Genomic DNA, 54,427 nt, shown 5'->3' with positions numbered 1-54,427 from the left:
CGACGGGGGTGAGGCCCCCACCGTACGACTCAAGCGGTGAGGTCGACCACGCAGTCAGCCAGCACGGGGGAGCCGTCGCGGTCCCCGCCGTCGATCGCGGCGATCGCCACGATCCGGTCGCCCTCGCGCCACCCGGTGACCTTGATGGCCTCGCCGGGGAACACGACGCCCGCGAAGCGGCCCGTGAACCCGGCCACCGCGGCGGCGTCGCCACCGAGCAGGCCGTCGGTCAGCTCGCGCAGCACGATCCCGTAGGAGCAGAGTCCGTGCAGGATCGGCGCCGGGAAGCCAGCGGCCTTGGCGAAGTCCGGGTCGGCGTGGAGCGGGTTGCGGTCACCGCACAGGCGGTAGAGCAGCGCCTGCTGCGGTGTGACCGTGTACGACGACGTGTGGTCGGGTGCGCGCTCGGGCACCACGACGGGCTCACTCGTGCCCCGGTCGCCGCCCCAGCCGCCCTCGCCCTTGACGAAGATCGACGAGCGCACCCGCCACAGCTCCTCGCCGGACCCGTCGGTGCCGGACGTGGCGACGGCCTCCTGCCAGATCACCGCGGCCTTGCCCTTGTCCCAGATGTCGGTGAGCGTGGTGCGGATGGTCGCCGTACCCGAGGTCGGCAGCGGCCCGGACACGGAGATCGACTGGGAGCCGTGGACGACCTGCGCCAGGTTGATGTCGCAGCCCGGGAGGTCCAGCGGCGGCGGGTCCGTCTCGTGGAAGGTCGGTGCCACGACGCCGAACGACGGCAGCACCTGCAGCGCCGCGTTGTCGAGCGTGGATCGCAGGGCGACCGGATTGACGTTGTCACCAGCACGCATGCCGGCGCCGATGCCGAGGTGGTAGAGCAGCACGTCGGACTCGGTCCACGAGAACGTGCGGGCGCCGAGGTCGGCGCCGATCGCGACGGACGGATCGATGGGCATGGGGAGTTCTCCTTCAGGCTGCGGGGGTTTCGAGGCTCGCTGGCGCTCGCACCTCAACTAGCGGTGATGTCTTCGACGGCGAGGTAGCCGAACACGAGGGCGGGACCGATGGTGCCGCCGGGCCCGGGGTAGGTGTTGCCCATGACGGCAGACGACACGTTGCCGGCGGCGTACAGGCCACCGATGACCGACCCGTCCTCGCGCAGCACGCGGGCGTGTTCGTCGGTGACCAGGCCGCCCTTGGTGCCGAGGTCGCCCGGCACGATCTTGACGGCGTAGAACGGCCCCTTCTCGATCGGGGCGAGCGAGCAGTTGGGCTTCACCTTGGGGTCGGAGTAGTACTTGTCGTACGCGCTCTCGCCGCGGTGGAAGTCCTCGTCGACGCCACTGCGCGCGAATCCGTTGAAGCGCTCGACGGTCGAGCCCAGCGCTTCTGCGGGGAGCCCGACCAGGTCGGCCAGTTCGGCGAGCGAGTCGGCCCGCGCCACGACCTTGTCCTTGTACCAGCGCCCGGGGAACGGCTGGCGACCCGGAACGCCGGCGAAGAGGTACCTGTTGCGGTAGGTCTGGTCGAAGACCATGTACGACGGGACGTGCGGCACGCCGGTGGCCTCGCCCTTGTAGATCTCGTGGGTGGCCTCGACGTAGGGGAGTGCCTCGTTCATGTACCGCTTGCCGGCGGAGTTCACGATGATCGAGCCGGGCAGGTTGCGCTCGGCCAGGCAGAACCAGGCGCGGCCGGGGAGCGGGATGGTCGGTCCCCACCAGGCGTCGTCGAGCAGGTCGGTGGCGGCGCCGACGGTCATGCCGGCGAGGAGTCCTCCGCCGGTGTTGGACTTGGCGCCGGTCGACCAGTCGGTGGTGGTCGGGTGCGGGAGGAACTTCTCGCGCAGCTCCTGGCTGTGCTCGAACCCGCCCGATCCGAGGATCACGCCGCGCCGGGCACGGATCTCCAGGCGCTCGCCGTCGCGATCGACGACGACACCGACGACGCGGCCGTCCTCCACGAGGAGGTCCTGGAGCGCGGTTTCGTAGGCGACGGGCACGCCCGCGTCGGCGAGACCCTTGCGCAGGCCGATCGCGATCGCGTTGCCCATCGCGAACATCTTCTTGCCGGTGGCGATGGCCAGCAGTCGCATCAGCATGACGCGGAGCATCGTGAGCGGGCCCTTGATCGAGCGCAGGCCGAGGTTGATCTTGCGGTAGTCGGCCTGGGTGACGATCAGGTTCGCGGGTGCCTTCGTGTACGCCGGGTGCAGCCGCTCGAGCTCGTCACCGAGGAAGCGCGCGTCCATCGGGACCGGCTCGACGCTGCGGCCACGCGGCCGCCCGCCGGGCTGCTCGGGGAGGTAGTCGGCGTACTCCGGGACCCAGCGGAAGCGGACGGGGGTCTGCTCCCTAATGAAGTCCATGACCTCGGGTCCGCGGTCGATGTAGGTGTCGCGGCGGACCTTCGGGACCACGTCACCGACGATCGCGTCGAGGTAGGTCTTGGCCTTGTCCTGGTCACCGGGATCGTCCTGCCCGGCATCTTTGAGCGCGTAATTGCCCGGAATCCAGACACCTCCGCCACTTCGTGCCGTGGAACCGCCGAAGTAGGCGCTCTTCTCGATGAGAATGGTGTCGAGGCCGTGGCGGCCGGCGCGCAGTGCTGCGCTCATGCCTGCGCCACCGGCGCCCACCACGACGACGTCGACCTCGGTCGGCAGGACGTCGCTCGCGGCGGCTGAATGGGATCCCGTCATGGCACAAAACTGTAACAGGTTCTAGTATCTACATCGTGACTACTCCCACTGCCGTCGAGGCCGCTGTGGCCCGCCTGGCGGACGCCCAGAGGACACGGGTGCCGTGTGCGGCCGTCCGTGACCTGATCGGCACCGATGACCTGCCCGCCGCCTACGCCGTCCAACAGGGACTCGTGCAGGCCAGGATTGCGGGCGGCGTCACCGTCGTGGGTCGCAAGATCGGCGCGACGTCCGAGGCCGTCCAGCGCCAGCTCGGCGTGGACCAGCCCGACTTCGGCTACCTGCTGAGCGACATGGACGTCAGCCACGGCGTCGATGGCGGCCCCATCTCGATGAGCACGCTCGTGCAGCCGCGGGTGGAGGCCGAGGTCGCGTTCGTCCTTGCCGCCGACATCAACCCGGCGACCGAGGAGGAGATCACCCTCGACCTCGTGCGTGCCGCCGTCGACGTCGCGCTCCCTGCCCTGGAGATCGTCGACTCGCGGATCGAGAACTGGGACATCGGCTTCACCGACACCGTCGCCGACAATGCCTCCAGTGGCCTCTACGTCGTCGGCAGCGAAGGCCGTCGCCTCGACGAGCTCGAGCCGCGTGACGTGGTCATGTCGCTCACCATCAACGGCGAGGAGCGCTCCGCCGGCACCGGCGCCGCCTGCCTGGGTGACCCGCTCGAGGCGCTGCGCTGGCTCGCCGTCCAGGCCTACCGCTTCGGGGACCCGCTGCGCGCCGGCCACCTGATCCTGTCCGGGGCCCTGGGTCCCTTTGTGCCGTTCGTCCCGGGCGACCGGGTCGCGGCATCCATCAGCGGCTTCGCGCCACTCGTCGTCGAATTCCAGGAGTAGATCCATGGGGAAGAAACTCACCGCAGCCATCGTCGGGCCGGGCAACATCGGCACGGACCTGCTCTTCAAGCTCCTCCGCAGCGACGTCGTCGAACCGCGCTGGATGATCGGTGTGGACGCGGCGAGTGAGGGTCTGCGGATCGCCGCCGACAAGGGCCTCGACGTCAGCCACGAGGGCGTCGACTGGTTGCTCAAGCAGGACGTGTTGCCGGACCTGTTGTTCGAGGCGACGTCGGCCTACGTGCACCGCGAGTACGCCCCGCGGTATGCCGAAGCTGGTATCCGTGCGATCGACCTGACACCGGCCGCGGTCGGCCCGGCGGTGATCCCGCCGGTCAACGGCCTCGAACACGTCGGCGCCATGAACGTCAACATGATCACCTGCGGCGGCCAGGCCACGATCCCGATGGTCAACGCCGTCTCCCGGATCACCCCGGTGCCGTACGCAGAGATCGTCGCGTCGGTCTCCTCGGTCTCGGCTGGTCCCGGCACGCGCGCGAACATCGACGAGTTCACCAGCACCACGTCGGCCGGTGTCGTGTCGATCGGTGGGGCGGAGCGCGGCAAGGCGATCATCATCTTGAACCCGGCCGAGCCGCCGATGATCATGCGGGACACGATCTTCTGTGCTGTCGACCCGGACGCCGACGAGGATGCGATCGCCGAGTCCGTGCACCGCATGGAGAAGGCGGTCCAGGAGTACGTCCCCGGCTACCGGCTGCTGCAGGAGCCCCAGTTCGACGGCCCCTCCGACGCCACCCAGGGCCGCAAGAGGGTCTCCATCTTCGTGGAGGTCGAGGGCGCGGGGGACTTCCTGCCGCCGTACTCGGGAAACCTGGACATCATGACCGCCGCCGCAGCGCAGGTCGGCGAGAACATCGCCCGTTCGATCATCGGGAGCAACTGACATGAGCGACTCCAACAACGACCTGAACACCCTCGCGCGCACCTGGTCCGGCACCCACGGCGACGAGCCGTTCGGCAACCTCGACCTGCGGTTGACGGACACCTGCCTGCGGGACGGTTCGCACCACAAGCGGCACCAGTTCACCGCGACCGAGGTCCACGACATCGTGCAGGCCCTCGACAGCTCCGGCGTCCCGGTCATCGAGGTCACCCACGGCGACGGCCTCGGGGGCAGCAGCTTCAACTACGGGTTCTCCCGCACCCCGGAGCAGGAGCTCATCAAGATCGCGGCCGAGACGGCCAAGCGAGCCAAGATCGCGTTCCTGATGCTGCCGGGCCTGGGCACCAAGGACGACATCCGCGCCGCCCAGGACAACGGGGGCCAGATCTGCCGGGTCGCGACGCATTGCACCGAGGCCGACGTGTCCATCCAGCACTTCGGCCTGGCCCGCGACCTGGGTCTGGAGACCGTCGGGTTCTTGATGATGTCCCACACGCAGTCGCCTGAGGTGTTGGCGAAGCAGGCGCGGATCATGGTCGACGCCGGGTGCCAGTGCGTGTACGTCGTGGACTCGGCGGGTGCGTTGATCATGGAACAGACCGCCGACCGCGTCTCTGCGGTCGTTGCGGAGATCGGCCACCAGGCCGATGTGGGCTTCCACGGCCACGAGAACCTCGGCCTGGGGGTCGCGAACACCGTGATCGCCGCCCGTGCGGGAGCAACCCAGATCGACGGGTCGGTCCGGCGCTTCGGTGCCGGTGCCGGGAACACGCCGCTGGAGGCGTTCGTGGGGGTTGCGGACAAGCTCGGCTGGACCACGGGGGTCGACTTCCTCAAGATCGTCGACGCGTCCGAGGACGTCATCAAGCCGGCCATGCCCGAGGAGTGCCAGCTCGACCGGATGACGCTGATGATGGGCTACGCCGGGGTCTACTCCTCCTTCCTCAAGCACGCCGGCAACGCCGCCGAACGCTACGGCGTCTCCGGCGCCCAGATCCTCCTCGAGGCCGGCCGCAGGAAGTTGATCGGCGGCCAGGAGGACCAACTCATCGACATCGCGCTGATGTTGAAGGCACGCGACTCAGAGGTCGTTGGCGTGTAGTACTTGCCAAAACTAGAACGTGTTCTATTATTGACCTTGACGGACTGTCGCAGAAATCAGGAGCTCCCCAATGAACCAGGACTTCGCCCCCGAGGTGAACGCCGTACTTGACGGCGTGCGTGACCTGCTTCCCACCATTCGCGAGCGAGCCGAAGAGGGCGAGCGTCTGCGCGTCATTCCGGACGCCTCGATCAAGGAGCTCGAGGAGACCGGCTTCTTCCGGCTCCTCCAGCCGAAGCGGTACGGCGGCATGGAGGCCGACCCGGTCGCCTTCTACACCGGCGTGCGCGACATCGCCTCGGCCGACGGCGCCACCGGTTGGGTGTCCAGTGTCGTGGGTGTCCACCCGTGGCAGGTCGCCCTGTTCGCCGATGAAGCGCAGCAGGCCGTGTGGGGTGACGACCAGACGGTGCGTCTCTCGTCGTCGTACGCCCCGACTGGCAAGGCGACGCTGACCGAGGGCGGCTTCACGCTCTCGGGCAAGTGGAGCTTCTCCTCGGGCAGTGACCACTGCGCGTGGGTCCTGCTCGGCGGTCTCGTCTTCAACGCGGAGGGCCAGATCGTCGACTTCCGCACGTTCATGGTGCCGCGGGAGAAGTACCAGATCGTCGACGTCTGGAACGTCGTCGGCCTGCGTGGCACCGGATCCAACGACATCGTCGTCGACGACGTCTTCGTCCCCGAGGCGTTCACGCTCTCGATGGGGGAGACCGGCGCGTGCAAGGGTCCCGGCCAGGCCGTGAACACCAGCGACCTCTACAAGCTGCCGTTCCACTCGATCTTCACCTCGACGATCGCCACGCCGATCATCGGCATGGCGAAGGGTGCGTACGCCGAGCACGTCGAGATGCAGCAGAAGCGCGTCCGCGCCGCGTACCTCGGCGAGAAGGCCTCGCTCGACCCCTTTGCGGCTGTCCGCATCGCGCGTTCGTCGTCTGAGATCGACGCGGCCTGGGCACTGCTGATCAGCAACATCCGCGAGGAGCAGGCGTACGTCGCCCGTGGCGAGCAGATCCCGCTCGAGCTGCGCCTGCGCGTGCGCCGTGACCAGGTGCTCGGCACCTCCCGCGCGATCGAGGCGATCGACTCGCTCTTCGAGGCGTCCGGCGGTCGTGCGCTGGCCGAGGGAACCTACCTCCAGCGCGCCTGGCGCGATGCCCACGCCGGTCGGGTCCACGCGGCCAACGACCCCGAGCGGGCGCTCCAGATGTACGGCGCCCAGCAGTTCGGCCACAAGGTCGACCCGGGGATGTACTGACCGTGACTGATTTCAGCAAGGAAGCGACGCGTCGGTCAGCCAAGGCCGGCGACATCACGCTCAACTACTACGAGGCCGGCCCCGATGGCGGCTCCTCGGTGGGTGGCGGGTTGCCGTTCGTGCTGCTGCACGGCGGCGGCCCGGGCGCGTCGGCGTGGAGCAACTTCGGCTCCGCGTTGCCGCGCTTCGCCGAGAAGTTCCGCACCTTGCTGGTCGACCAGCCGGGCTTCGGCTCCTCGGACAAGCCGGAGGTGACGGCGAACTACTTCCGGCACTCGGCGTCGTACCTGCTCAAGCTGCTCGACGAGCTGCAGATCGAGAAGATCCACCTGCTCGGCAACTCGCTGGGCGGCGGTACGGCGATGCGGTTCGCGCTGGAGAACCCCGACCGGGTCGGGCGGCTCGTGCTGATGGGTCCTGGCGGCCTGTCGGTGAACCTCTTCCACGCCGACCCCACCGAGGGCGTCCAGCGGTTGATGGACTTCAGCATGAACCCGAGCCGTGAGGCGCTGCGTGCGTTCATCTCGACGATGGTCGTCAACCAGGCGCTGGTGACCGACGAGCTGGTCGAGGAACGCTTCGCCGACGCCACCGCGCCCGGCTCGCTCGAGGCGATGCGTTCGATGGGCATGTCGTTCTGGAACCCGGAGTGGGCCGAAGACGGCATGCTCTGGCGTGAGGCGCACCGCCTGCGCAAGCACACCCTGCTGACCTGGGGCCGCGAGGACCGGGTCAACCCGCTCGATGGCGCCCTGGTCGCCCTCAAGCAGATCCCGAAGGCCCAGCTCCACGTCTTCCCGAACTGCGGCCACTGGGCGCAGATCGAGGCGGCCGAGGAGTTCGCCGAGATCTGCACCGCGTTCCTGTCCCGCCACACGGAGAGGCCTCCCGCATGACGATCGACATCAAGTCCATGGGCTACATCCGGGTCGCCAGCACCGACCTGCCCGCATGGTCGAAGTTCGCCGGCAAGGTCCTCGGCCTGGCCGAGGGACGAGGCCCGAACCCGGATCACCAGTACTGGCGGATCGACGAGGTGTCGGCCCGCATCGTGGTGTTCCCGTCCGACGTCGACCAGCTCGACTGCACCGGCTGGGAGCTCGCCGACCACCAGGCCCTGCAGGCGGCGCGCGAGCACCTGCAGAAGGCCGGGGTCGAGTTCGAGGACGGCACCCGCGAGGAGCTCGCCGAGCGCCGCGTCCAGGAGCTCGTCCGGTTCCGCGACCCGTGGGACAACGTGTTCGAGCTGTACCACGGCATCACCTACGAATCGCGGCCCGTCGTGACGCCGTACGCCGCCAGCTTCGTCACGGGCGACCAGGGACTCGGCCACATCGTGGTCCCCGTGCTCGACGACGTGGAGGCGCTGCGGTTCTACGCCGAGGTCCTCGGCTTCCGGTTGCGTGACTCGATGAGCATGCCCGGCGAGTTCGTGGGCAAGGAGGCCGGCAGCAAGGTCTGGCTGCGCTTCCTGGGCATCAACCCGCGCCACCACTCCCTGGCCTTCCTGCCGATGCCGAACGCCAGCAAGTGCGTCCACGTGATGCTCGAGGTCGACGAGCTCGACGACGTCGGGCGCGCCCTCGAGCGTGTCCGCAAGCACGGCGCACCGTTGTCGGCGACGCTCGGACGCCACATGAACGACGAGATGGTCTCGTTCTACGTGAAGTCTCCCGGCGGGTTCGACATCGAGTTCGGCACCGACGGCATGACCGTCGACGACCAGCGCTGGGTTGCCCGTGAGTCGACCGCGGTCTCGTACTGGGGCCACGACTTCGGCGGCGGGCACTGAGCGCCGGCGGGACCGGGATCGCTACCGTGGGCGCCGTGCCGGCACCGAATGATCCCCCGCTCGGGGACGACATCCCCGAGGGGATCAGCGCCGACGCGCGGGCGACCTGGCCCCATCCCGAACTGATCCAGTCCTGGCTCGGCGACGCCGACGTCGACTTCGAGCTGCGCCCCGGCGAGGAAGTCGCCGTCCACGACGACCCGCAGGCGCAGGCGGCTGCCCGGCAGTTCCGTGACGTTCTCGGGTGCTTCGCCTCCGGCATCACGGTCATCACCACGCTGAGCGGCGGAGAACCGGTCGGCATGACCTGCCAGTCGTTCTCGAGCGTCTCGCTCGACCCGCCGCTGGTCATGTTCGTCCCCGCGCGTTCGTCGCGTGCGTGGCCGCTGATCCAGCGCTCGGGCCGGTTCTGCGTCAACGTCCTCGCCGCCGACCAGGAACACGTCTCGGGCCAGATGGCCACGAAGGGTGCCGACAAGTTCGCCGGCATCGACTGGACCCCTGGCGCGGCGACCGGATCCCCGGTCATCGATGGCGCACTGGCGCACCTCGACTGCACGATCCATGCGGTCTACGAGGGCGGCGACCACTACGTCGTGATCGGAAAGGTCGAGCACCTCGAGACCAACACCGCCGACGCAGCCGAAACCGAGCCCCTCCTCTACTTCAAGGGTCGATACCGCACCACCGACTCGTGACCTGAGCACCCGCCCGAGCGTTACTCCCACGTAGTCCAGGGGGAACCGGGGGGGAAACGGCGTGCCAAGAACGTCTGTCGTGCGGTGGTGGGCCGCGGCCATGGGGTGCGTGCTCGCGCTCGGATTCCTGTTGGCGACACCCGCCGAGGGACGCGTTCGGGGTGCGGGCCGTCAGGGACCGGTGGCCCTGGCTCCCGCGGCCATGACCCAGTCGCTCGACCCGACCGGTGTCGAGGCGTACTGGACAGAGGACCGGATGCGGACGGCGGTGCCGCTCGGCCTCGACGAGGTCGGCAACCTGATCACGCCCCGCGCCGCAGCGCCTGGCTCGACCAGCCGGGCGGCCGCGCTGGCCGCGCCGCGCAGTGTGGGCAAGCTCTTCTTCACCATGCCCGAGGGCAACGCAGTGTGCTCGGCCGCAGCCGTGAACACCGCGGCGAAGAACCTGATCATCACTGCGGCGCACTGCGCGCACAGCGGCATGCCGAAGGCCTGTGGCCTGCTGCAGACCTGTCCCGGGAAGTACTACACGAACTTCCTGTTCGTCCCGCGCTACGCCAACGGCACCGCGCCCGACGGCCGGTGGGTCGGCACCCAGGCCTTCACCCACACCCAGTGGATCGAGGACGAGGACCTGGCGTTCGACCAGGCCCTGATCAAGGTGGCGCCGCGCGCTGGGCAGAACCTCGTCAACGTCGTCGGCGGCAACGCCGTGGCCTGGAACTACCCGCTCCGCGAGGACCGGGTCGGTGTGTGGGGCTGGCCCGCCGAGTCGCCGTACGACGGCGAGACGGTCCGCAAGTGCGCCGGCAGCACGACGGTCTTCAGCGGCGGGGACGCAAAGATCCCGTGCCCGCTGACCGGCGGTGCGAGCGGCGGACCCTGGTTCATCTCGATGACCAACGCCAACGTGGGGTACATCTGGGCGGTCACGTCTCGTCGAACGACCAGCGGAACGCCGTACCTGATCGCTGACACCTTCGGGAACGAGATCAAGACGCTCTTCAGCTCCGCGCGGACGAACACGCCCGCCCGCGCGGCGGCACCGGCACCGGCGCCTGCGCCTGCGCCCGCGGTGCGGGTGTCGGCGCGGGCGGCCCTGATCCCGCTCGTCGCCACACCGACCCTCGTCCAGCGCGGACAACTGGTGCGGCTCACGGCCCGGACGTCCGCACGGACCCGGACCTACCTGTCCGTGAAGTACTCAGCGAGCGGGGCATGGCACCGGATCGGCAGCAAGGTGACCGACCGCTACGGCAGGGTCGCGTACCAGGTCCGACCCTCCCGGGTGGGCGTGCAGTGGTTCAGGGTCCGCACCGCGACGCGGACGAGCGGAGCGGTCGGCGTGCGCGTGGTGCCCTGTCCGCTGCCCCTCGATCGATCGCTGGCTGTGGTGAGCGCCACGGGGTGTACCCAGCCCGTGGGCTGACGAAAAGCACTTCGGCTAGGGCACCATCGAGTCGACATGCACAGCCTTGACCCCACCGAAGACTTCGCGATCCGCCTGCTGCGGCGCTTCCTGCTGCTCTGCGAGCACCCCCGCACGCGGCAGCGGATGCTCGGCATGGTCCGGAACTCCACGCGCTTCGGTCCGGGCGCGCCCAAGCTCTACGGCTGGATCAACAAGGCGGTCCTGAACCCACGCTTCATGCCGATCTCGGAGCGTCGCCAGATGTCGGCCATGAAGGCCGAGCTGGTGGCGTCCCAGCTGATCGGCCTCGCCATGACTCGCTACGTCCTGAAGCTGGAGCCCCTGGCGTCCGCGACGGTCGACGAGGTCGTCCGCCTCGCCGCACCCTCCATCCGGGCCGCCCTGCAGGGCGAGGACGGATTCACCGCGGTCGTGCACACGGAGAGCGAGAAGGCCCGGCCCCGGACACCCACGCCCCGGCGGGTGATCAGAGCGCCACGGATTCCCGGTGTCGGTGTGGTGCGCCGAAGAGGTGGCTCAGGGAATGGGCTCGTTTGAAGACCAGGTGTGCGTCGTGCTCCCAGGTGATCGCGATCCCGCCGTGCAGCTGGATGCACTCGCTCGCCGCCAGCTGAGCCGTCTCGAGCGCGTACGACGCTGCAGCGTGGGTGAGGAACGCCGCTTCCGCCGGATCCTCGCCCTCGGCCAGTGCGTACGACGCCGCCCAGCTCGCTGAACGCGCCAGCTCGGTCCGGGCGAAGACCTCGGCCAGGCGGTGCTTGATCGCCTGGAACGAGCCGATCGGCCGGCCGAACTGCACCCGCTCCTTCGTGTAGTCGGTGGTCATCTGCAGAGCACGATCGCTCAGCCCCACCGCGAGTGCGGACACGGCTGCGGCGCCGACCAGCTCGGCACGGGTGCGGGCCGCCGCGCCGTCACCGACGACGGCCGTCTGTGCGGTGGCGAGGTCGAGGCGCCCGAGGCGGACCGACTGGTCCATCGACTCGGTCCACGTGGCGGTGGCGCCGGTGACCTCGACGAGGTCGTCGCCGATGACCGCCAGCACGATGGCGGCACGGTCGGCATCGAGCACCGGCCCGTCGAGGACGATGGTGGCGATCTCCCCGGCAGCGATGCGAGGGAGCAGGCGCTGCTTCGCGTCCTCCGTGCCGCCCGCGAGGAGTGCCTCCGCCGCCACGACGGTGGCCAGCAACGGCGAGGGCGCGAGCGAGCGGCCGAGCTCCTCGAGGACGACGGCGGTCTCGAAGAACGTGGCGCCCGCGCCGTCGTACTCCTCGGGGATGTTGAGCGCAGCGACCCCGATCTGTTCGCAGAGGGTCGACCACAGCACTTCGTCGTGGCCGGTCGGCGACGTCGATGCGGCACGCACGCCGGTGGAGTCGGCACGCTTCTCGAGCAGGCTGCGGATGGTGGAGGCGAGCTCGGCCTGTTCCTCGCTGAGCGCGAACCTCATCGTGCCGCCAGCAGGGACTCGAGGATGCGTGCGCGGTGGAAGGCCGGCGTGCCCCAGGCGGTGACGAGCGCCCGGATCTTCGTGATCCAGATGCTCAGGTCGAACTCCTGGGTGTAACCGATCGCTCCGTGGACCTGGAGACCGGTGCGGGAGGCCAGGTAGGCGGCATCACCGCAGGCCACCTTCGCGGCCGAGACCGAGCGCGGGGTCGGGTCCAGCGCAGCGCCGAAGACCAGCGGCCGGGCGAAGTCCAGCGCGATCCGTACGTCGGCCAGCTGGTGCTTGATGGCCTGGTAGGACCCGATCTCGCGGCCGAACTGCTCGCGCTGCTTCACATAGGCCACCGAGTCCGCGAGGACGCGTTCGCCGGCGCCGAGGAGCTGGGCGGCGGTGGCGAGGACGGCGAGATCAAACGCCCCGGAGGTCTCGAGGCTCGTCGCTGGCGCTCCTCGCACCTCAACCACCGGAAACAGTCGGCGTGTCCGGTCCACCGACACCTGGAGGTCGCCAGCGGTTGCTGCCGTCAACCCGTCCGGTCCCGCGACGTACACCTCGTCGGCGACGTCCGCGTCGAGCGCGTACGGCACCTGCGGTGGCACGGCCACCGTGGCCACGCCTTCGACCTCACGCCCGAGTGCAACCGGCAGATAGGCCGCGGACTCGACCCACGGTCCGGGAACGGCATGCCGCCCGAGCGCCTCGTACGCGACACAGAGCTCGACGGGCGTGGCCTCGGTGGCGAGCATGGTCAGGCCTTGCTCGGCCAGCCGCTGCCACAGCTTGAGGCCCGCGGCGTGGTCGCCGTCGGCCCAGGCACGCGCGGCGCCGACCGGGTCGGAGGCGGCGAGCAGCGACTCGAGGGAGGACGCGAAGTCCTGCTGGTCGGTGGTGAGTTCGAACCTCACTTCTGCACTCCCTTCGGCTCGCGCGGCAGGCCGAGGATCCGCTCGGCGATGATGTTGCGCTGGATCTCGTTGGTGCCGGCGTAGATCGGGCCGGACAGGGAGAACGTGTAGCCGTCGAGCCAGCGGGACTCGAGCTCGGCGGACGATCCGAGGAGGTCGAGGGCGGTCTCGTGCAGGGCGATGTCGAGCTCGCTCCACCAGACCTTGTTGATCGACCCGGCAGCGCCAATGTCCCCGCCGTCCTTCAACTTCGTCACCGTGCCCCAGGTGTAGAGGCGGTAGGCCTCGGCCTTGATCCAGGCGTCGACGACGGCGGTGGTCGCCGCGTCGCGGTCCGGGCTCTCAGGCGTCTCGTCGTAGAACGAGACGAGACGGTCGGCGGCAGCGGTGAACCGGCCGGGGGAGCGCAGCGAGAGGCCACGCTCGTTGCCCGCCGTGCTCATGGCCACGCGCCAGCCGTCGCCGGGAGCGCCGAGCACGTCGGCGTCGGGGACGAACACGTCGTCGAAGAAGACCTCGGCGAATCCGGCCTCGCCGTCGAGCTGGGCGATCGGGCGCACCGTGACGCCATCGGCGTCGAGCGGGAACAGGAAGTAGGTCAGGCCGGAGTGCTTCTGTGCCTCCGGGTCGCTGCGGAACAGGCCGAAGCCCCAGTGCGCGAGGGCGGCGCGCGAGCACCAGATCTTCTGGCCGTTGAGCACCCAGCCGCCGCGGTCGTCGTCCCGGCGCGCGGTCGAGCGAAGCGACGCGAGGTCGGAGCCGGCCTCCGGCTCGCTCCAGCACTGGGCCCAGACCGTCTCACCGGTCGCCATCGACGGCAGGAACCGGTCCTGCTGGTCCTTGGTGCCGTGCTCGAACAGGATGGGGGAGAGCAGGAAGATGCCGTTCTGGCCCACCCGCAGGGGAGCGCCGGCGCGGTAGTACTCCTCCTCGAAGACGACCCACTCGACCAGCGACGCACCGCGGCCGTGGTACTCCTCGGGCCAGGACACGACGGACCACCGCGCGTCCGAGAGCTTCGCTTCCCACTGGCGGTGCAGCTCGAAGCCTTCGGCAGTGTCGAGGGACGGCAGTGGCTCCGCCGGAACGTTCGCGGCCAGCCAGGCGCGGGCCTCGGCCTGGAAGGCCAGCTCCGACTCGGAGAGGTTGAGATCCATCAGTTCTTCTTCCCGGGTCCTGAGGTGGGAGCTTGCGAGCCTCGAAGGGCGTTCTTGAGCACCTTGCCCCCGAGGTTCCGGGGGAGTGCGTCGAGGTGCTCGACGATGCGCGGCACCTTGAAGTTTGCGAGGCGGTCCCTCGCGAAGGCGACGACCTCCTCGGAGGTGGGCGTGCCGACGACGTACGCCTTGCCGACCTCGCCCATGCGCTCGTCGGGAACGCCGATGACGGCGACGTCGGTGATGCCCTCCATGCGCATCAGGGCCTGTTCCACCTCGGCGGGATAGACGTTGAAGCCGCCGGAGATGTACATGTCCTTGAGGCGGTCGGTGATCCGCAGGTTGCCCTGGTCGTCGAGGACGCCGATGTCGCCGGTGTGCAGCCATCCGTCGCCGTCGATGGCCTCGGCAGTTGCCTCGGGGTCGTCGAGGTAGCCGAGCATCACGAACTCGCCGCGCACCAGGAGCTCGCCGGCCTCGCCGTCCGCTGCGTCGATCGCGACCTCCATGCCGGGAATCGCGCGGCCACAGGTGGTGGCGACCAGTTCCGCGGGATCGCCGTGGCGAGCCATCGTCACCACGACCGCTTCGGTCATGCCGAACGCTGTCACCACGGTGTCGATGGCCAGCTCGTCACGCATCCGCTCGATGAGTACGACGGGCACGACCGCGGCTCCGGTCACGGCCAGCCGCAGGGAGCCCAGGTCGTGGTCGGCGCGGTTCGGCGCGGCCAGGATCGACTGGTAGATCGCGGGTGCCCCGGGCAGCACCGTGATCCGGGCCGACTCGATGAGCGCCATCGTCCTGTCGACGTCGAAGGTGGCCAGTGGGTAGAGCGTGGCGCCCGTGGTGAGGCCAGTGACGATGCCGACCTTGTAGCCGAAGGAGTGGAAGAACGGGTTGACCACCAGGTAGCGGTCGTCGGCGGTCACGCCGCCGAGCTCGCCCCACGCCTGCGCGACGCCGACGGTCTGGCTGTGTGCGCTCATGGCGCCCTTCGGCTGCCCGGTCGTGCCCGAGGTGAAGAGGATGTCGGCGACGTCGTCCGGGGTGACGGCGGTGGCGACCGCGTCGATGTCACCGGGCTCGACCGCCACGTCGGCCAGAGCGGTGATGTCGATGACCTCGCGGACGTTGCTCAGGCTCGAGGCGTTCCGGAGCTCCTCGACCTGGTTGCGGCCCAGGAAGCCGTCGGCCACGATCACGAGGGTGGCACCCGACCGCTCGACGATGTCGGCGGCTTCGTGACCGGTGTAGCGGGAGTTCAGCGGGACGAGCGTTCCTCCGGCGTAGGAGACGGCGAGCGCGGCGACGACCCAGTCGATGCTGTTCGGCGCCCAGATCGCGGCGCGCTCACCGGGCAGGAAGCCGCGCTGCCGATAGCCGGCTGCGGTGTGTCGAACGAGCTCGAGGATCCCGGTGAATGAGACGGTGCGGTCACCGTCGACGTACGCCGGCTTCTCGCCGTACTGGTCCGCGGCCCTGCGCAAGACGGCGGGAATCGTGTCCATGGCTGCACCCTACCAAGCATTTGCTTGGTATGGTGGCGACGTGGACCTGACCGAGAGCGCCGAGGACCGTGCCTTCCGTGCGGAGATCCGCTCGTGGCTGGCCGAACACCTGACCGGCGAGTGGGCCGACCTGCGTGGCCGTGGCGGCCCGGGGCGTGAGCACGAGGCGCACGAGGAACGACTGGCCTGGAACCGGCTGCTCGCCGAGCACGGCTGGACGGCCGTCGGCTGGCCGAAGGAGTACGGCGGCCGCGGGCTCTCGCTGTGGCAGCAGGTGATCTTCCACGAGGAGTACGCCCGTGCCGACGCCCCGGCCGGCGTGAACCACCTGGGTGAGCAGCTCCTCGGTCCCACCCTCATTGCGTTCGGCACCGAGGAGCAGAAGAAGCGCTTCCTGCCCGAGATCGTCGCGGTCCGCGAGCTGTGGTCGCAGGGCTACTCCGAGCCCGGTGCTGGGTCCGACCTCGCGAACGTGCAGACGAAGGCACGGATCGACGACTCCACGGGTGAGTGGGTGATCGACGGCCAGAAGGTGTGGACGTCGCTGGCCCACCTGTCCGACTGGTGCTTCGTGGTCGCGCGCACCGAGCCGGGATCGGCGCGTCACCAGGGCCTGTCGTTCCTGCTCGTCCCACTGGACCAGGCCGGCGTCGAGATCCGGCCGATCGAGCAGCTCACCAGCGGCTCGGAGTTCAACGAGGTCTTCTTCACCGGAGCCCGCACCGCCGGCGACATGGTCGTCGGCGAGCCCGGCCGCGGCTGGGGCGTGGCGATGGGCCTGCTCGGGTTCGAGCGAGGCGTCTCCACGCTGGGCCAGACCGTCGGCTTCGCGCGCGAGCTCGAGACCGTGATCGCCCGCGCGAAGGACAACGGCTCGGTCGACGACCCGATCGTGCGCGACCGGCTCGCCCGGCTCAAGACCGAGCTCGCCGTGATCCGGAGCTTCGCCCTGCGTTCGCTGGCGCTGGTCGAGGGCGGCCAGGACTCCGCCGCCGGCGGTGGCGCCGGATCCATCTTCAAGCTGGCCTGGGCCACCTGGCACCGCACCCTCGGCGAGGTCGCCATGGACGTCGCCGGCGCTGACGGGCTGCTGTCCCGCCCCTCCACGGCGGAGTCGGGGTCCTACGACCTCGACGAGCACCAGCGGCTCTTCCTCTTCTCCCGTGCCGACACGCTCTACGGCGGCAGCGACGAGATCCAGAAGAACATCCTTGCCGAGCGAGTTCTCGGACTACCGAAGGAGCCTCGCGGATGACCGTGACGCGTGCAGAACAGCCCACCCCCGACTACGTGCCCGGCCACGACCTGCTGGCAGGCAAGGTCATCGTGGTGACGGCGGCCGCCGGTGCCGGCATCGGGGCGGCCGTCGTACGACGGGCCCTGGAGGAGGGCGCGAAGGCGGTCGTCTTCAGCGACACCCACGAGCGTCGCCTCAAGGAGGCCGAGGACGCCCTGGGCGCCGAGTTCGGCGCCGACCGGGTGCGCCAGCTGGTCTGCGACGTGACGAAGGAAGAGGACGTCCAGGCCCTCCTCGACGCTGCCGACGAGTTCGGCGGCGTCGACGTCCTGATCAACAACGCCGGCCTGGGTGGCACCGACTCGATCCTCGAGGTGAGCGACGAGACCTGGAACCGGGTCATCGACATCACCCTCACCGGCACCATGCGCGCCACCCGCGCGGCCGGCCAGCGGCTCGTCGCGGCAGGCAAGAAGGGCATCATCATCAACAACGCCTCGGTGATCGGCTGGCGGGCCCAGGAGGGCCAGGCCCACTACGCCGCAGCCAAGGCCGGCGTCATGGCGCTGACCCGTTGCTCCGCGCTCGACCTCGCGCCGCACGGCATCCGGGTCAACGCGGTCTCACCCAGCCTGGCCATGCACCCCTTCCTCGAGAAGGTGACGTCGCCGGAGCTGCTCCACGAGCTGAAGCAGCGCGAGGCCTTCGGGCGCGCCGCCGCCCCGTGGGAGGTGGCCAACGTGATGGTGTTCCTCGCAAGCGACTACTCGTCGTACCTGACCGGTGAGGTGATCAGTGTCAGCAGCCAGCACGCCTGAGTCGAACGGCGCCGGACCCAGCCGTCGCGAGCAACTGCTCGCGATCGCGGCCGGAGTCTTCGCGAACAAGGGCTTCCGGGCAACGACGGTGCGCGACATCGCCGACGCCGCGGGCATCCAGAACGGCAGTCTCTATCACCACTTCGACTCCAAGGAGTCGATGGTCGACGAGATCCTCTCGACCTTCCAGGAGGAGCTCTTCGGGCAGTACGACGCCATCCTCGCCAGCAGCGACGACGCTCGTACCAAGCTCGAAGCGGCCGTCCGGGTGTCGTTCGAAGCGATCGACAAGCATCCGCACGAGGTCGCGATCTTCCAGAACGACGCCGACCACCTCGGCTCCTTCGAACGGTTCGGCTACCTCGCGGACCGCAACGCCCAGTCCCGCCAGGTCTGGGTCACCCTGCTCGAGGAGGGCGTGCGCACCGGCGTGCTGCGCTCCGACCTCGACGTCACCCTCACCTACCGCTTCATCCGCGACACCGTGTGGGTGGCCGTGCGCTGGTACCGCCCCGGCCGCGACCTGACCCACACCGACATCGCCGACCAGTACGTCCGGATCCTGCTCGACGGGATCGCTGAGAGGAACACCCATGCCTGAGGCCTACATCGTCGACGCCGCCCGCACCGCGGTCGGCAAGCGCGGGGGAGCGCTCGCCGCGGTCCACTCCGCCGACCTCGCCGCCCACACGCTGTCCGCCCTGGTCGAGCGCACCGGCGTCGACCCGGGTGCCGTCGACGACGTCATCCTCGGTTGCTGCGACACCATCGGTTCGCAAGCCGGCGACGTCGCTCGTACGGCGTGGCTCGTGGCGGGCCTTCCCGACCACGTGCCCGGCGTGACGATCGACCGCCAGTGCGGCTCGTCGCAGCAGGCCGTGCACTTCGCGGCCCAGGGCGTCATGTCCGGCACCCAGGACCTCGTCATCGCCGGCGGCGTGCAGAACATGAGCGCCATCCCGATCTCCGCCGCGATGCTCGTCGGACAGCAGTACGGCTTCTCCACCCCGTTCGCCGAGTCGCCCGGCTGGGCCAAGCGCTACGGCGACGTCGAGGTCAGCCAGTTCAACTCCGCCGAGATGATCGCGGCGAAGTGGGACATCTCGCGGCTCGACATGGAGGAGTACGCCCTCGCGTCGCACACCCGCGCCCGTACGGCGATCGCCGAGGGCCGCTTCGCGCGTGAGATCGTGCCGTTCACCCTGGAGGACGGCACCGTCTTCGACGTCGACCAGTGCCCGCGCGAGACCTCGCTGGAGAAGATGGCCGGCCTCGAGCCGCTCGCGCCCGGTGGCCGCATCACCGCTGCGGTCGCCTCGCAGATCTGCGATGCCTCCTCCGCGATGCTGATCGCCTCCGAGCAGGCCGTGAAGGACCACGGCCTGACGCCCCGGGCCCGCGTCGTGCACCTGTCGGTCCGAGGTGACGACCCCGTCTGGATGCTCACCGGCCCGATCGAGGCCACGAAGCACGCCCTCGCGAAGTCCGGTCTCTCGGTCGATGACATCGACCTGTTCGAGTGCAACGAGGCCTTCGCCTCGGTCGTGCTGGCCTGGATGAAGGAGACCGGCGCCCCGCACGAGAAGGTCAACGTCAACGGCGGCGGCATCGCCCTCGGTCACCCGATCGGCGCCACCGGCACCCGCTTGATGACGACGATGCTCAACGAGCTCGAGCGCACTGGGGGTCGCTACGCCCTGCAGACGATGTGCGAGGGCGGCGGCCAGGCGAACGTCACCATCATCGAGCGCCTCGGCTGATTCCCGGGCAGGTGTGAAGGCCCCCGCTCCCGGGGATGTTCCTCAACGCCGGCGACCAGCTGCCGATGAGGTGCACAAGGGAAAGGGGCAGTCATGAGCCACCGTCGTACTGAGATTCCGGTCTACGTCCTCGCGACCTATGCGCTGGGCTGCATCGCCGGTCGTTCCATCGCCGTCCTGTGGACACGTGGTCGCGCCGACGAGCGCGGCGTCCGTCGTCTGGCCAGCGGAGCGGTCGAGATCGCGCACCGTCTCCCGCACGGCCTCCCTGATCAGCAGCGCGCTGCCTGACGTCGTACTCCTCCAGGGGCGTCAGCGGACCCGGCGTCGTCGTCGCTCGGACTCGAACACCAGCTTGCGGAACCGGTCACCGTGGAGCTTGGGGTCGAGGAACGCAACGGCCACGCCGATGCCCCCGCTGGCGAAGTTGACGTGCCGGACCACCCGGGCGGGCTGGGTGTAGTTGGTGCCGTCGACACGCACGGTCGACTCGACGAGGGTTCCGGGCGCCGGGGGATCGGTGCGTACGACGGCAAGCAGGCCGCCCTCGCCGAGGTCGACCGCCACGGCAGTCAGGTCGTGCGACGCGGGCTCCTCGTCGCCGGCGGGCGCGTCGGACCAGGCAAGGAAGACGGGCACCGAGACCCGGGCACGGAAGAACGCGCGCTCCTGGATCCGGGTTGCCGCCGAGCTGGGCCGCAGCACCCAGACCCGTCCATACGCCCGCCGTCCGGGCCGGGTGCTCACCGGGCACTCCATCCGGCCCAGGGAGTAGGTCCACGACACCGTGGCCTCGAAGTGGTGTTCGAGGGGGTCATGTCCGTCGGGGCACGCGACGACGAGCGTGGTCTCGCCGTCCGGCTGCGGCTCGAGGTCCAGGATCCGGGTCGTGAGGGCGACCGGTTCCCCGGCCGTCGGGCGCAGCGTCAGCGCGACCGTCTGCAGGATCGCGGGGTGGACTTCCGGGCCGGCTGGGTCCGGGGTGGGCACCGACATGTCCCTCTGGTCGGCCCGGCGCCAGCCGACCTGAGCACTCGGTCGAAACGCGGGGCGGACCGGAGTGGATTGTCGGCGGCTCCTGCTTCGATGGAGCCATGATCGATCACCTCGGCATCAACTGTGCAGACCTGGCCGCCTCGAAGGCCTTCTACGACGCAGTCCTCGCACCCCTCGGCTTCTCCCGTGTGATGGACTACGACGTCGCGTGCGGCTACGGCACCATGGAGGACCCCGCCTTCTGGCTCGGCCGGTACGACGACATGCCGGCCAACCGCGAGGTCCATGTCGCCTTCCAGGCGGCCGACGTCGCCGCCGTGCATGCCTTCCACGACGCGGCGGTGGCCGCCGGTGCCGAGGTTCTGCACGCGCCGCGCCCGTTCCCGGAGTACCACCCCGGCTACTACGGCGCCTTCGTCCGCGACCTCGACGGCAACAACATCGAGGCGGTGACGCACCGGTACGCTCCGGCCCCATGAGCGATTCTCCGGACCTGTCGGCCCTGCTCGCGCGCGGTGGCTGGGAGCTCGTCGACCCTCGGCCGACGGCTGCCCAGCACCCGGAGACGTTCGAGATGCCGACGGTGGCCGAGCTCGACGCGCTGGTCCCCGGCAGCATGGTCCGCGCGATCTTCCAGGTCGCCACCATCGCCGACGTCGTGCGCGACGGCCTGGCGCCGTACGACCCCGATGGACGGCCCCACCTCGTGTCGCAGCGCGAGCGGATGTGGGCGATCGTGACCGGGGTCGACGGCGACATGGTCGAGTGCGCGCTCGACAACCAGCCGTTCGCGACCCACACGAACCTGTCCATCTACGACCGGTTGTCCCTCCCCGTGTCGCACCTGATCGCGACCGGAGCGCCCGTGCCGGACTACGACGACTTCCTGGCATTCCTCGCGAAGTGGGAGGCCGATCCGGAGAGCCCGGGAGCCGACCCGACCTCGCCGGTGGACCCCCTCGCACCGCCGCGCATCCGCAGCGACCAGCAGGAGGTGTGCGACCGGGTCGGTGCCCGTGCGGAGCCGCCGTGGCCGATGGGCAGCGGCCTGCTGGCCAAGAACGTCACGCCCCAGTCACTTCTCGTCTACGGCGCCCGGTTCCCCGCCGATGCCGAACGCAAGGACACCGGCTGGGTGGTGTTTGCCGAGAACGACGACTTCGAGACCGTCAGCAAGACGGTCGGGTTCACCGTCGCCACGCTCCAGGACATGTACCAGGCGCACCCGGCGATCTGGCCCTACATCACCCTCCCGACGGGCTGGGGCTTCACGCTCGCCGCAGGCACCGAGCACGACGTGTACCCCGTCGAGATCACCGACGACTGACGACGGTCAGAGCACGATCCACCAGAGGCCGACGAGGCCGGGGACCAGGCCGACCAGGAGCCACGGCGACAGCCACTTGCGGTGGTTGATGACCAGGGTCGCGCCGATGCCCCCGACCATGAAGATCGTGGCGATGGCGAGAAGCGTGAGCTGGGCGTCGAGCCGGTCCTCGCCGACGTGCCGTGCCGCGATCACGAGGCCGGCGGACAGGTGCAGCACGGTCGTGATGGCCAGGACCGAGACCACCCGGCGCTGGACGCGGGCGAGCCGCTCGAGGTCCTTGGGGTCGGGAGCCTTGCGCGGGGCGTTCGGATCCATCAGGTGCTTGCGCCGCGGAGCGCCCGGGCTCGGGGTCGGCGTCGTCTGGCTCACCCGTCGAGAATATCCAGTGGCGGACCGCGACCGGTCACCGCATGCTGCTGGCATGGAGATTCACCCGTTTGGCCCCGATGACGTGGCCGACATCGACGCGTGGGTCGAGCTGACCAATGCAACGAGCAGTGCCGACACCCCGTGGAACCGCCCGCAGACGCGAGCGATGGCGGTCGGGCGTTTCCGCCACGGCTGGGATGGTGAGGTCGACACGCCGTACCTCGCGCGGGTGGACGGTGTCGTCGTCGGCAGCGGCGCGATCAGCGCCAGCGAGTACGACAACCTCGACCTGGCCTGGGTCCTCGTCGAGGTGCACCCGGAGCACCGCCGTCACGGGTACGGCACGGTCATCCTCGACGTACTCCTCGACGAGGCCCGCCGCCGCGGCCGGAAGATCATCGCGGCCGAGGGGTGGGAGTCGGAGGCGGCCGACGGCTTCGCGGCGCGCCATGGCTTCGAGAAGAAGCTCGCCTCGATCAACCGGCGCCAGGTGCTCGCCGACATCGACTGGTCCGAGCTCGACAAGCGGTACGACGCCGCGCTGCCCCACGCGGCCGACTACGTCCTGGAGCGGTGGAGTGTCCCGACCCCCGTCGAGCGACTGGACGCGCTGGCCGAGATGGCATCGGCCATCAACGACGCCCCGACCGACGACCTGGACTACGAGGACGAGGTCTTCACGGCCGGGCGCATGGCTGCCTACGAGACGGCCATGGCCGGCCGCGGGGAGCGCCTGTACCGGGTGGTGGCCCGCCACGTCCCGTCGGGAGCGCTTGCCGCGCAGACGGTGATCGTGGTCTCCGAGGAGGACCCGACCTGGGGCGACCAGCACGACACGTCGGTGACACGCGCGCACCGCGGCCACAGGCTCGGCCTGCTGCTGAAGGCCGACATGCTGCGCTGGCTGCGTGAGGACGAGCCGCAGCTGAAGACCGTCGACACGTGGAACGCCGAGTCCAACGACCACATGATCGGCGTCAACGAGATCCTGGGGTACCAGGTGATGGGCCGGGAGTGGGCCTACCAGCGCACCCTGGACTGATCAGGAGTAGCGGTGGCTCTTCGCGCTGTGCCCGCGCTCGCGCGTGCAGGTGCGGCCGCTCATGTTGCGGTGTCCGCACAGGCTCTCGTCGGTCTCGCCGTCGGCAACCGGAGCGCTGGCCGCGGCCTTGGCCGCGGGCTTCGCGGCCGCCTTCTTCGGCGCGGCCTTGACAGTCGTCGCGGGCGTCCCGGCACGGGCGTTCGCTGCTGCGTAGCGGGCTTCGCGCATGGCGCGCAGTCCATCCATCTTGCTCATCGGCACTTCACGTCCCTGACCCTAGGCGACCGCGCCGACACAACCGCGGCCGGTAGGCTCCACAGGCCGAACACCCGAGGGGGACGACATGGTTGCGAGCCGCTCCGCTCGTGAGAGGAAGGCCGCCGTACAGGCTGGTCCGCTCTCCAAGGTGAAGATCGACGTCGACGCGAACGACCAGTTCGTCTACAAGATCAACTGCACGGAGTGCACCGTCCGTGGCCACATCCACTGGTCGACCCTGCGCCCGGGCGAGGACAACGGGTTCATGGCCGCGATGGACCGCTGGATCTTCCACCTCCGCGAGAAGCACCCCGCGAGCGAGGCGCCGTGCCTGGAGTTCCTGGAAGCCGCGCAGCAGCGCCTGCAGGAGCGCCGCGAGTCCAGGGACGGATGAGCCCTCGGGCTCAGGTGGGCGGGGTACGGCCGCTCTACCGTCGCGACATGCGTATCAAGAGCGTCCTCGCCGTCGCCGCCCTCCTCCTGCTCGCCGGCTGCGGTACCGAATCCAGTGGTGCCGATGACGGCCCCGAACCGCTGCCCGACGACACCTACCAGCGAGTGCTGAGCCAGGGCGTCGACCCCGACCTGGTGCACACCATCGAGCTGTCGGGCTTCCAGCTGGCCGAGCAGTCCGTCGGGGTGCGCGGCGACTCCGACTACGCCGCGGTCTACGTGCCCGCAGAGGAACCGTTCACCACCCAGGTCCACCTCGACGTCAGGGGCGGTTCCTATGACGAGGCACGTTGCGCGGCCGACCCCCTGAGCGGTGCGAGCGGTAGCGAGCCGGCCGCCGTCGAGGTGTGCGAGCCCGACGCGGGCGGTTGGTACCGCGCCGGCGGCGGTTGGCACGAGTACGTCGTCCGCCACGACGGGTACCACCTCACGGTCGGCGCTCCGTCGGCTGCGGTCGACCGGGCGTCCCTGACCGAGGCAGCGGTCGAGGCTCGTCGCCAGGACGGGAAGGCCCCCTCTCCTGCACCTCCGCCGTCACCTGTCACCCGCGGCGACCTGCCGACGACCGGTGATGGCGCGCCCGTCGACCCGTACGGACAGAGCCCGCCGGGCGGGTAGCGGGCTACGCGTTGGTCATGGTTGCTTCGGCGGTGTCGTCGAGGACACGGAGGATGTTGCCGCCCATGAGCTTCGCGAGCTCGGGCGCGTTCCAACGACGTTCTGCCAGGCGGTCGATGAGGACAGCGAACCCGCCGACATCTCCCATGCCGTCGGGGAAGTCCCCGCCACCGTCGTAGTCGGACCCGAGGCCGACGTGGTCGATCCCGGCAACCTCCCGGGCATGCTCGATGTGGTCGGCGACCTGGTCGACCGTCACCGGCGGACGGGTTCCATGCTTGCCACCGTCGTGCCAGTCCCAGTAGTCCGCACTGACGAACTCAGGGACGAACGCCACCATCAGGACGCCCCCGTTGGTCGAGAGCCGGCCGAGGACGTCGTCGGGGACGTTCCGGGGGTGCGGACAGACCTGGTGGCACGATGAGTGGCTGAAGATGACGGGCGCGGAACTGACATCGAAGGTCTGTCGCATGGTTTCGAACGAGCCGTGCGAGAGATCGGCCAGGACGCCGAGCCGGTTCATCTCGGCCACCACTTCGCGGCCGAAGCCGGTGAGGCCTCCGTGGGCCCGGACGTCCGTGGCCGAGTCGGCCCACGTGGTGTTGTGGTTGTGGGTGAGCGTCAGGTACTTGACGCCCAAAGCGGCCAGGACGCGCAGCACCGCGAGGGACCCGCCGATGCTGTTCCCGCCTTCGGCACCCAGTAGCGAGGCGATCTGTCCGCGTTCCCACGCGGTTCGGATCTCGGTCCCGGTGCGCGCAAGGACGAAGGTGTCGGGGTAACGGCGGACCAGGCGGTGGACGAAGTCGATCTGTTCGAGGGTGTACTGGACCGCTTCGGACGGCGCCAGCCCGCCTCGGGAGTAAACGGACCAGAACTGTGCGCCGACCCCGCCGGCCCGCAGCAGGTTGATGTCGGTCCTGAACGGGTGCTCGGGCCCGTCGAGTCCCTCGACGGTGTAGCCGGCAACTGTCCGCGAGGACCAGGCCAGGTCGTTGTGCCCGTCGATGACCTGCGACAGCGCGTGCGCCTGCTGTGCAACGGGGTGGGTGTAGGCCGGTCGGGTCGATGTCATGACGGACCGTCGGATGCGCTGATCAGCGCATCGGGGTCCAACCGCGGTGGGACGTTCGCGAGCGCGGTCTGCACGAGCAGCGTCCGGGCCTTGATCACCGCTGCTCGGCGCAACTTGCCCAATTCGTCACCGACGAGCCCGGTGATCGTCTCCGCCACCTGGCTGTTCGTGTACGACGGCCGCGTTCCCGGCTCGACCTCGACGTCCGGGAGTGCGACCAGTACCGGCAGGATCTGGGTGCCGAGGGCGTCGAGCACCTTGAACCGCTGGTGGCGGTCCATCTCGTTCCACACGGTGTCGATGTCCTTGCCGCCCTTGCGGACCTTCCGGTTCGACGCGACCACGGTCTTGGCTGCCCCGGTCAGGGCTGCGGTCAGCTCGTGCTCGGTGAATCGCATGGCTCCAGCATGACGGACGGGGGAGTGCGTTGGTCGAGGAGGTTGCGCAGCAACCGTCTCGAGACCACCAACTCTCCACAGGTCGGTTCGGCCGTTCCCCCTGTCCACAGGCAACGTCGCTGCGCTTCGCAATGTCGGAGGCTCATGATCCAATACATGTATGTACCTCGGGGACCGCAGCTCAAAGCCGCAGACATTGCTGTCGCGCCTGGGCGAGCGCGTCAAGGCCCGCGAAGAGTCCATGGTCCAGGACTGGATCGACATCGTGGGCTGGGCCGAGGACAACGTCGTCACCACACCCGAACAGGCCGCGACCATCCTCGAGGGCGTGATCGACACCGGTGTCCCGATCGCCGGTCCCGGCGCACCCTTGGTGTCGGAGTTCAACCTGATGGAGCTCATCGCCGTTCTCGGTCGGTCGCCTGATGGTGGTCGTGGGTATGTCGGGCGGGTCATCGAGTGCGCCTGGCGCCTGCCCGGCATCTACACCTCGGTGGTCGAGGGCCGTCTGGCGCCGTGGCGGGCCGAACGCATCGCGGACCTCACCCGGCCCCTCAACGCTGAGGCGGCTGCGTTCGTGGACCGCCAGCTCGCTGGCGTCGGTGGGGTCGGGTGGGCACAGCTGGAGCGCCTCGTCACCGAAGCGACCCTGCGGTTCGACCCCGAACGCGCCGAGGCTGAGCGTCAGGCCGCCGCTGACGGACGCCGGTTCGACATCGGCGAGGTCGACAGCAACGGTCTCGTCGAGCTCCACGGCGTGATGGACGGCGCCGACGGCCACGATCTCGACCTGGCTGTGAACCGTCGCGCGATCGAGCGCGGCAAGCTCGGCGACACCGACTCCCTCGATGTCCGCCGGTCCAAGGCCGCCGGCGACCTCGCCCGCCACGACCTTTCCCTGGACCTGCTCTTCGCCGACGAGGAAACCGGTGAAGTGATCACCCAGTCCCCGGGCCGGAAGGTCGAGCTGACCGTCCACATCACCGACACCGCACTGGACCAGGACAACCCGTTCGCGAGCCCCGTCGGACGGTGGGAGCAAGGCCGGACCCCGATCAGCATCGCGCAGATCAAGGAATGGCTCCGCGCCCGCGACACCACCATCATCGTCCGGCCCGTGGTCGACCTCGCCGACTGCGTGCCCGTGGATTCCTACGAGATCCCCGACCGGATCCGCCGCCGGGTGGAACAGCGTGACCACGCGTGTCGGTTCCCCTGGTGCACGAAACCAGCGGCCAAGTGCGATCTGGACCATGTGGTCCCCCACGACAAGGGCGGACCCACCTGCCCCTGCAACCTCGCACCAGCCTGCAGGCGACATCACCGCGCCAAGACCTTCAGCAGATGGCGGTACCTGACAGTCGTACCCGGGCACTACCTGTGGATCAGCCCCCACGGCCACCACTTCATCGTCGGACCCGACGGCACCCGTGCCCTCGACCCACCCCGCCCCGTCGACCCCGCCGAATAGCCACCCCGCCCCGCACCCCGCCCACCAGCGGGGCCACAGGCATGCCACAGGCAGGTGGAATCAGCGCGCGGAGCGTTGCTCGGTCATGCCCTGCACCAGACGGACAGAGTCAGCTGCGCTGAGCCCGAGCTCGCGGACCCGTTCAAGGTAGGCCGCGGCCGCTGCCCGCGCCTCCTGCTCGACCCCGGTGCCGGCGACGAAGGTGCCCGCGCGTCCGCGCGTCTCGACGAGACCCTCCGACTCCAGCTCGCGGTAGGCCCGCGCGACGGTGTTGGTGGCGAGCCCGAGGTCGGCGGCGAGGCGGCGGACCGTCGGCAGACGAGTACCCGCGACGAGCGCCTTGCGTTCGATCTGGTCGGCCAGTTGCGACCGCACCTGCTCGTACGGCGGTGCCGCGGCCCTTGAGTCGACCTGGATCATGCGGGCGCTCCGGCCGGGACGGAGTCGCCGGGCATCAACAGCTGACCGGGTTCCAGTGTCGGCCACAGCCGCTTGCGGAAATGCAGGTTCTTGTCACCCAGGAACGTGCTGCTCAGCAAGCAGAAGCCAAGTGCTCCGGCCGCAACCACCCCGAGCACAACGGGAAAGCCGCGCGTCTCAGGCACCGTGATCATGAAGTACAGAGCGGGGAGCAGCGCAGCCAAGGTGGCCTCGCGCAAGAGATTCGCCCGCCAAGCGTCCTGCAAGTAGAGGTGCGCCGCGTCCTCTGATCGCTCCGGACGACCCACGATGACCCAACTGCAGAGGGGAAGGGTCAGGGCCAGGATGCCGAGCGCAGCGGCCGACAGCAGGTCTGCCAACAGGAGGGGAGTGAAGCCGTGTCGGACGGCCGCGACAGCAAAGCCGATGCCGACCGCGACGGCGACGAATGCCACCGCCAGCCAGCAAGCGATACCCGCGGGGCCGATGTAGTCCCGGATTCCTACAGCGCGGACGCGTGCAAGGCCATGGGGTGGCGCAACGGCGTCGAACTCGCTGCCGATGCGGCGAAGTCGCAGCACGTTCTCCGTAGCCATGCTGAGCGCCAACAATCCGGGCATCAAAGCGATCGTCACGTCGTTCAGGACCAGAAGAATGAGCACGAACGGGACGGACCGCGTCAGGTAGGTCCTTCGTCTCTCCCGCACTGAGACGCTGTCGAACTGTCGAACAAACGCGACATCGACGTAAGCACTGTGCTTTGCCGCGAACTTTGCGCCCTCGGTCGCTGCAGTCCGGGGTGCTCTGATCACCGTCCAGCCCACGAGGAGTGCCGCTGCACTCGCCAGCCCGGCGTTCCACCAACCAATGTCGAGGTCGCTCCACAGCTGGTTGATGATGTCCACGAGCCACATGCTACAAAAGTTGTTCCTGTAGCACTACAGAACACGCAACAACGTCAGGACTCAGACGAGGTACGACGAACCCCGGCGCAGTTCCTCGGCTGCCTGCACGACGATCCGGTCGATCAGCTCCTCGCACGTGGGCAGGTCGTCGATGACGCCGACCACCTGGCCGCTGGCCAGGACGCCCGCGGACGTGTCGCCCTCGACCAGGCCGGCGCGCAGCATGGTCGGCGTGTTCGCGGCGAGGGCCATCTGGCCGAGGGTGCGGCCCTGGGCCTTCTTCATGGCCCGGCCGTCCTTGAGCAGCTCGGCCCAGGACATGCCCGAGGACTTCTTGAACTCCAGGGTGCGACGCGCGGTCGGACCGAGGCGGCGGACCGCGGAGGTCTCCTCGAGGGACTCGACGAGCTCGGTGCGGAGCATCCGGTGCGGCATGCCGTCGACCTTGGCGGTGACGACGGTGTCGGTCAGGCCCTTCTCCAGGTAGAGCTGCTTGACCGCGTCGGGGACGGCACTGTCCTGGGTGAGCAGGAACCGGGTGCCCATGCCGACGCCGGCGGCGCCGTACGACAGGGCGGCGGCAAGGCCGCGGCCGTCGAAGAAGCCACCGGCCGCGATCACCGGGATGTCGACGGCGTCCAGCACGGTCGGGAGCAGGAGCGTGGTCGGGATGGCGCCGGTGTGACCGCCGCCCTCACCGCCCTGCACCATCACGGCGTCCGCGCCCCACGCGGCGACCTTCTTCGCGTGCTTCGCGGCGCCGATCGACGGCATCACGACGATGTCGTGCTCCTTGAGCTTCGCGATCAGCTCGGGCTTCGGGGCGAGGGCGAACGAGGCGACCTTGACGCCGTGCTCGATGAGGAGCTGGCAGCGCGCGGGTGCGTCGCCGGCGTCGGCACGGAGGTTCACGCCGAACGGCTTGTCCGTGCGGTTCTTCGTCTCGACGATCGCCTTCTCGAGCTCCTCGAAGGTCATCGTCGCCGAGGCGAGGATGCCGAGACCGCCGGCCTCGGCGGTGCCGGAGACCAGGCGCGGCCCGGACACCCAGCCCATGCCCGTCTGCACGACCGGGTGCGGGACGCCGACCAGGTCGGTGAAGGGCGTCCGGATCTGTTGGGCGATCACTTCGCGACCTCGTCGACTGCCACGGGCTCAGGGACCTCGCGGAAGCGCAGGCCCTTGGGATCGAGCACCTCGCGGATGATGATCAGTTCCTCGAGGGACGGCTCCCGCGTCGTCGGTACGTCGGCGGGGCCGACCCCATCAGGGAGGGCGAGTCCGAACCCGGTGGCCTCGACGACCTCCTCGACGGTCACGCCCGGGTGCACCGAGAGCAGCCGAACGGTGTCGCCCTCGCCCTTGACGTCGAAGACGCCCAGGTTGGTGACGATCCGGTGGATGTCGTTGTACTTCGAGGCGCCCGGACCGGCGGCCTTCGCGCGTGCAGGGCCGACGCCGGAGACGATGTCGACGTTCTCCACGAAGACCCGGGTGTTGTGCTTCGGCACCCAGTACGACGTCCGGTTGTTGACCGTGTTGCCGGGTGCGCCGCGCGATCCGAGGAGCTGGCGCTTCGGCTGGGCGAAGTCTCCGATCGCGGAGATGTTCTGGTTGCCCTGGCGGTCGATCTGGGTGGCACCCATCATCACGTGGCGCTTGCCGTGGGCGACGACGTCGAAGACGCGGCGGAACGGGATCCAGCCCTCGACGACGTCCGCCTTCGCGAAGAGCGGGGGAGTCCCGCCGAGGAAGAGCGACTCGCCGTCGGAGATCACCAGGTCGGGGTTCGACGTGAGCCGGGCGAGCCTGACGCCCAGCATCGGGAGCATGCCCATGGGCGAGGCGAAGATCTCGCCGTCGTCCTTGAACGCGTCGGCGATGGCAGCGGCGCAGACGTCTGCGCGGGAGAACCCGGAGTTGTCGGTCATCACTTGGCTCCTTCGAGCTCGGCGTGGAAGGCGGCGACGGCGGCCTGGTAGGCCGTCTCGTCGCCGGAGAGGAAGCGTTCGTGGAACGCGGCCCAGTCCTCGTCGGACCCGCCCGCCGCGGCGGCGTACGCCTTCTGGAACTTCTCGTCCCGCTCGTAGTCGGGGGTGCAGACCGTGAAGTGCGCACCGTTCGGCGTCTCGACGACGCCGTCGACCATCATCCGGCTGATCAGCAGCCGCTGAACCGGCGTGTCGACCGTGAGGCCCGCGGTGTCGACGATCTGCTCGACAGTGACGTAGGCCTTGTCTGCGGCCTGCACGAACAGGTCGTCGAAGTACGGGTCCGGCCCGAGGTAGGTCGCGTTGCCGTGGATGTCGGCGCGGTTCATGTGCACCAGGGCGACGTCGAGCTCGAGCGCCGGGACGGCGGTCAGCTCTTCGAAGTCACCCTTCTCGTCGGCGTACGGGCTGGTGACGGTCTTGATCCACGCGTTGTTGACCAGGACGTCGGACCCGAGGCCGGCGCGCATCGGCAGGAAGGGAAGGCGCTGTGCTGCCGCGTAGAGGCCCGTCTGGAACATGCCCTCGTCGAGCTCGACGATCTCGGGGATGGTGCCGTTCTGGCGGGCGCGCTGGAAGTTGGGCTCGAGCGGGATGGAGTCCAGCGACACGAATGCGTAGACGAGCTTGCGGATCTTGCCGGCGCGCGCCAGCAGACCGACGTCGGCGCCGCCCCAGCTCACGATGGTGAGGTCCTTCAGGTCGGAGCGCAGGATCGCCCGGACCAGGGCCATCGGCTTGCGCCGGGGACCCCACCCGCCGATTCCGATCGTCATCCCGTCGGAGAGTTGGGCGACGACCTCGTCGACCGTCATCTGCTTGTCGCGAGGCTTGCTCACTTCTTGCTCTTCTCCGTTCCCGCGAAGTCATCGCGGAGTTCGTCGGACACGCCCATCAGGTTGAGCTCGTAGGTGAAGCCCTGCTCGAACCGGTAGCTCTTGTTCACGTCGACCGGCTCGATGCCGTTCAGCGCCTCCTTGGCGGCGCGGATGACCCGGGTGTCCTTGTCGGCGATCGCGGCGGCCACCTCGAGCGCGACGGCGTCGAGTTCCTCGCGCGGGGCCAGCTTGTAGACCGAGCCGAGCCGGTGCAGGTCGACGGCGGAGATGGTGGCGGCGGTGAAGTACAGCGCGCGCATCATCTGCTGCGGGACCATCCGGGCCATGTGGGTCGCGGCGCCCAGCGCACCCTGCTTGACCTCGGGTACGCCGAAGTAGGCGTCCTCGCTCGCGACCACGATGTCGGCGTTGCCGACCAGGCCGACGCCACCGCCGACGCAGAAGCCGTTGACCACCGCGATGACGGGGACCGAGCACTCGTAGACGGCCTTGAAGGCGGCGAAGCAGCCCTTGTTGGCGCCCAGCAGCGCGTCGAAGCCAGTGGTGTTCTGCATCTCCTTGATGTCGACGCCGGCATTGAATCCCTTGCCCTCGGCGCGCAGGACCACGACCTTCGTCGCCAGGTCCGCGCTGGCCTCGTCGAGGGCCTTCGCCACGTCGAACCAGCCCTGCACGGTGAGGGCGTTGACCGGGGGAGCGTTCATCGTGACGACGCGGATGCCGTCGTCGCGCAGTTCACTGGAAACCGTCATGGGAGCACCCTACCAAGCATTTGCTTGGTAGGGTGTCCGCATGTCACTCCAACTGGATCTCGCGGGACGCGTCGCGCTGGTGACAGGCGGCGCCAAGGGCATCGGCCACGGGATCGCCGAGGTCCTGCTCGAGGCCGGCGCCACGGTCGTCACCTGCGGGCGGTCCGAGGCGACGCCGCCGGCCGGCGCGAGTCACCGGCTCTGCGACGTACGAGACGCCGCGTCCGTCGATGCACTCGTGGCGGGCATCGCCGAGGAGTTCGGCCGCCTGGACGTCGTCGTGAACAACGCCGGTGGGGCGCCGTACGCGCTCGCGGCGGAGGCGTCGCCGCGCTTCCACGACAAGATCATCGGCCTGAACCTGATGTCCGCACTGCTGGTCAGCCAGGCGGCCAACCGGGTCATGCAGGACCAACCCGGCGGTGGATCGATCATCAACATCTCGTCGGTCTCGGGCCTCCGGCCGTCCCCGGGTACGGCGGCGTACGGCGCCGCGAAGGCCGGGCTCGACTCGCTGACCACGTCGCTGGCCCAGGAATGGGGACCCAGGGTCCGGGTCAATGCGATCGATGTCGGCCTGGTCCGCACCGCCGACACGGCCGACCACTACGGCGGCGACGACACCGTTGCCGCGATCGAGCGCACCATCCCGCTGGGTCGCATGGCCGACGTCGCCGAGATCGGACGGGTGGCGGCCTTCCTGGCCAGCGACCTGTCGTCGTACGTCTCCGGTGCCCAGGTCGCCTGCCATGGCGGCGGGGAGCAGCCGGTCTTCCTTCACATCACCCAGAACGAGGAGAACAAGTGAGCAGCAGGTTGCTGGAGGGTCGCGTCGCGATCGTGACGGGTGCCGGTCGGGGTATCGGCCGGGCGCACGCCCTGGAGCTGGCGCGCCACGGCGCGAAGGTCGTCGTCAACGACTACGGCGTCACGGCGGCGGGTGAGGGTACGCAGGAGTCGCCCGCCCACGAGGTCGTCGCGGAGATCGAGGCGATGGGCGGCGAGGCTGTCGTCAACGGCGCGGACGTCGCCGACTTCGCGGCCGCCGAGGCGATGGTCCGCCAGGCGATCGACACGTTCGGCGGGCTCGACATCCTGGTCAACAACGCCGGGTTCCTGCGTGACCGGATGCTCATCAACACCTCCGAGGAGGAATGGGACGCCGTCGTACGGGTGCACCTCAAGGGCCACTTCGCGCCGCTGCGGCACGCCGGCGCCTACTGGCGGGCCGAGGCCAAGGACGGTCGCCAGCGCGCAGCGCGGGTCATCAACACCTCTTCCGGCGCGGGCCTCCAGGGCTCGCTCGGCCAGACGACGTACTCCGCTGCGAAGGCCGGTATCGCCGGCATGACGTTGGTCGCCGCCGTCGAGATGAGCCGGTACGGCGTCACGGTCAACGCGATCGCGCCGGTCGCGAGGACGCGGATGACCGAGGGTGCCTTCGACACGTCCGCGATGGCGCTGCCCGAGGACAACTCGCCGGTCGTGGCGTGGCTCGCGTCCGAGGAGGCCGGCGACGTGACCGGTCGCGTCATCGAGATCGACGGCAGCGTCATCACCGTCGAGAACGGCTGGTCGCACGGGCCGTCCCGCGACAACGGATCGCGCTGGGAGGCGGCCGCGGTCGGGCCCGCGCTGCGTGACCTGCTGGCCGCAGCACCTGCGCCCGAGCCCGTCTACGGGACCACGGGCTAGACACGAAAACGAAAGCCTTTCGTTCTGACACGAAAGTCTGTACCGTTCGGGTCATGACTGTTGCTGAAGCCCCGGGGCTGACCACCTTCGACCCGACGGACCCGGACATCCTGCGCCAGCGGATGCCTCACGAGGAGCTGCTGGCACTGCGCCAGACGGCTCCGGTGAGCTGGATCGAGCAGCCCGACCCGGGGGCCCGGGCCGGCTTCCTCGACACCGGCTACTGGGCGCTCAGCAAGCACGCGGACGTGGCTGCGGTCTCGAAGAACCAGGCCGACTTCTCGACGTACGAGAACGGCGTGATCATCCGGTTCGCGCCGGACATGACGCGCGAGGAGCTGGAGCAGACCCGCTTCCTGCTGATCAACCACGACTCACCGGAGCACACCAAGCTGCGCCAGATCATCTCCCGCGCGTTCACGCCGCGGGCGGTCGGTGGTCTGCACACGTGGCTCAAGGAGCGCGCCGAGAAGATCGTCGACGAGGCGCTCGCCAAGGAGTCGGGCAACTTCGTCACCGACATCGCTGCCGAGCTGCCCCTCCAGGCGATCGCCGAGCTGCTCGGGGTCCCGCAGGAGGACCGCGGCAAGCTCTTCGACTGGTCCAACCAGATGCTGTCGTACGACGACCCGGAGCTCGGCGGCGACCAGATGACCGCATTCATGGAGATCCTCGCGTACTCCATGGCGCTCGCCGACGACCGTCGCCGCAACCCGCAGGACGACATCGTCACGAAGCTGGTCACCGCGGACGTCGACGGCAACGGACTGACCGACGACGAGTTCGGCTTCTTCGTGATCCTGCTGGCCGTGGCTGGCAACGAGACCACCCGCAATGCGATCACGCACGGCATGAAGGCCTTCATCGACAACCCGGACCAGTGGGAGCTCTACAAGCGTGAGCGTCCCGACACGGCCGTCGACGAGATCATCCGCTGGGCCACGCCCGTGACGGTCTTCCAGCGCACGGCGAAGCGCGACCTCGAGATCAGCGGTCAGGCGATCAAGGAGGGCGACCGGGTCGGCCTGTTCTACGCCTCGGCGAACTTCGACGAGGACGTCTTCGAGGACCCGTTCACCTTCGACATCACGCGCGAGGTCAACCCGCACCAGGCGTTCGGCGGTCATGGCGCCCACTACTGCATCGGTGCCAACCTGGCCCGCCTCGAGGTGAAGCTGATCTTCGATGCCCTCGCCGACCGTGACCCGAAGATCAGCCTCGCCGGCGAGCCGGTGAAGCTGCGCAGTGCGTGGATCAACGGCGTCAAGGACATGCCGGTGAACTACCGCTGATCCCCGACCCGCCACGCACCAAGCGAAAAGGCTGTGTTCCGACCCGGAACACAGCCTTCTCGCATGTGACGAGCAGCGTCAGATGCGCTCGATGATCGTTCCGGTCGCCATGGCGCCACCCGCGCACATCGAGATGAGCGCGGTGGACTGGTCACGGCGCTCGAGCTCGTGCAGTGCGGTGGTGATCAGCCGGACGCCGGTGGCGCCCACGGGGTGGCCGAGGGCGATGGCGCCGCCGTTGACGTTGACCTTGTCCATGTCGACGCCGTGCACGCCGGCCCACGACAGGACGACCGATGCGAAAGCCTCGTTGACCTCGAACAGGTCGAAGTCGCTGATCGACATCCCGGTGCGGTCGAGCAGGCGCTGGGTGGCATCGACGGGCCCGTCGAGGTGGAAGTAGGGGTCGGAGCCGACGAGGACCTGCGACACGATCCGCGCGCGGGGCGTCAGGCCGAGCGCACGTGCCTTCGACTCGTCCATGATCAGCAGGGCCGCGGCGCCGTCGGAGATCTGGGACGACGTGCCGGCCGTGTGGAGGCCGTCGGGCAGCACGGACTTGAGGCCGGCCAGGCCCTCGGCGGTCGTGTCGCGCAGTCCCTGGTCGGTGTCGACCAGGCGGGTCTCCCCGGTCGGGTTGCCGTCGGCGTCCAGGACGGGTGCCTCGATGGCGGCGATCTCGCGCTTGAAGCGGCCTTCGTCGACGGCGGCCCGTGCCTTCGCCTGTGAGGCGAGGCCGAGGGCTTCGAGGTCGGCGCGGGAGATGCCGCGGTGCTTCGCGATCCGGTCCGCGGCCTCGAACTGGTTGGGCATGTCGATCGACCAGTCGGCCGGGCGCGGGTCGCCCATGCCGGGCGGGACGTTCGCACCCAGCGGGATGCGCGACATCATCTCGACGCCACAGGCGATGCCGACGTCGATGGACCCGGCGGCGACCATGTCGTTGATCAAGTGGGTGGCCTGCTGGCCCGAACCGCACTGGGCGTCGAGCGAGGTGCCGGCGGTGGCCTGGGCGAGGCCGGCGTACAGCCAGGCGCGACGCACCATGCCGTTGGACTGCTCGCCCGCCTGGGTCACGCAGCCGCCGATGACCTGCTCGACGAGGGCCGGGTCGACGCCGGCGCGGCGGAGCACCTCGGCCTGGATGAAGCCGAGGGTCTGGGCCGGATGGAGGCCGGCGAGCCAGCCCTTTCGCTTGCCCAGGGGAGTGCGGACGGCATCGACGATGACAGGGGTACCCATGGGGTCAGGCTACCACTGAACTAGAACAGGTTCTTGTTTTGGTCCGCTGGCCAAACACGCTTCGCGAAACCCTTTCGTTCCCGGGCAACGCTTTGTACTGTGGGGCAGAACTAGAACGTGTTCCATTACTTGAAAGGTCCGGTCGTGACCGAACTTCTCCTTCCTGCGGATTGGGACCCGACGAACCCTGACATCAACGCGGTCGCGCTGCCGCACGATGAGTTCCGCTCGCTGCGGGCGAACGAGCCGATTCGCTGGATCGAACAGCCTCCCCACGCCCGCGCGGGCTTCCTGGACACCGGCTACTGGGCCTGCACGCGGCACCAGGAGGTCCGGGAGATCTCCAAGGACAACGAGAACTGGTCCACCGCCGAGAACGGCGTGATCATCCGGTTCGCCGAGGACATGACGCGCGACCAGGTCGAGGTCCAGCGCGCGATGCTGATCCACCACGACCCGCCGGACCACACCAAGATGCGCGGCATCGTGTCGCGCGGCTTCACGCCGCGTGCGATCGCCGGCCTCAAGGAGAACCTGCGTGCCCGCGCGTACGAGATCGTCCAGGAGTCCGTCGACCGCGGCGCTGGTGACTTCGTCGAGGACCTCGCCGCCGAGCTGCCGCTCCAGGCCATCGCCGACTTCCTGGGCGTCCCGCACGAGGACCGCAAGAAGATCTTCGAGTGGTCCAACTCGATGATGGGCTACGACGACCCGGACAACACCTCCGACCCGGCCACCGCGTCGATGGAGCTCCTCGTCTACTTCGACGCACTCGCCAACGAGCGTCGCGCCAACCCGCAGGACGACATCGTCACCAAGCTCGTCAGCGTCGGCCAGGACGACGACCACGGCGCGCTCACCAACGACGAGTTCGGCTTCTTCGTCATCCTGCTGGCCGTGGCCGGCAACGAGACGACCCGCAACGCGATCAGCCACGGCATGCACGCGTTCTTCCAGCACCCCGACCAGTGGGAGCTGTGGAAGAACGAGCGCCCCGACACGATGATCGACGAGATCATCCGCTGGTCGACGCCTGTCACGGTGTTCCAGCGCACGGCCAAGAACGACGTCGTCGTTGCCGGCCAGGAGGTCAAGAAGGGTGCCCGGGTCGGGATCTTCTACGCCTCGGCGAACTTCGACGAGACCGTCTTCGACGACCCGTTCACCTTCGACATCACCCGCGAGAAGAACCCGCACGTCGCGTTCGGTGGCCACGGCGCCCACTACTGCATCGGCGCCAACCTGGCCCGCATGGAGATCAAGCTGATCTTCGATGCGCTCGCCGACCTGGCGCCCAACATTCAGCTGGCCGAGGAGCCGAAGCGCCTGCGCTCCGGCTGGCTCAACGCGATCAAGGAGATGCAGGTCAAGTACGCCTGAGGTCCCTTCAGCGCAGCTTCAGGGTGGTTCCACGACAATGGGACCGCCCTGATCTGCATTTCGCCACCGGAGGTTGCCATGCGTGTTCTCGTCGTCGACGACGAGCAACGGCTCGCGCGATCCCTGAAGCTGGGGCTGGAGGCCGAGGGCTTCGCCGTCGATGTCGTCCACGACGGGACCGACGGCCTGTGGATGGCCCGGGAGAACGAGTACGCCGCGATCGTCCTCGACCTGATGCTGCCGGGGATCAACGGCTACAAGGTGTGCGAGACCCTGCGCGCGGAGAAGAACTGGACGCCGATCCTGATGCTCACCGCCAAGGACGGCGAATGGGACCAGGTCGAGGGCCTCGACACCGGTGCTGACGACTACCTCACCAAGCCGTTCTCGTTCCCGGTACTGGTGGCCCGCCTGCGCGCCGTGGCCCGGCGCGGTGCGAAGGAACGTCCGACCTCGCTCGAAGCGGGCGACCTCCGGGTCGATCCCGCCGCCCGGCGCGTCTGGCGTGGCGACGTCGAGATCGACCTGACAGCCAGGGAGTTCTCGCTGCTGGGCTTCCTGGCCCGGCACACCGGCGACGTGGTCTCGAAGCGCCAGATCCTCGAGGCGGTCTGGGACGACGACTTCGAGGGCGATCCGAACATCATCGAGGTCTACATCCGGCACCTGCGCAACAAGATCGACCGCCCCTTCGAACGGGACGCGATCCAGACCATCCGCGGTGCCGGCTACCGGCTGGCGAGCGACGGTGGCTGACGTGTCCTGGCGGCGCGCCTCCGTCCGCCTGCGTACGACGGCCGCGGCTGTCCTGGTGGTGGCGATCGTGCTCGTGGTCGGCGGGTTCGCCCTGGTGGCCCTGGTGCGCGCGTCACTGCGTGACGGGGTGGAGGCGACGGCCGAACAGCGCGCCTCCGAGCTCGTCGCCCAGATCGAGTCGACCGGCCTGCCGGAGTCCGGTGTGACCGAGGCCGAGGACGCCGAGGACGCCGAGGACGAGGACGACGACGAGGTGGAGCCCGACGAGCTCGTCTGGCAGGTCCTCGACGCCGATGGTGCCGTCGTGCGCAGCTCCCAGCCGTTGCTGCCTGCAGTGCCGCGAGACGACGGCGACACCGTCAACCTCCCTGAGGGCGACCACCGCTACCTGGTGGTGAGCGAGGAGGCCGATGACTACGAGGTCGTGGTCGCGGTGTCCTTCGAGGACGTCGACGAGTCGACGACCGCCCTGGTCACGCCACTCGTCGTGGGCCTGCCGTTGCTGCTCCTGCTCCTCGGGGGAACGACCTGGATCGTGGTCACGCGTGCGCTGGCCCCGGTCGAACGGATCCGTCGTGAGGTCGAGCAGATCACCGGTGACCAGCTGGATCGACGCGTTCCCGAACCTCCGGCACAGGACGAGATCCACCGCCTCGCCCACACGATGAACCTGATGCTCGGCCGACTGGAGGCCTCCCGAACCCAGCAGCAACAGTTCGTCGCCGATGCGTCCCACGAGCTGCGCTCGCCGCTGGCGAGCATTCGCCAGACGGCCGAGGTCGCCAGGGCCCATCCTGGTGCCCTGCCCGAGGGTGAGCTCGCGGACGCCGTACTCGAGGAAGGGGCGCGGATGCAGCGCCTCGTCGAGCAGCTGCTGATCCTGACCCGTGCGGACGAAGGCGCCCCACGACGTTCCCAGGACATCGACCTGGACGACCTTGCGCTGGCGGAGGCCCGGCGGGTACGCCGCACCGGTCTCGCCGTCGACACCTCCGGAATCGCGCCGGGCCGCGTTCGCGGCGACGAGGTCGCCCTGGCCCAGGTCGTGCGCAATCTCGTCGACAACGCAGCGCGTCATGCGACCGACACCCTCGCGATCGCCGTCCGGGATGTCGTCGGGGGAGTCGAGCTCGTCGTTGACGACGACGGACCCGGTGTCCCCGAGGCGGACCGCGGCCGCGTGTTCGAACGATTCGTGCGGCTTGACGAGGCGCGGGCCCGCGACGCCGGCGGCAGCGGCCTCGGACTGGCCATCGTCCGCGAGATCGTGGTGGCCCACGGGGGAGCCGTGCAGGTGTCGACGTCGCCACTGGGCGGCGCGCGCTTCGTCGTACGGTTGCCTGCCGAATCTGCTTCCTGAACGGGCTTTCAGGCACGTTCAGGCTGGCTTCAGCGGGGTCGGGAGAGGCTGAGGCCATGAACACGAACAAGCTCCGTAGCAAGCGAATCCTCCTTCCCGCCATCGCCGCCGTTGCCGTCCTGGCCGTGGGCGGAACCGTCTGGACTGCCTCTGCCGACAACGACGTCAAGGGCGATGAGCGCGACCGGGTCGCCAGTGCGGCCACCGGTGCCGTGGGCGGCGGCGAGGCTGTCGACGTCGAGACCAGCGATGACCAGGGCGAGGCCTACGAGGTCGAGGTCCGCCGGACCGACGGCTCCGAGATCGACGTGACCCTGGACAAGGACCTGAAGGTCATCGGCAAGGACGCCGACGACGCCGACGACGCCGATGACGCCGCTGATGACGACCGCGATGGCGACACCGACACCGATGACCGCAACGAGGCCCCGGACGCCGACGACCGCGTCCTCAGCGCGACCGAGCGGGCGTCCGCCGAGAAGGCTGCTCTCGCTGCCGTCGGTGGCGGGACGGTCCGCGAGGTCGAGGCCAGCGACGACCGTGGCGCTGCCTACGACGTCGAGGTGCTCGACAGGAACAACGTCGAGTGGGACGTCGACCTGGACGCCAGCTTCAAGGTCCTCAACAAGATCGCCGACAACTGATCCATGTCCACCACGCATGGGGGCAGCCAGTAGGGCAGGCTGCCCCTTATGCATTTCGTCGGAGTCGACCTCGCGTGGGGCGACCGCAAGCCCACCGGCCTGGCCGTCCTCGATGCGGACGGCCAGTTGGTGTCGGTGGCCACGGTGACCAGTGACGACGAGATCGTCGAGGCCCAGGCGCCGTACGTCGACGGCGACTGCCTCGTCGCCATCGACGCGCCGCTCATCGTGGTGAACAAGACCGGCAACCGCCCGGCGGAGGCGGAGCTGAACAAGGACTTCGCCCGGTTCGACGCCGGCGCCCACCCGTCCAACACCGGCAAGCCGGAGTTCAGCGGACAGCCACGCGGCGCACGCATCGCCGGACGTCTCGGCCTCGACATGAACCCGCGATCGGGCCGCGCACGCCGCGCGATCGAGGTCTACCCGCACCCGGCCACCGTGGCGTTGTTCCGGCTGGGTCGGACGCTCAAGTACAAGAACAAGCCCGGACGCGACTTCGAGCAGCTCCGGGCGGAGCTGCTGGTCCTGCTCGGCCTGGTCGAGGGACTCGTCGCCGCCGATCCGCCCCTGAAGGTGACCAGCCCAGCCTGGACGGCGTTGCGGGCGGCGGTCGAGACAGCCGGACGCAAGAGCGAGCTGCGCGTCGTCGAGGACCAGGTCGACGCCGTGATCTGCGCGTACGTCGCGTTGTTCGCTGCCCGTCGCCCCGAGCAGACGGCGACCTATGGCGACTTCGAGACGGGCTACATCGTCACGCCTGCACTGCCTGCCGACCTGGTCCCGTCTCCCCGGACCGCGCCCGTCGCCGTGAGTGGTGCGGGCGCCGCGATCCGTGAGTACACCGAGATCCAGCCCCAGCTGCGCCAGGCGACCGACCAGTTCGTCGAGCTGGTCACGTCGATCCTCGACGAGGCGGGCATCAATTACCTGACCGTCACGGGCCGCGCGAAGTCCGTGTCGTCCTTCGCAGCGAAGGCGGCGAGGACGGTCGACGGGAAGCCGGTCTTCGACGATCCGCTGCGCCAGATCACCGACCAGATCGGGATCCGCGTCATCACCTACGTGCACAGCGACGTCCAGGCGGTGGCCGACCTCATGGAGGACCAGGTGGTGGTCCTCGACGACCGCGACATGGGTCGTGAGACCGCCAGCGAAGGGCGCTGGGGCTACGCGAGCCGTCACCTGCTCGTGAGCCTCGACCCGGCCCGCGAGGGGCACGACGAGTTCGCGGCACTGCGGGGGCGGCAGGCCCAGATCCAGGTCCGCACCGTCCTCCAGCACGCGTGGGCGGAGTTCGAGCACGACATCCGCTACAAGGGCACGATCCCCGACGAGTACGTCCCGGACCTCGACCGGCGCTTCACCCTGGCGGCCGGCCTGCTCGAGCTCGCCGATCGCGAGTTCTCCACGATCCGCGACCGGCTCCAGTCCGGCATGGCCGGACCGAGCGACGAGCCGGAGGACGACGACCCGCGGATCAGCCCCCGCGAGCTCGCCGCCTTCCTCGCCGGCCAGTACTCCGACTCCGGCTGGTCGCGCACCGACCACTACACGTGGATCTCCGCGCTGGTGCTGGAGCTGGGCATCACCTCGCTCAACGAGCTCGGCGAGACGCTGCGGTCCGTGGACGATGAGGCGCTCAAGGAGCGGATGGACTATCGCTACCCGCCGGGCGCCGTACGACGCCTCGACGACGCACTGCTCTGGGTGTACGGCGATGCGTACGTCGACCTGCGCGCCAATGAGGACCGGGTGCCGGCGCTGCGGGCCAGGCTCGCCAAGATGCGCGGCGGGGCCTAGGAGCCGAGCTCGCGGACCTCGGTGCGCAACCGGCCCATGGTCTGGTCGAGCGCTGACGCGGTGTCGGCGGCCCGGTGCAGCTCATCGAGCAGCGTCGTGGGGACGATGCCGTCGTACTTGTAGTAGATCGAGTGCTCGACGCTGGCCCAGAAGTCCATGGCGATCGTGCGGATCTGCAGCTCGACCGGCACGTGCTCGGTGCGGTCGGAGAGGAACACCGGCACCCGGATGATCAGGTGGAGGCTGCGGTAGCCGTTGGCCTTGGGGGAGCGGATGTAGTCCTCGACCTCGAGGACCGTGACGTCAGGCTGCCCCGTGAGCATGTCGCTGATCCAGTACACGTCCGACACGAACGGGCAGACGACCCGGATCCCGGCGATGTCGCGGATCTTGGCCTCGATGTCCTCGAGGGTCGGCTCGCAGTCGATCCGGGCGACCTTCGCGAAGAGGCTCTCGACCGTCTTCAGTCGGGTGCGCACGTGCTCGATGGGGCTGTGGTCGTGGGTCTGCTCGAACTCCTCGCGCAGGATCGAGATCTTCGTCGTCACCTCGTCCAGCGCGAACTGGTAGCGCATCCGGAACCGGGCCATCCCGACCTGGAGGTCGCGCAGCTGTGCGGCGAGGTCATGGGTCTGGGCGTCGGTCGCCTCGGTCCCCAGCAACCCCACGAAGAGCTCACGGAGCAGCTCGGACCCGGTGCGTGCCGGCGGCATCAGGGGTACGGCGTCGGACGGCGTGGTCTCGGTGGCGCTCACGTGACGGGTCCTCCTGGCAGGTCGGAGTCCAGCATCCCTGATCGCTCAAGGCCCTCAGGCGTCGATGGGCCGTTCGTTGTACGCCTCGACCCGCTCCTGGCCGGTGAGGGCATGGATCGCGTCCATGATCTCGTCGGTGACCTGGCGGCGGGCCCGTCCGGGCGCGACGCCGTCGAAGCGGCCCTTGAAGTCGAGCGGCTCGCCGAACCGGACGGTCACCTTCGCGCGCTTCGGGAGGGCGCCGTCCACCGGTTGCAGGTTCTCGGTGCCGATCAACCCGACGGGTACGACGGGCACGCCGGCAGTCAGGGCGAGCTGCGCGATACCTGTACGGCCGCGGTAGAGCTTCCCGTCGCGGGAGCGGGTGCCCTCGGGGTAGATCCCGAAGGCCTCACCGCGGCCGAGGACCTCCAGGGCGATGTCGAGCGACTTGAGTGCGGCCTGAGTGTCGCTGCGGTCGACGGGCACCATGCCGAGCCCCTCGAACCACGCCTTGCTCATCCGGCCCTTGACCCCGGACCCGGTGAAGTACTCCGCCTTCGCCAGGAACACCACCTTGCGCGGCGCCACGATCGGGATCACCACGCTGTCGGCGAAGCTGAGGTGGTTGCTGGCGATCAGCACCGGCCCCGACATCGGGACGTGCTCGATGCCCTCGATCGTCGGCCGCCACACGGCGCGCGCGACGGGAGGGACGATGGCGTGGAGGACCTCGTAGAGCACGGGTCCAGCGTAGAAGGCTCGGCGGGATGGCGTGCGACCGGCACCACCGGGGTGAGTGTCAGCCGTTCCGATCGGCCAGCGCCACGATGATCCCCTCGGGCCCGCGTACGTAGGTCATCCGCCAACCCTCGTGCTCGCCCACGCTCCCGATGAGGCCGTACCCGTCGGCAGCCAGCTCGTCGAGGACGGAGGACAGGTCGTCGACCTCGAACATCACGTTCCGGATGCCGAGCTCGTTGGACATCGGGGCGGGGGAGCCGGGCAGGTGGTCCGGTGTGATGAACGTCGACAGCTCGAGTCCGGTGCCACCGCCCGGTGGCCGCAGCATGACGATCTGGCTGCGGGAGCCGGGGATGCCGATCACGTCGTCGACGAACTGGCCTTCCAGCGTCGCCGTACCTTCCACCTCGAGACCGAGCGTGACGAAGAACGCCGTCGCCGCGTCGAGGTCGGCAACGGTGATGCCGACGTGGTCGAAGAGTCGTACGTGGGCCATGAGTCAGTCCTCCAGCGGTGGGGCGGGTCCGTCGAAGCAGGGACGGAGCTGAGCCCGGGTTCTCGACATGGGTCAGGCAAGACCTTCGAAGAGGTCCGTGAGCATGGGCGCCTGCCCCTCGGTCTCGGGCCACGCGACGGCGTACCACTCGCGACCGACACGACGCTCCCACTGCTCGGTGTTGGTCGGGTCGTCCGACATCACGTGCAGCTGGCTCTTGTGTTCCCGCAGGCCCGCCACGATCCGGCTCGCGTGCTGGCTGCAGTCCACGGTGATCCGGATCTGGTCGTCCGGTACGCCCCGCATGTGGAAGGTCTGCGTCGGGTCGAAGGTGAAGAGGCCGAGGTCGGCGCGCTGGCGGTTCCAGCGCTCGAAGACCGACTGGGGGACCGCGCCGTGTGCGAGGCGCTGGAACCCGGATCGGTCGTCGGACCGCAGGCGAGCGAACGCCTCGTCCGTGGCTGCGCCGATCGTGATGTGGTCTGGGTGCCCGAAGATCCCGTCGGGTCCGAACGTCACGACGACGGCGGGATCCTCCTCGTCGAGGATCTGTGCGACGGCTGCGACGACCTCCTCGAACGGGACCTCTGCCAGCGCACCGTCGGGCAGGCCGAGCCACTCGTGTCGATCGGGCACGCGACCGTGTGCGCGCCACGCGGCCTCGTCCTCGTCCCGTCGGACCGCCCCCAGCGTCTCGCGCGTGGCCGGGAACCCGTCGCGGATCTCGCCCTGCTCGCCGTACGTCGCATGGATCAGGACGAACCTGAAGTCCCGGTCATCGGCATGCAGTGCGACGCTGCCTGCAGCGCCGTACGCGTCGTCATCGGGATGGGCGAAGACGCAGGCAAGGGTCCGGTTGCGAGCCATGGACCCAAGTTAGCGACGACGAGCGGTCGACATCAGTCCCCGTCGTACGCCGCCCGGAGCTCGGTCAGTCGCGGGCGGTCAGCACCAGCGGGTCGCCGTCGGTGATGGCCACGGTGTGCTCGGTGTGCGCGCCCCGCGATCCGTCGGCCGAGCGGATGGTCCAGCCGTCGGGGTCGAAGGTGATCTCGTCCGTCGTGTGCAGGAACCACGGCTCGATGGCGATGACGAGGCCGGGGCGGAGCTTCAGGCCGCGGCCCGGGCGCCCGTCGTTGGAGATGTGCGGCTCGCCGTGCATGGTCCGGCCGACGCCGTGGCCACCGAACTGCAGGTTGACCTTCAGGCCCTCGGCGTGGGCGACACTGCCGATCGCGAACGAGATGTCGCCGAGCTTGTTGCCCGCACGGGCGGCGTCGATGCCGGCGTCGAGGGCGCGCTGGGTGACGTCGATGAGCCACTGGTCCTTCTCGTTCGGCGTACCGACGATCACCGACAGGGCCGAATCGGCCACCCAGCCGTCGACGGAGGCAGCGAAGTCGACGGAGAGCAGGTCGCCGTCCTGGAGGACGTAGTCGAACGGCAGGCCGTGCAGGACGGCGTCGTTGACCGACGTGCACAGGACCTTGCCGAACGGGCTGGCACCGAACGACGGGTGGTAGTCGATGTAGCAGGACTCCGCACCGGCGTCCTTGATCATCTTGTGGGCCAGGGCGTCGAGCTCGAGCAGGTTCACGCCCACGGCGGCCTTCTCGGACAGGGCCTTGATCACCGAGGCGACGAAACGACCGGCGGGACGCATCTGCTCGATCTGGGCGGGGGTGCGGAGCTCAATCACGAAACGAGCCTATCGGGCGCGGGCCGGGGCAAGAATTCGTGCACGGGTCCGGACGATCCACCACTCGGCCAGGATTGGCCCCATCGCGTGGCGAAGGAGACGAGTGGTGGATCGGTGGGGCCTGCCCCCAAACCGTGGTGCTCAGTTGGTCGGCTTCTCCGAACCGACCACCCACATCGCGAAGAACTGCGAGCCACCGCCGTAGGCGTGGCCGAGTGCCCGTCGTACGCCGTCGACCTGGTGCTCGCCGGCCGCGCCGCGGACCTGGAGCGCCGCCTCGCCGAAGCGGAGCATGCCGGAGGCGCCGATCGGGTTCGACGACAGGACACCGCCGGAGCAGTTGACGGGGATCTTGCCGGTCATCGCTGTCTCGCCGGCCTCGGTCAGCTTCCAGCCGTCGCCCTCGGCCGCGAAGCCGAGGTTCTCCAGCCACATCGGCTCGAACCACGAGAACGGCACGTAGATCTCGGCGGCGTCGATCTCCTCGATCGGGTTGGTGATGCCGGCCTGCTTCCAGAGCGCGGCTGCGGCGTCACGCCCGGCCTGCGGGTTGACCTGGTCACGCTCGGCGGCCGTGGTGGCCTCCGAGCGCATCACCGTGCCGTGGATCCAGGCCGGGTTCGGCGAGGACCGGGCGGTGTCCTCGTCGACGATGACCAGCGCGCAGGCACCGTCGCTCGAGGGGCAGGTCTCGTCGTACCGGATCGGGTCCCAGAGCATCTGCGAGGCCAGGACAGACTCGACGGTCGTGCCCTCGTTGTGGAGGTGCGCGTAGGGGTTCTTCAGCGCGTTGTTGCGGTCCTTGGCGGCCACGATCGCACCCACGTGGGTGGGGGCCTGGGAACGGCGGATGTAGGAACGCACGTGCGGTGCGAAGTAGCCGCCGGCACCCGCGTGGACGGGCATGTTGAACGGCAGCGGCACCGAGAGCGCCCACATCGCGTTGGACTCGGACTGCTTCTCGTAGGCGACCGTCAGCACCCGCTTGTGGACGCCGGCCTGGACCAGGGACGCCGCGACGATCGCGGTCGAGCCGCCGACCGAGCCGGCGGTGTGGACCCGCAGGAGCGGCTTGCCGGCCGCGCCGAGGGCCTCGGCGAGGAACAGCTCGGGCATCATCACGCCCTCGAACAGGTCCGGCGCCTTGCCGACCACGATGGCGTCGATGTCGTCGAGCGTCATGTTGGCGTCGAGGAGCGCGCGGTCGATGGCCTCGCGGCACAGGCCGGCCATGGAGAGGTCCTCGCGCTTCGCGCGGTGGTGCGTCTGGCCGACGCCGATGATCGCTGCAGGCTGCTTGCCCATCAGATGTTTCCTTCCAGGGTGCAGACGAGGTTCTGCTGCAGGGCGGGGCCACTGGTGGCGTGGGCGAGGGCCTTGTCGGCCTCACCGGACCAGATCCTCGTCGCGGCCTCGCCGACGCGGATGCCACCACCGGAGAACATCGGGTTGCTCGCCAGCGCGCCGCCGGACGGGTTGATGACGACGTCGTCGCCGAGGCCCAGCTCCTTGCGCAGGATGAGCTCCTGGTGGCTGAACGGTGCGTGCAGCTCGGCCAGGTCGACGCCGCCGAGGTCGAGTGCGGCACCGGCCCGCTGGGCCGATGGCGACCGGGTGAGGTCGCGAACACCCATGCCCATGGGGTCGACGTTGTGGGAGATTCCGGTGAGCCAGGCGGGACGCTCGCGGACGTCGCGGGCCTTGTCGCCAGCAGCGAGCACCAGCGCCGCCACACCGTCGGTGACGGGGGAGCAGTCGTGCTTGCGCAGCGGGTCCGCGTACATCGGGCGTGCGAGCAGCTCGTCGACCGACGAGCCGCCCTTCCGGATGGCGTACTCGTTCTTCTCGGCGTCGGTCAGCGAGCGGTTCGCGACCTCGGCCATGGCGCGCTCGTCCCAGGCGCCGGCGTCGATGCCCACGCGGGCCTGGAGGCCGGCCAGGGACACGGTGTCGGGCCACAGGGGCGTCATCGTGTACGGCTCGAGCTGGAGGGCGAGCGTGCGGCGCAGCACTCCGGCCGAGCTCTTGCCGAACGCGTAGACGAGGGCGGTGTCGACCTCGCCCGTCTGGATCTTGATCCACGCCTCGTACATGGCCCAGGCGAGGTCCATCTCCACGTGCGACTCGTTGACCGGCGGAATGACACCGATCGCGTCGACGGCCTGGACGAACGAGAACGAACGGCCGGCGAGGTAGTCGGAGGAGCCGGAGCACCAGAACCCGACGTCCCTGCGGGTCCAGCCGGTCTGCTCGTAGAGCTCCTTGAAGACCGGGACGAGGAGCTCGACACAGGTCGGGGACCCGTCGAATTCAGGCATCTGTCGCTGGGCGAACCCGACGACGGCGACGTCACGCATTAGTGGCAGGCCTTTCTGAAGGAACGTCGTGGGGTGTTCACAGGTGCTGCTGGTAGGTGGCGTAGTCGGCGTCCGGTTCGCCGGTCGGCGCGAAGTGGTCGATGTTCTCCAGGGAGTACGCCCACTCGTCCTTCGGCTTCCAGACCGCCTTGACCCGCATGCCCATCCGCACCTCGTCGGCAGGAACGCCGAGGATGAGGTGCAGGACCGCGATGTCGGCGCCGTCGAGGAGCACGTACGCCGACACGTACGGCGGCTTGATCTTCTGGCCCAGGAACGGCACGTTGACGATGCAGAACGTCGTGATGGTGCCGGTCTGCGAGAGCTCGACCTCCTCCGCGGTCGGCGTCCCGTCAGCGGGGCACGCGCTGCGCGGCGGCACGTAGACCTTCTCGCAGGTGGGGCAGCGCTGGCCCATGATCCGGCCCTCGTTGAGGCCGCGGTAGAACAGCGACTCCTCGGGCGAGGCCGCGTAGTTGTAGTCGAGGGACACCGTCGTGACGACGCCGGTGACCGGCTCGTCGGAGGCGGCCGCAGCGGCGGCTGCCTCGGCCTCGCCGGGGGCGAGCGGCTCGAAGCACGCGATGTCGTTGATGTGGCCGACCCGCTCCGCGGCCCAGCGCACACGCACCCGCATGCCGGTGGTGACCTCGGCGGGCGAGGAGACGTCCAGCGCGTGGAGGAACGGCACGTCGGCGCCGTCGAGCGTGACGAGGGCGAAGGCGAACGGCCGGTCGAACGGCTGGCCCTTCACCGGCTCGGGGACCCAGGTCCAGGACGTGACCGTGCCGACGGACGCCACGTCCACGAACTCGGTCGTCGCCTCGTGGGTGACGGGGTCGAACTCGAGCGGTGGGACGACGACCTGACCGGCCGAGGTCCGTCCGCCGACGACCACTCCGTCGCGAAGTCCGGAGAGGAAACGACCAACGACGGGGCCGGTCGATCGCGTGTAGTCGAAGGCGACCGTCACGGGCGCCTGCAAGGTGCGGCTCATGAGCCAAAGTGAAACATGTTCTGCTCAAAAGTGAAACACGTTCTAGAAATGCTTTCACTCGACGGGCATGATGCAGCCATGAAGCTGGGACTGCAGTTGGGCTACTGGGGCGCGCAGCCCCCGCAAGGAGTGGGCGAGCTCGTCGCCGCGGCCGAGGACGCCGGGTTCGACGCGATCTTCACCGCCGAGGCCTGGGGGAGTGATGCCTTCACGCCGTTGGCCTGGTGGGGTCGCGAGACCAGCCGGGTGCGGCTCGGCACCTCCATCGTGCAGATGTCCGGCCGTACGCCGACGTCGATCGCCATGCACGCGCTCACGCTGGACCACCTGACCAACGGCCGGGTCATCCTCGGCATGGGCGTGAGCGGCCCGCAGGTCGTGGAGGGCTGGTACGGCCAGCCGTTCTCGAAGCCGCTGGCCCGGACCCGCGAGGTCGTCGAGATCATCCGCAAGGTCCTGGCGCGCGAGGAGCCGGTCATCAACGCCGGCCCGCACCACCCCTTGCCCTACAACGGCCCGGGGGCCGTGCACCTCGGGAAGCCGCTCAAGCCGATCGTCCACCCGCTCCGCGCCGACCTGCCGATCTGGCTCGGCGCCGAGGGCCCGAAGAATGTCGCCCAGACCGCCGAGATCGCCGACGGCTGGATCCCGATCTTCTACACGCCCAGGAGTGCCGGCATGTACCAGCCGTGGCTGGACGAGGGCTTCGCCCGAGCGGGCGCCCGTCGTACTCGCGCCGACTTCGAGATCTCGGCGACCTGTCACCTCCAGGTCGTGAAGGACGCTGCCGAGAAGCAGGCCGTCGTCGATGCGATGAAGCCGTTCGTCAGCCTCTACATGGGTGGCATGGGCGCCAAGGAGCAGAACTTCCACACGCAGGTCTTCGCGCGGATGGGCTACGAGGCCCTGGCGGACGAGGTGCAGAACCTCTACCTGGCAGGGGAGAAGGACAAGGCCACGGCGCTGATCCCCGACGAGCTCGTCGACGACATGCACATCATCGGTACCGCCGGTGAGGTTCGTGAGCGCGTGGCGCAGTGGGAGGAGACCGGCGTGACGACACTGCTCCTGTCCTCCCGCAGTGCGGCCGAGATCCGGCAGGTCGCCGAGCTGTTGGCCTGAGTTCGCCCGGAACACTGGTCGCTGTCGGCGACGAGGGCTAGCGTTCCGGCCATGAGGCGGGAGCCGCACGAGAACGTCGCCACGGTGCTGGTGGACCCTGCCCTGCTCCGTGACCTCGAGCTCGAGCTGATGGAGCTCGACCTGTGGGTCTGGCCCGTACGGACTGCGCCGATCTGCGTCGACGGGCCGCGCACGGCATTCCAGGTCAGGCGGCGCCTGATCGAGGCGAAGCAGGGTGCCTGGGACTGTGCCGCCGGCTGGATCCCGGTGTGGATCAGCTTCGGTGAACGCTGGCGCACCTCAGGGGACCCCTTGCCGTGGGCCGCGCACCGCGCACTCTGGGGCGTCCTCGACGCGCACGCCGACCAGGTCCGGTTCCAGCGCCGGCTGGGTGGAGTGGCGCCGCTCGTGGCCCCGGCCGAACGGCGCGCCGGTTGAACCTTGCCGACGACTAGAACACGTTCTATATTTCGAGACGCACGCCCGTCCCTCACGTGCTCCTCAATAACCGAAGGCCTCCAGTGACCGACACGCTCCGTACGCCTGCCCACAACGGCCACCTGATGGTGGCGGCCCTCAAGCGGCACGCCCACCGGCCCATCGTCCACCTGGGCGATGTCACGCTCACGGGGGCGGAGACCGCCGACCGGATCTCGCAGTACATCCAGGCCTTCGAGTCCCTCGGGGCCGGCCGCGGTACGCCGGGCGCACTCCTCGCGCTCAACCGGCCCGAGGTGCTCTTCATCCTCGGCGCGGGCCAGACGCAGGGCTTCCAGCGCACGTCGCTGCACCCGCTCGGCTCTGCCGACGACCACGCCTACGTCATCAACGACGCGGGCATCACCACGCTGGTCATCGACCCGTACTTCGCCGGCCGAGCCGTGGAGCTGCTCGGCAAGTGCCCCGGGCTCAAGCAGGTCCTCACCATCGGGCCGGTGCCTGCGGAGCTCGCTGAGGTCGGCACCGACCTGAACGAGGTCGCCGCCTCGTTCACGCCGCAGCCCGTCCAGGCCGCGGTGCTCGAACCCGACCACATCACGTCGATCACCTACACGGGCGGCACGACCGGCAAGCCCAAGGGCGTCATCGGCACCGTGCGTGCGTTCTCGACCATGGCGCAGATCCAGATGGCCGAGTGGGAGTGGCCGGCCGAGCCGCGCTTCCTGATGTGCACGCCGCTCTCCCACGCCGGCGCGGCGTTCTTCGTCCCGGTGGTGCTCCAGGGCGGCACGCTGTTCGTGTCCTCACGGTTCGACCCGGCAGAGGTGCTGGCGACCATCGAGGAGAAGAAGATCAACTCCCTGATGCTCGTGCCGACGATGCTCTACGCGTTGATGGACCACCCGGACTCGCGCACCCGCGACCTGTCCTCGCTCGAGACCGTCTACTACGGGGCGTCCGCCATCAACCCGGTCCGCCTCAAGGAGGCCATCGAGCGCTTCGGCCCGATCTTCGCCCAGTACTACGGGCAGTCCGAGGCGCCGATGGTGATCACCTACTTCCCCAAGGGCGACCACGTGGACGCCGACGGCAAGCCGGCCGAGGAGCGCCTGACGTCCTGCGGGCGCCCGTCGGCGTACCTCCGGACAGCCTTGCTGGGCGAGGACGGCAACCCGGTGGCACAGGGCGAGCCAGGCGAGATCTGCGTGGCCGGGCCGCTCCTGTCGGCCGGTTACTGGCAGCTGCCCGAAGAGACGGCCGCGACCTTCCGGGACGGGTGGATGCACACCGGTGACGTGGCGCGGGAGGACGAGAACGGGCTCTGGTACATCGTCGACCGGACCAAGGACATGATCGTCACCGGCGGCTTCAACGTGTTCCCGCGCGAGGTGGAGGACGTCATCGCCGAACACCCTGCGATCGCCCAGGTCGGCGTCATCGGTACGCCGCACGAGAAGTTCGGCGAGGCAGTGACGGCCGTCGTGGTCCTGAGGGACGGGTTCGAGCTCACCGACGACGTGATCGCCGACATCAAGGACGCGGTCAAGGAACGCAAGGGGTCGGTGCAGGCGCCCAAGGACATCATCGCCGTCGACGCGCTGCCACTCACCGCGCTCGGCAAGCCGGACAAGAAGGCGCTGCGTGCGCGCTTCTGGGACGGCCAGGGCCGCAGCATCGGCTGACCCACCTCGCCCATCCTACGTGGCCCGATCGGGCCATTGAGGCGTACGACGGCCTGTGGCACCGTGGGCGAATGGCCGCTCCCGCCATCCAGGAGCTCGGGATGCTGCCGGTTGCCCCGGACGTACCGATGGGGATCGTCGAGCGCCTGCGCCACGTCCGTCAGTTCGACAGCGGGCTCGGTGTGATCGGTGCCGCCGGTGGCCCGGTCACCACCGTTCGGGTCGGACCGCGCGCGCTGGTGCCGCCGTTCGTCGTGGTGACCTCGCCGCAGGGCGCCCACGACGTGCTGGCCGCCTCCGACGGCGCCTTCGACAAGGAGATGATCGTCCACGTCGAGAACCGCGTTCTGGGCGACAACGTCTTCAACCTGCCGCATGCCCGGTGGCTGGCCCGGCGCCGAACGCTCCAGCCGATCTTCACCAAGAAGCACGTCGCGGCGTTCGCCGGCCACATGGCGGCGGCCGCCCAGGGCCACGCGGACGACATGGCCCGCCGCGGTGACGTCGACCTCGACGTCGAGATGCGGCACCTGACCCTCCAGGTCGTCGGGCGTTCCGTGTTCGGGCTCGACCTGGGCGAGGACGCTCGCGCGATGGGACCCCATGTGCGCCGCGTGCTGGAGTGGGTCACGCACCGGTCGTTGCGCCCGGTGCGCTCGCCGATGTGGCTGCCGACGCCGGCACGCTTCCGGATGCGGCGCTCGATGGCAGTGCTCCACGCCCTGGTCGATCGTGCGATCGACGCATCGATCGCCCATCCCGACGGGGACGCAGAGCTGGTGCGGCTCCTGCTCGACGCGACGGACCCCGAGACCGGCAAGCCGCTGACCCGGAAGGCGGTCAGGGACGAGCTGCTCGTGTTCATGTTGGCGGGCCACGACACGACAGCCACGACGCTCGCCTACAGCCTGTGGGCGCTCGGTCGGCACCCTGAGGTCCAGGCCCGGCTGGCTGTCGAGGCGTCAGTACTGGGCGACCGCACCCTGACCGTCGAGGACGTCCCGTCCCTGCCGTTCACCGTCCAGGTCATCCACGAAGCGTTGCGCATGTGTCCGCCGGCGCCGGCGATCGGCCGGTTGGCGATGCGGGACGTCGCCGTGGACGGCTTCCGGATTCCCGCGGGGACCAACGTGGTGGTCGGGGCGTACGCGATCCAGCACGACGCCCGGTACTGGGACGAGCCCGAGCGGTTCGACCCCGACCGCTTCTCGCACGAGAAGTCCGCTGGGCGGAGCCGATGGCAGTTCTTCCCGTTCGGTGCCGGTCCGCGCTCCTGCATCGGCGACCACTTCGCGATGCTGGAGGCGACTCTGGCGCTGGCCACGATGATCCGTTCGGCGGAGATCGAGTCGATCGACGACACATTCCCCACGGCATTGCCGTTCACCATGACAGCAGGCGGCCCGATCCCGGCTCACGTCCGGAAACGGGGCTAGTTGTGATGTCCGGGGACGTTGGTCAGTCGGGTGACCGGTGGCTTGGCTCCGATGGCGGAGTGGACGCGGTGATGATTGTAGAAGTGGAGCCAT

The 54,427-nt window shown here is 69.3% G+C and carries 58 protein-coding genes; 32 read left to right on the top strand and 26 right to left on the bottom strand.

Going from position 1 to position 54,427, the window contains the following annotated elements:
- Positions 1–29: 29 nt before the first annotated feature.
- The gene (locus ACOACQ_RS17120) at positions 30–920 is read right to left on the bottom strand and encodes a MaoC/PaaZ C-terminal domain-containing protein (RefSeq protein ID WP_420288866.1); all 891 of its coding nucleotides are present in this window, start codon (positions 918–920) and stop codon (positions 30–32) included.
- A 53-nt stretch (positions 921–973) separates the two neighbouring features.
- Positions 974–2,665: a 3-oxosteroid 1-dehydrogenase gene (gene kstD / locus ACOACQ_RS17115; protein ID WP_420288865.1), complete on the bottom strand. Its 1,692-nt coding sequence runs from the start codon at positions 2,663–2,665 to the stop codon at positions 974–976.
- Between the two features lie 35 nt (positions 2,666–2,700).
- Between kstD and ACOACQ_RS17110 the strand changes: the two genes are divergently transcribed.
- From ACOACQ_RS17110 to ACOACQ_RS17070, 9 genes are all read left to right on the top strand, one after another.
- Positions 2,701–3,507 (top strand): 2-keto-4-pentenoate hydratase, encoded by an 807-nt coding sequence (locus tag ACOACQ_RS17110; RefSeq protein ID WP_378597997.1) that lies wholly within the window; start codon positions 2,701–2,703, stop codon positions 3,505–3,507.
- Positions 3,508–3,511: 4 nt separating this feature from the next.
- Entirely contained in the window at positions 3,512–4,414 is a 903-nt protein-coding gene (locus tag ACOACQ_RS17105; RefSeq protein ID WP_420288864.1) for an acetaldehyde dehydrogenase (acetylating), read from the top strand.
- A gap of 1 nt (position 4,415) precedes the next feature.
- Positions 4,416–5,516 carry a 4-hydroxy-2-oxovalerate aldolase gene (gene dmpG / locus ACOACQ_RS17100; RefSeq protein ID WP_420288863.1) on the top strand — a complete coding sequence of 367 codons (1,101 nt, stop codon included), beginning with the start codon at positions 4,416–4,418 and terminating at the stop codon, positions 5,514–5,516.
- A gap of 70 nt (positions 5,517–5,586) precedes the next feature.
- Entirely contained in the window at positions 5,587–6,774 is a 1,188-nt protein-coding gene (gene hsaA / locus ACOACQ_RS17095) for a 3-hydroxy-9,10-secoandrosta-1,3,5(10)-triene-9,17-dione monooxygenase oxygenase subunit (protein ID WP_420288862.1), read from the top strand.
- A gap of 2 nt (positions 6,775–6,776) precedes the next feature.
- Entirely contained in the window at positions 6,777–7,670 is an 894-nt protein-coding gene (gene hsaD / locus ACOACQ_RS17090; RefSeq protein ID WP_420288861.1) for a 4,5:9,10-diseco-3-hydroxy-5,9,17-trioxoandrosta-1(10),2-diene-4-oate hydrolase, read from the top strand.
- Complete coding sequence (hsaC, locus tag ACOACQ_RS17085; RefSeq protein ID WP_420288860.1) at positions 7,667–8,566, top strand: iron-dependent extradiol dioxygenase HsaC; 900 nt, start codon at positions 7,667–7,669, stop codon at positions 8,564–8,566. Before hsaD ends, hsaC begins: the two co-directional genes overlap by 4 nt.
- A 35-nt stretch (positions 8,567–8,601) precedes the next feature.
- On the top strand, positions 8,602–9,264 hold the full coding sequence (locus tag ACOACQ_RS17080) for a flavin reductase family protein (RefSeq protein WP_420288859.1): 663 nt from the start codon (positions 8,602–8,604) through the stop codon (positions 9,262–9,264).
- A 79-nt stretch (positions 9,265–9,343) separates the two neighbouring features.
- Entirely contained in the window at positions 9,344–10,693 is a 1,350-nt protein-coding gene (locus ACOACQ_RS17075; RefSeq protein ID WP_420288858.1) for a trypsin-like serine peptidase, read from the top strand.
- A 36-nt stretch (positions 10,694–10,729) separates the two neighbouring features.
- Positions 10,730–11,233, top strand: coding sequence for a hypothetical protein (locus ACOACQ_RS17070; protein ID WP_378598015.1), 504 nt, complete (start codon positions 10,730–10,732; stop codon positions 11,231–11,233).
- Here ACOACQ_RS17070 and ACOACQ_RS17065 read toward each other — a convergent pair.
- Genes ACOACQ_RS17065 through ACOACQ_RS17050 form a run of 4 tightly spaced genes read right to left on the bottom strand, consistent with a single transcriptional unit; the run spans position 11,163 to position 15,722 of the window.
- Complete coding sequence (locus ACOACQ_RS17065) at positions 11,163–12,149, bottom strand: acyl-CoA dehydrogenase family protein (protein ID WP_420288857.1); 987 nt, start codon at positions 12,147–12,149, stop codon at positions 11,163–11,165. The genes ACOACQ_RS17070 and ACOACQ_RS17065 overlap by 71 nt on opposite strands.
- On the bottom strand, positions 12,146–13,054 hold the full coding sequence (locus ACOACQ_RS17060) for an acyl-CoA dehydrogenase family protein (protein ID WP_420288856.1): 909 nt from the start codon (positions 13,052–13,054) through the stop codon (positions 12,146–12,148). The genes ACOACQ_RS17065 and ACOACQ_RS17060 overlap by 4 nt, the downstream gene beginning before the upstream one ends.
- A complete protein-coding gene (locus ACOACQ_RS17055; protein ID WP_420288855.1) occupies positions 13,051–14,211 on the bottom strand; it encodes an acyl-CoA dehydrogenase family protein in 1,161 nt (386 codons plus the stop codon). Before ACOACQ_RS17055 ends, ACOACQ_RS17060 begins: the two co-directional genes overlap by 4 nt.
- Entirely contained in the window at positions 14,211–15,722 is a 1,512-nt protein-coding gene (locus tag ACOACQ_RS17050) for a FadD3 family acyl-CoA ligase (RefSeq protein ID WP_420288854.1), read from the bottom strand. The genes ACOACQ_RS17055 and ACOACQ_RS17050 overlap by 1 nt, the downstream gene beginning before the upstream one ends.
- A 40-nt stretch (positions 15,723–15,762) precedes the next feature.
- Here ACOACQ_RS17050 and ACOACQ_RS17045 point away from each other — a divergent pair, with 40 nt between their 5' ends.
- From ACOACQ_RS17045 to ACOACQ_RS17025, 5 genes are all read left to right on the top strand, one after another.
- Positions 15,763–16,977 carry an acyl-CoA dehydrogenase family protein gene (locus ACOACQ_RS17045; RefSeq protein WP_378605532.1) on the top strand — a complete coding sequence of 405 codons (1,215 nt, stop codon included), beginning with the start codon at positions 15,763–15,765 and terminating at the stop codon, positions 16,975–16,977.
- A complete protein-coding gene (locus ACOACQ_RS17040; RefSeq protein WP_420288853.1) occupies positions 16,974–17,777 on the top strand; it encodes an SDR family oxidoreductase in 804 nt (267 codons plus the stop codon). The genes ACOACQ_RS17045 and ACOACQ_RS17040 overlap by 4 nt, the downstream gene beginning before the upstream one ends.
- On the top strand, positions 17,755–18,378 hold the full coding sequence (locus ACOACQ_RS17035) for a TetR/AcrR family transcriptional regulator (RefSeq protein ID WP_378605538.1): 624 nt from the start codon (positions 17,755–17,757) through the stop codon (positions 18,376–18,378). Before ACOACQ_RS17040 ends, ACOACQ_RS17035 begins: the two co-directional genes overlap by 23 nt.
- The gene (locus ACOACQ_RS17030) at positions 18,371–19,537 is read left to right on the top strand and encodes an acetyl-CoA C-acetyltransferase (RefSeq protein ID WP_378605541.1); all 1,167 of its coding nucleotides are present in this window, start codon (positions 18,371–18,373) and stop codon (positions 19,535–19,537) included. Before ACOACQ_RS17035 ends, ACOACQ_RS17030 begins: the two co-directional genes overlap by 8 nt.
- Before the next feature lie 93 nt (positions 19,538–19,630).
- On the top strand, positions 19,631–19,828 hold the full coding sequence (locus ACOACQ_RS17025; RefSeq protein ID WP_378605543.1) for a hypothetical protein: 198 nt from the start codon (positions 19,631–19,633) through the stop codon (positions 19,826–19,828).
- 21 nt (positions 19,829–19,849) lie between these two features.
- Here the strand turns inward: ACOACQ_RS17025 and ACOACQ_RS17020 are convergent, their stop codons facing one another.
- On the bottom strand, positions 19,850–20,533 hold the full coding sequence (locus ACOACQ_RS17020) for a PilZ domain-containing protein (RefSeq protein ID WP_420288852.1): 684 nt from the start codon (positions 20,531–20,533) through the stop codon (positions 19,850–19,852).
- Positions 20,534–20,631: 98 nt separating this feature from the next.
- Between ACOACQ_RS17020 and ACOACQ_RS17015 the strand changes: the two genes are divergently transcribed.
- The gene (locus ACOACQ_RS17015; protein ID WP_420288851.1) at positions 20,632–21,012 is read left to right on the top strand and encodes a VOC family protein; all 381 of its coding nucleotides are present in this window, start codon (positions 20,632–20,634) and stop codon (positions 21,010–21,012) included.
- Positions 21,009–21,860 (top strand): immunity protein Imm33 domain-containing protein, encoded by an 852-nt coding sequence (locus ACOACQ_RS17010; protein WP_420288850.1) that lies wholly within the window; start codon positions 21,009–21,011, stop codon positions 21,858–21,860. The genes ACOACQ_RS17015 and ACOACQ_RS17010 overlap by 4 nt, the downstream gene beginning before the upstream one ends.
- A 6-nt stretch (positions 21,861–21,866) precedes the next feature.
- On the opposite strand, the gene ACOACQ_RS17005 is transcribed toward ACOACQ_RS17010, so the two are convergent.
- A complete protein-coding gene (locus ACOACQ_RS17005; protein ID WP_378605554.1) occupies positions 21,867–22,232 on the bottom strand; it encodes a hypothetical protein in 366 nt (121 codons plus the stop codon).
- A 52-nt stretch (positions 22,233–22,284) separates the two neighbouring features.
- Between ACOACQ_RS17005 and ACOACQ_RS17000 the strand changes: the two genes are divergently transcribed.
- Positions 22,285–23,274 (top strand): GNAT family N-acetyltransferase, encoded by a 990-nt coding sequence (locus tag ACOACQ_RS17000; protein WP_378605556.1) that lies wholly within the window; start codon positions 22,285–22,287, stop codon positions 23,272–23,274.
- Here the strand turns inward: ACOACQ_RS17000 and ACOACQ_RS16995 are convergent, their stop codons facing one another.
- Complete coding sequence (locus ACOACQ_RS16995) at positions 23,275–23,529, bottom strand: hypothetical protein (protein ID WP_420288849.1); 255 nt, start codon at positions 23,527–23,529, stop codon at positions 23,275–23,277.
- Between the two features lie 88 nt (positions 23,530–23,617).
- Here ACOACQ_RS16995 and ACOACQ_RS16990 point away from each other — a divergent pair, with 88 nt between their 5' ends.
- Positions 23,618–23,926, top strand: a complete 309-nt coding sequence (locus tag ACOACQ_RS16990) for a hypothetical protein (protein WP_378605560.1) — start codon at positions 23,618–23,620, stop codon at positions 23,924–23,926.
- A gap of 47 nt (positions 23,927–23,973) precedes the next feature.
- Positions 23,974–24,603 (top strand): hypothetical protein, encoded by a 630-nt coding sequence (locus tag ACOACQ_RS16985; RefSeq protein ID WP_420288848.1) that lies wholly within the window; start codon positions 23,974–23,976, stop codon positions 24,601–24,603.
- A gap of 4 nt (positions 24,604–24,607) precedes the next feature.
- Here ACOACQ_RS16985 and ACOACQ_RS16980 read toward each other — a convergent pair whose 3' ends face one another.
- Positions 24,608–25,678 (bottom strand): dipeptidase, encoded by a 1,071-nt coding sequence (locus tag ACOACQ_RS16980; RefSeq protein ID WP_420288847.1) that lies wholly within the window; start codon positions 25,676–25,678, stop codon positions 24,608–24,610.
- Positions 25,675–26,076, bottom strand: a complete 402-nt coding sequence (locus ACOACQ_RS16975) for a hypothetical protein (RefSeq protein ID WP_420288846.1) — start codon at positions 26,074–26,076, stop codon at positions 25,675–25,677. The genes ACOACQ_RS16980 and ACOACQ_RS16975 overlap by 4 nt, the downstream gene beginning before the upstream one ends.
- 160 nt (positions 26,077–26,236) lie before the next feature.
- On the opposite strand from ACOACQ_RS16975, the gene ACOACQ_RS16970 reads away from it, so the two are divergent.
- A complete protein-coding gene (locus tag ACOACQ_RS16970; RefSeq protein ID WP_420288845.1) occupies positions 26,237–27,547 on the top strand; it encodes an HNH endonuclease signature motif containing protein in 1,311 nt (436 codons plus the stop codon).
- A gap of 60 nt (positions 27,548–27,607) precedes the next feature.
- Here ACOACQ_RS16970 and ACOACQ_RS16965 read toward each other — a convergent pair whose 3' ends face one another.
- From ACOACQ_RS16965 to ACOACQ_RS16940, 6 genes are read right to left on the bottom strand one after another with little or no spacing between them, the layout of a single operon-like run.
- Complete coding sequence (locus ACOACQ_RS16965; protein ID WP_378605575.1) at positions 27,608–27,967, bottom strand: GntR family transcriptional regulator; 360 nt, start codon at positions 27,965–27,967, stop codon at positions 27,608–27,610.
- On the bottom strand, positions 27,964–28,872 hold the full coding sequence (locus ACOACQ_RS16960) for a hypothetical protein (RefSeq protein WP_420288844.1): 909 nt from the start codon (positions 28,870–28,872) through the stop codon (positions 27,964–27,966). Before ACOACQ_RS16960 ends, ACOACQ_RS16965 begins: the two co-directional genes overlap by 4 nt.
- Before the next feature lie 60 nt (positions 28,873–28,932).
- On the bottom strand, positions 28,933–30,000 hold the full coding sequence (locus ACOACQ_RS16955; protein WP_420288843.1) for an NAD(P)H-dependent flavin oxidoreductase: 1,068 nt from the start codon (positions 29,998–30,000) through the stop codon (positions 28,933–28,935).
- On the bottom strand, positions 29,997–30,803 hold the full coding sequence (locus tag ACOACQ_RS16950) for a CoA-transferase subunit beta (protein ID WP_420288842.1): 807 nt from the start codon (positions 30,801–30,803) through the stop codon (positions 29,997–29,999). The genes ACOACQ_RS16955 and ACOACQ_RS16950 overlap by 4 nt, the downstream gene beginning before the upstream one ends.
- A complete protein-coding gene (locus ACOACQ_RS16945; RefSeq protein ID WP_420288841.1) occupies positions 30,803–31,702 on the bottom strand; it encodes a CoA transferase subunit A in 900 nt (299 codons plus the stop codon). Before ACOACQ_RS16945 ends, ACOACQ_RS16950 begins: the two co-directional genes overlap by 1 nt.
- Complete coding sequence (locus ACOACQ_RS16940; protein ID WP_378605593.1) at positions 31,699–32,454, bottom strand: enoyl-CoA hydratase family protein; 756 nt, start codon at positions 32,452–32,454, stop codon at positions 31,699–31,701. The genes ACOACQ_RS16945 and ACOACQ_RS16940 overlap by 4 nt, the downstream gene beginning before the upstream one ends.
- 40 nt (positions 32,455–32,494) lie before the next feature.
- Between ACOACQ_RS16940 and ACOACQ_RS16935 the strand changes: the two genes are divergently transcribed.
- Genes ACOACQ_RS16935 through ACOACQ_RS16925 form a run of 3 tightly spaced genes read left to right on the top strand, consistent with a single transcriptional unit; the run spans position 32,495 to position 35,441 of the window.
- Positions 32,495–33,262 carry an SDR family oxidoreductase gene (locus ACOACQ_RS16935; protein ID WP_420288840.1) on the top strand — a complete coding sequence of 256 codons (768 nt, stop codon included), beginning with the start codon at positions 32,495–32,497 and terminating at the stop codon, positions 33,260–33,262.
- The gene (locus tag ACOACQ_RS16930) at positions 33,259–34,149 is read left to right on the top strand and encodes an SDR family oxidoreductase (protein ID WP_420288839.1); all 891 of its coding nucleotides are present in this window, start codon (positions 33,259–33,261) and stop codon (positions 34,147–34,149) included. Before ACOACQ_RS16935 ends, ACOACQ_RS16930 begins: the two co-directional genes overlap by 4 nt.
- A gap of 53 nt (positions 34,150–34,202) precedes the next feature.
- Positions 34,203–35,441, top strand: coding sequence for a cytochrome P450 (locus ACOACQ_RS16925; RefSeq protein WP_420288838.1), 1,239 nt, complete (start codon positions 34,203–34,205; stop codon positions 35,439–35,441).
- A gap of 78 nt (positions 35,442–35,519) precedes the next feature.
- Here the strand turns inward: ACOACQ_RS16925 and ACOACQ_RS16920 are convergent, their stop codons facing one another.
- The gene (locus ACOACQ_RS16920; RefSeq protein ID WP_420288837.1) at positions 35,520–36,683 is read right to left on the bottom strand and encodes a steroid 3-ketoacyl-CoA thiolase; all 1,164 of its coding nucleotides are present in this window, start codon (positions 36,681–36,683) and stop codon (positions 35,520–35,522) included.
- 144 nt (positions 36,684–36,827) lie between these two features.
- Here ACOACQ_RS16920 and ACOACQ_RS16915 point away from each other — a divergent pair, with 144 nt between their 5' ends.
- From ACOACQ_RS16915 to ACOACQ_RS16895, 5 genes are all read left to right on the top strand, one after another.
- Positions 36,828–38,063, top strand: a complete 1,236-nt coding sequence (locus ACOACQ_RS16915) for a cytochrome P450 (RefSeq protein WP_420288836.1) — start codon at positions 36,828–36,830, stop codon at positions 38,061–38,063.
- A 78-nt stretch (positions 38,064–38,141) separates the two neighbouring features.
- Positions 38,142–38,819 carry a response regulator transcription factor gene (locus tag ACOACQ_RS16910; RefSeq protein WP_420288835.1) on the top strand — a complete coding sequence of 226 codons (678 nt, stop codon included), beginning with the start codon at positions 38,142–38,144 and terminating at the stop codon, positions 38,817–38,819.
- 1 nt (position 38,820) lies between these two features.
- On the top strand, positions 38,821–40,179 hold the full coding sequence (locus ACOACQ_RS16905; RefSeq protein WP_420288834.1) for a HAMP domain-containing sensor histidine kinase: 1,359 nt from the start codon (positions 38,821–38,823) through the stop codon (positions 40,177–40,179).
- A 56-nt stretch (positions 40,180–40,235) separates the two neighbouring features.
- Positions 40,236–40,823 (top strand): PepSY domain-containing protein, encoded by a 588-nt coding sequence (locus ACOACQ_RS16900; protein ID WP_420288833.1) that lies wholly within the window; start codon positions 40,236–40,238, stop codon positions 40,821–40,823.
- 48 nt (positions 40,824–40,871) lie between these two features.
- Positions 40,872–42,626 (top strand): DUF429 domain-containing protein, encoded by a 1,755-nt coding sequence (locus ACOACQ_RS16895; protein ID WP_420288832.1) that lies wholly within the window; start codon positions 40,872–40,874, stop codon positions 42,624–42,626.
- Here the strand turns inward: ACOACQ_RS16895 and ACOACQ_RS16890 are convergent.
- The 8 genes from ACOACQ_RS16890 to ACOACQ_RS16855 all read right to left on the bottom strand — a co-directional run bounded on the left by ACOACQ_RS16890 (position 42,623) and on the right by ACOACQ_RS16855 (position 49,653).
- Complete coding sequence (locus ACOACQ_RS16890) at positions 42,623–43,381, bottom strand: GTP pyrophosphokinase (protein WP_420288831.1); 759 nt, start codon at positions 43,379–43,381, stop codon at positions 42,623–42,625. The two genes, ACOACQ_RS16895 and ACOACQ_RS16890, sit on opposite strands and share 4 nt — an antisense overlap.
- A 54-nt stretch (positions 43,382–43,435) precedes the next feature.
- Positions 43,436–44,104 (bottom strand): lysophospholipid acyltransferase family protein, encoded by a 669-nt coding sequence (locus ACOACQ_RS16885; RefSeq protein WP_420288830.1) that lies wholly within the window; start codon positions 44,102–44,104, stop codon positions 43,436–43,438.
- 58 nt (positions 44,105–44,162) lie between these two features.
- A complete protein-coding gene (locus ACOACQ_RS16880; RefSeq protein WP_420288829.1) occupies positions 44,163–44,600 on the bottom strand; it encodes a VOC family protein in 438 nt (145 codons plus the stop codon).
- Between the two features lie 72 nt (positions 44,601–44,672).
- A complete protein-coding gene (locus ACOACQ_RS16875) occupies positions 44,673–45,467 on the bottom strand; it encodes a PIG-L deacetylase family protein (protein ID WP_420288828.1) in 795 nt (264 codons plus the stop codon).
- A gap of 64 nt (positions 45,468–45,531) precedes the next feature.
- On the bottom strand, positions 45,532–46,299 hold the full coding sequence (map, locus tag ACOACQ_RS16870; protein ID WP_182376444.1) for a type I methionyl aminopeptidase: 768 nt from the start codon (positions 46,297–46,299) through the stop codon (positions 45,532–45,534).
- 141 nt (positions 46,300–46,440) lie between these two features.
- Complete coding sequence (locus tag ACOACQ_RS16865; protein WP_378605645.1) at positions 46,441–47,604, bottom strand: thiolase domain-containing protein; 1,164 nt, start codon at positions 47,602–47,604, stop codon at positions 46,441–46,443.
- Positions 47,604–48,656, bottom strand: a complete 1,053-nt coding sequence (locus ACOACQ_RS16860) for a thiolase domain-containing protein (protein ID WP_420288827.1) — start codon at positions 48,654–48,656, stop codon at positions 47,604–47,606. Before ACOACQ_RS16860 ends, ACOACQ_RS16865 begins: the two co-directional genes overlap by 1 nt.
- Before the next feature lie 37 nt (positions 48,657–48,693).
- Positions 48,694–49,653, bottom strand: coding sequence for a Zn-ribbon domain-containing OB-fold protein (locus tag ACOACQ_RS16855; protein WP_420288826.1), 960 nt, complete (start codon positions 49,651–49,653; stop codon positions 48,694–48,696).
- Positions 49,654–49,731: 78 nt separating this feature from the next.
- Here ACOACQ_RS16855 and ACOACQ_RS16850 point away from each other — a divergent pair, with 78 nt between their 5' ends.
- From ACOACQ_RS16850 to ACOACQ_RS16835, 4 genes are all read left to right on the top strand, one after another.
- On the top strand, positions 49,732–50,775 hold the full coding sequence (locus ACOACQ_RS16850) for an LLM class F420-dependent oxidoreductase (RefSeq protein WP_378605654.1): 1,044 nt from the start codon (positions 49,732–49,734) through the stop codon (positions 50,773–50,775).
- Positions 50,776–50,826: 51 nt separating this feature from the next.
- A complete protein-coding gene (locus ACOACQ_RS16845; RefSeq protein ID WP_378605657.1) occupies positions 50,827–51,213 on the top strand; it encodes a hypothetical protein in 387 nt (128 codons plus the stop codon).
- Positions 51,214–51,296: 83 nt separating this feature from the next.
- Positions 51,297–52,898, top strand: coding sequence for a fatty-acid--CoA ligase FadD8 (gene fadD8, locus ACOACQ_RS16840; protein WP_420288825.1), 1,602 nt, complete (start codon positions 51,297–51,299; stop codon positions 52,896–52,898).
- Positions 52,899–52,969: 71 nt separating this feature from the next.
- Complete coding sequence (locus tag ACOACQ_RS16835; RefSeq protein WP_420288824.1) at positions 52,970–54,334, top strand: cytochrome P450; 1,365 nt, start codon at positions 52,970–52,972, stop codon at positions 54,332–54,334.
- The last annotated feature ends 93 nt before the right edge of the window (positions 54,335–54,427 follow it).

The sequence above is a fragment of the Nocardioides sp. CPCC 206347 genome (assembly GCF_048654605.1).
In the GTDB taxonomy this organism is placed as follows: domain Bacteria; phylum Actinomycetota; class Actinomycetes; order Propionibacteriales; family Nocardioidaceae; genus Nocardioides.
This window is presented reverse-complemented; position numbering and strand designations above follow the sequence as displayed.

Bases quoted from the DNA above. Each gene is read 5' to 3' on its own strand.
- ACOACQ_RS17120 (WP_420288866.1), bottom strand. From the start codon at position 920: ATGCCCATCGATCCGTCCGTCGCGATCGGCGCCGACCTCGGCGCCCGC.
- kstD (WP_420288865.1), bottom strand. From the start codon at position 2,665: ATGACGGGATCCCATTCAGCCGCCGCGAGCGACGTCCTGCCGACCGAG.
- ACOACQ_RS17105 (WP_420288864.1), top strand. From the start codon at position 3,512: ATGGGGAAGAAACTCACCGCAGCCATCGTCGGGCCGGGCAACATCGGC.
- dmpG (WP_420288863.1), top strand. From the start codon at position 4,416: ATGAGCGACTCCAACAACGACCTGAACACCCTCGCGCGCACCTGGTCC.
- hsaA (WP_420288862.1), top strand. From the start codon at position 5,587: ATGAACCAGGACTTCGCCCCCGAGGTGAACGCCGTACTTGACGGCGTG.
- hsaC (WP_420288860.1), top strand. From the start codon at position 7,667: ATGACGATCGACATCAAGTCCATGGGCTACATCCGGGTCGCCAGCACC.
- ACOACQ_RS17070 (WP_378598015.1), top strand. From the start codon at position 10,730: ATGCACAGCCTTGACCCCACCGAAGACTTCGCGATCCGCCTGCTGCGG.
- ACOACQ_RS17065 (WP_420288857.1), bottom strand. From the start codon at position 12,149: ATGAGGTTCGCGCTCAGCGAGGAACAGGCCGAGCTCGCCTCCACCATC.
- ACOACQ_RS17055 (WP_420288855.1), bottom strand. From the start codon at position 14,211: ATGGATCTCAACCTCTCCGAGTCGGAGCTGGCCTTCCAGGCCGAGGCC.
- ACOACQ_RS17050 (WP_420288854.1), bottom strand. From the start codon at position 15,722: ATGGACACGATTCCCGCCGTCTTGCGCAGGGCCGCGGACCAGTACGGC.
- ACOACQ_RS17040 (WP_420288853.1), top strand. From the start codon at position 16,974: ATGACCGTGACGCGTGCAGAACAGCCCACCCCCGACTACGTGCCCGGC.
- ACOACQ_RS17030 (WP_378605541.1), top strand. From the start codon at position 18,371: ATGCCTGAGGCCTACATCGTCGACGCCGCCCGCACCGCGGTCGGCAAG.
- ACOACQ_RS17025 (WP_378605543.1), top strand. From the start codon at position 19,631: ATGAGCCACCGTCGTACTGAGATTCCGGTCTACGTCCTCGCGACCTAT.
- ACOACQ_RS17020 (WP_420288852.1), bottom strand. From the start codon at position 20,533: ATGTCGGTGCCCACCCCGGACCCAGCCGGCCCGGAAGTCCACCCCGCG.
- ACOACQ_RS17015 (WP_420288851.1), top strand. From the start codon at position 20,632: ATGATCGATCACCTCGGCATCAACTGTGCAGACCTGGCCGCCTCGAAG.
- ACOACQ_RS17010 (WP_420288850.1), top strand. From the start codon at position 21,009: ATGAGCGATTCTCCGGACCTGTCGGCCCTGCTCGCGCGCGGTGGCTGG.
- ACOACQ_RS17000 (WP_378605556.1), top strand. From the start codon at position 22,285: ATGGAGATTCACCCGTTTGGCCCCGATGACGTGGCCGACATCGACGCG.
- ACOACQ_RS16995 (WP_420288849.1), bottom strand. From the start codon at position 23,529: ATGAGCAAGATGGATGGACTGCGCGCCATGCGCGAAGCCCGCTACGCA.
- ACOACQ_RS16990 (WP_378605560.1), top strand. From the start codon at position 23,618: ATGGTTGCGAGCCGCTCCGCTCGTGAGAGGAAGGCCGCCGTACAGGCT.
- ACOACQ_RS16985 (WP_420288848.1), top strand. From the start codon at position 23,974: ATGCGTATCAAGAGCGTCCTCGCCGTCGCCGCCCTCCTCCTGCTCGCC.
- ACOACQ_RS16980 (WP_420288847.1), bottom strand. From the start codon at position 25,678: ATGACATCGACCCGACCGGCCTACACCCACCCCGTTGCACAGCAGGCG.
- ACOACQ_RS16975 (WP_420288846.1), bottom strand. From the start codon at position 26,076: ATGCGATTCACCGAGCACGAGCTGACCGCAGCCCTGACCGGGGCAGCC.
- ACOACQ_RS16970 (WP_420288845.1), top strand. From the start codon at position 26,237: ATGTACCTCGGGGACCGCAGCTCAAAGCCGCAGACATTGCTGTCGCGC.
- ACOACQ_RS16965 (WP_378605575.1), bottom strand. From the start codon at position 27,967: ATGATCCAGGTCGACTCAAGGGCCGCGGCACCGCCGTACGAGCAGGTG.
- ACOACQ_RS16950 (WP_420288842.1), bottom strand. From the start codon at position 30,803: ATGACCGACAACTCCGGGTTCTCCCGCGCAGACGTCTGCGCCGCTGCC.
- ACOACQ_RS16940 (WP_378605593.1), bottom strand. From the start codon at position 32,454: ATGACGGTTTCCAGTGAACTGCGCGACGACGGCATCCGCGTCGTCACG.
- ACOACQ_RS16935 (WP_420288840.1), top strand. From the start codon at position 32,495: ATGTCACTCCAACTGGATCTCGCGGGACGCGTCGCGCTGGTGACAGGC.
- ACOACQ_RS16925 (WP_420288838.1), top strand. From the start codon at position 34,203: ATGACTGTTGCTGAAGCCCCGGGGCTGACCACCTTCGACCCGACGGAC.
- ACOACQ_RS16920 (WP_420288837.1), bottom strand. From the start codon at position 36,683: ATGGGTACCCCTGTCATCGTCGATGCCGTCCGCACTCCCCTGGGCAAG.
- ACOACQ_RS16910 (WP_420288835.1), top strand. From the start codon at position 38,142: ATGCGTGTTCTCGTCGTCGACGACGAGCAACGGCTCGCGCGATCCCTG.
- ACOACQ_RS16900 (WP_420288833.1), top strand. From the start codon at position 40,236: ATGAACACGAACAAGCTCCGTAGCAAGCGAATCCTCCTTCCCGCCATC.
- ACOACQ_RS16895 (WP_420288832.1), top strand. From the start codon at position 40,872: ATGCATTTCGTCGGAGTCGACCTCGCGTGGGGCGACCGCAAGCCCACC.
- ACOACQ_RS16880 (WP_420288829.1), bottom strand. From the start codon at position 44,600: ATGGCCCACGTACGACTCTTCGACCACGTCGGCATCACCGTTGCCGAC.
- ACOACQ_RS16875 (WP_420288828.1), bottom strand. From the start codon at position 45,467: ATGGCTCGCAACCGGACCCTTGCCTGCGTCTTCGCCCATCCCGATGAC.
- ACOACQ_RS16865 (WP_378605645.1), bottom strand. From the start codon at position 47,604: ATGGGCAAGCAGCCTGCAGCGATCATCGGCGTCGGCCAGACGCACCAC.
- ACOACQ_RS16860 (WP_420288827.1), bottom strand. From the start codon at position 48,656: ATGCGTGACGTCGCCGTCGTCGGGTTCGCCCAGCGACAGATGCCTGAA.
- ACOACQ_RS16855 (WP_420288826.1), bottom strand. From the start codon at position 49,653: ATGAGCCGCACCTTGCAGGCGCCCGTGACGGTCGCCTTCGACTACACG.
- ACOACQ_RS16850 (WP_378605654.1), top strand. From the start codon at position 49,732: ATGAAGCTGGGACTGCAGTTGGGCTACTGGGGCGCGCAGCCCCCGCAA.
- ACOACQ_RS16845 (WP_378605657.1), top strand. From the start codon at position 50,827: ATGAGGCGGGAGCCGCACGAGAACGTCGCCACGGTGCTGGTGGACCCT.
- ACOACQ_RS16835 (WP_420288824.1), top strand. From the start codon at position 52,970: ATGGCCGCTCCCGCCATCCAGGAGCTCGGGATGCTGCCGGTTGCCCCG.